The following is a 57,671-nucleotide window of genomic DNA, read 5'->3' as shown; positions in this document are numbered from 1 at the left end:
GCGCCCGTCCGCTCGTTATGTTTTGCAAGCTAGTATACCGAATCGGGGACGAAAAGGAAAGGGCCGTGTCAAATCCCGCCAGCCCGGCCACCCTCAGAAATTAGCCGCCTATGACAGGAGCGCCCGAAATTGCAAAAGCCGGGCTCCCGAAAAATCGGGGAACCCGGCTGAACCGGCCATGCTTGCTGCCGAACCTCGAGGTTATGACACGGCGTGCGTGCCGAACAGTCAGTTCTCGAAGTTGAACAGCGGCGTGGACAAATATCGCTCGCCGTTGGACGGAACGATTGCAACGACGCGCTTGCCCGCGCCCAGCTCTTTGGCCACCTGCAGTGCCGCAAAGATGGCGGCGCCGGACGAAATACCGCACAGAATGCCTTCTTCCTTAGCGGCTTTGCGCGCGGTTTCAAATGCGTCGTCGTTCTCGACCGTAATGATCTGATCGTAAATTTCGCGGTTCAGAATGTCCGGGATAAAGTTCGCGCCAAGACCTTGAATTTTGTGCGGTCCCGGCTTGCCGCCGGACAGAATCGGCGATGCCGCAGGCTCGATGGCGACAATTTTGATGCCCGGGAAGTTTTTCTTGAGCACTTCGCCGGCGCCGGAAATAGTACCGCCCGTGCCGATCCCGGCTACGAAAGCGTCCAGCTTGCCGTCCAGCGAGTTGATCGCCTCAACGATTTCCGGCCCTGTCGTTCTGCGGTGAACGTTCACATTCGCCTGGTTCTTGAACTGCTGCGGCATGAAGTAGGACGGGTTCTCCTTCAAAATTTCCTCCGCGCGGCGAACGGCGCCGTTCATGCCTTCGGAGCCCGGCGTCAGCACGAGATCCGCGCCGTACGCACGAAGCAGATTTTTCCGTTCGTTGCTCATCGTTTCCGGCATGACGAAAACCGCCTTATACCCTTTCGCTGCGGCAACCATGGCAAGCCCGATACCCGTATTTCCGCTCGTCGGCTCAATAATCGTATTGACGCCCGGCTTGATCAGGCCGTCGGCTTCGGCCGCTTCGACCATGCTGATGGCGATCCGGTCTTTCACGCTCGCGCCCGGATTTTGGTACTCAAGCTTGACGTAAATCTCTGCGCTGCCCTCGGGAACAAGCCGGTTCAGACGGACAAGCGGTGTATCTCCGATAAGTTCCGTAACGCTTTGTACAATTCTGGCCATGTTTGGTGAGCCTCCTATTCCGACTAAATCAGTAGGTTTTCCTTTATCTTATCAATCGTTTACATCCGTTGTCAATAGCGAGTTTCTGCGGTCCGCGCGTCTTCGCGGCACCTTCGGGCCGGCCCGGCCGCCGCTTCGGAGAAAGGAGCGCCCGATGCAAAAACGCGCGCCTACCCGAGGCACGCGTCACGTTTACTTCATGATCGCCGCTTTATATTTTGTCAGCAATTCCTCTTCCACTTCCGGCGTCGGGCTCGCTTTCGACAGCGCAACCTGGCGGCGGGCGATCTCCCGCTGTTTCTTGACGCTCATCGCGGGCCCGCTCCGCTTCTCCTCCAGCTTGACCACCGCCTGACCCCCCGGTACCGCGATCGGGCCGGCAACCTCGCCGATGCTCATGGCGGCAGCCGTTTTCATAACGCCGCCGCCGACAAACGGGTCGTCCGCATCGATAAGCCCCAGCTCGCCGCCATTCGCCGCCGTGTCCTTGTCCGTCGAATACGTCCGCGCCATCAACGCGAATTCTTCGCCTTTTCCCAGCTTGTCCAGCACCGCGTCTGCATCCTGCTTGTCCGCGGACAGGATCCAGGCCAGACGATACTGCACCTTCGGTTCAAACTCGTCTTTGTTTGCCTTGATGTAATCGTCGATCTCCCGGTCGCTCACGCTGATCGTCCGCGTGGCGATCTTCTCGAGCAGCAGCCGGTATTTCGCATCTTCCCGGACGGCTTCGGGCGTCAGCCCGAGCTGGTCCTTCATCGCCTGATAAAACGGCTGTTCGCCGCCGTACCCTTCCATCTCCTCCGCCAGCTCACTGTCCAGCTCCTCCGGCGAAACGCCGAGCCCATAGGCGGCGGCCTCCTGACGGACGGCCGAGCGTACCATTAAGGTATGCAGTACGCTGTCACCGTACTCGCTCCGCAGCGCCGCGGCCAGCTCTTCCTCGGTTATTTGCTCATCCCCGACGGTGGCTGCAACCCGGCCGGCCGACCGCGACGGCTCATTTCCTCCATTATCGGCCCCTCCGGTCTCCGAGGCGTGCGATTCGGCGGGCGCCGCCAGCACGCGCGTCACGACCACGACGGCAAGCACGATCATACAAAGGCCTTGCAGGATCACAACAGTCCTCAGTACCCGGTCTTTCCCCATCACATCCGGCCCCCGATTACGAAATCGGCTTCGGCTTCGCTTGATCGAGCAGCGTCATCAATTGCTCGCGGTCAAAGGCATACTTCTCGTTGCAAAAATGGCATACGACTTCCGCTTTCCCGTCTTCCTCGATGAGCTGCCTCAGCTCCTGCTCTCCCATGCTGATCAGCGTCCGTTCCACACGCTCTCGCGAGCATTTGCACTTGAATATGACGTCCATCCGGTCAAGCAGTTCCATATTCTCGCCCACAACCCAGCGGAGCAGTCCTTCCGGCGTCTCGCCCTGGTCCAGCAGCGCGGAAATCGGAGGCAGGACGGAAACCGACCGCTCCAGCTTCGCAATCTCATCTTCTTCGCAGCCCGGCATCATCTGTACGATAAAACCGCCCGCGTTGAGCACCCTGCCGTATTCGTCCACCAGCACGCTAAGCCCGACGACCGACGGCGTCTGTTCCGAGGTTGCGAAATAATAGGTAAAATCTTCCGCGAGCTCTCCCGAAACGATCGGGATGCTCCCCCGGTACGGATCCTTCAGCCCAAGGTCCTTGATTACGTGAATGTGGCCGCTTCTTCCTACTGCGCCCGCCACGTCCAGCTTGCCGAGCGCATTGCTGGCGAGCTGTACCTGCGGGTGATCGACATAGCCGCGCACTTCGCCGCGGGCATTCGCGTCGACGACGATTTGGCCGACCGGGCCGTCGCCCTTCACTTGAATCGTCAGCTTCTCTTCGCCCTTCAGCATCGCGCCCATCATCGCGCCTGCCGTTGCGATGCGTCCGAGCGCCGCCGTCGTCGTCGGGAGCGTCCCCTGACGGCGGCGGAGCTCGTCGACCAGCGCGGACGTCGTGACGGCAAACAGCCGCAGCTTACCGCCCCAAGCGGTGCCGCGCACCAAATAATCGTTGCTCGTGCTTTCCATTGTCATCTCCCTCCCGTCCTTCGATTACAATACCGTCTATATGCGTTAATGATCCTGATTGCGCTCGTAAATCATTCGCAGTCCTTCCAGCGTCAGAAGCGGATCGACCACTTCGATCGTTTCCGATTCGGCGGCGATCAGCTCGGAAAGACCGCCCGTCGCCACGACGCGCGGCGAGACGTTAAATTCGGTGCGGATGCGGCGAACGATGCCGTCCACCTGCCCCGCATAGCCGTATATGACACCCGCCTGCATGGAAGTAACGGGATTGCGGCCGATCACGCTTTTTGGTTTTACAAGCTCGATGCGGGGCAGCTTCGCCGCGCGCTGGTACAGCGCCTCCGTCGAAATGCCGATGCCCGGTACGATCGCTCCGCCCAGATAGCTGCCGCTCGGGTCGATATAATCGAACGTCGTCGCCGTGCCGAAATCGACCACAATAAGCGGCACGCCGTATTTCTCGATGCCGGCCACCGCGTTAACGATCCGGTCGGCGCCGACCTCGCGCGGATTTTCGTACCGGATATTGAGCCCGGTCTTGATGCCGGGGCCGACGACCAGCGGGCTTTTGCGCAAATATTGCGCGCACAGCTGCTCGAGCGTCCGCATAAGCGGCGGGACGACGGACGAAATGATAACCCCTTCGACGTCCGTCAGCCTCAGTCCGGCGATATGGAACAGGTTATGCACCATCATCCCGTATTCGTCGACGGTCGAGGACCGATTCGTGCTGAGCCGCCAGTGATGCAGCAGGTTGCGGCCCCGGTAAATGCCAAGCACAATATGGGTATTGCCCACATCGATAACAAAAATCACTTACGCCTGGCCTCCTTTTTTCCCGCCCAGGTCCAAGCTGATATCAAGCGATTGAAACGAATACGTGAGCGCGCCCACCGAAATGACGTCGACGCCGCATTCAGCAATGCCGCGGATCGTATCGAGCCGGACGCCGCCGGACGCCTCTACGATGACGTGCGGCGCGCGCGATTTGATGCGGGCGACCGCATCCTTCATCATGCCGCTCGGCATATTGTCCAGCATAATGATATCCGCGCCGCTTACGAGCGCTTCCTCCACCTGCTCGAGCGACTCCGTCTCCACTTCGATCTTCATCGTATGCGGGATGACGCTTCGCGCGGCCCGAACCGCGCCCTCAATGCCGCCCGAGCCTTTAATATGATTATCCTTGATCATCACGGCATCATATAAACCAAACCGGTGATTCGCGCCGCCGCCGACCCGGACCGCATATTTCTCCAGCACCCGGTGGCCGGGCGTCGTCTTGCGCGTATCGACGAGCCGGACAGGCAGCCCTTCCAGCGCATCGACGAACGTACGCGTCTTCGTCGCAATGCCGGACATCCGCTGCAGCAAATTAAGCGCCAGACGTTCGCCGGTCAGCACGGAGTGCGTGCTGCCTTCCACCTCGGCAAGTACGGTGCCCTTCGTCACCGCTTCCCCGTCGCGGACTAGCGGCCGAAACGACAGCGATTCGTCGACCGTATGGAACACGAGCTCGGAAACCGCGATGCCGGCGATCACGCCGTCCTCTTTCGCATGAATGACCGCCTTCGAACGGCTGTCTGCCGGAATCGTCGCCCAGGTCGTCACGTCGCCCGTTCCGACGTCCTCGGCCAGCCACGCCCGGATTTGCGCCTGCAGCGCATCGATGCCGATACCGCCGGTGATGGCGGCAAGTGCCGCGTTATACATATTCGATCCGCTCCTCGGTAACGCCGTATTCCCGATGCAGCACTGTATGCTTGCGCCACTTCAGGTCGTCCCTCTCCGGAAAATCTTCCCGGCAATGCGCGCCTCTGCTCTCTTCGCGCGATAAGGCCGCATTCGCGGTAAGCAGCGCGCACGTGAGCATATTGGCAAATTCGAATTCTTCCCTTTTCGTCAGCACCGACTGGAAAATAGGCAGCTGGCGCTTCAGCTCTTCAAGTCCCCTGCCAAGCCCTTTGCCGCTGCGGCGCAGTCCGACGTAGCGGACCATCACCTTTTGCAGCTTGAGCCGGCGCTCCACTACGGCCTGCATCGGCGCTCCGCTCCGATGCATCGACTCGGCATGGGCGGAGACGTCCGGCAGTAGCGGCTTCAGCCGGCTGATCCGATCAACGATGCGGCGCCCGAATACGATGGCCTCAGACAGCGAATTGCTTGCCAGCCGGTTCGCGCCATGTACCCCGGTGGACGAGCATTCACCGCAAGCAAACAGGCGATTGATGTTCGTCTCGCCGTTCAAATCGGTTTTCACGCCGCCCATCATATAATGCGCCGCCGGAGCGACCGGAATCCAGTCGGTCGTCAAATCGAGCCCGTACTGGAGACAAAATTCGTAAATGTTCGGGAACCGGTGCCGGATCATCTCCGCCGATTCATGCGTAATGTCGATATAGACGAAGGTCGACTTCGTCTCTTCCATCTCGCTGATGATCGCCCGGGCGACCACGTCGCGCGGCGCCAGCTCCAGCTGCTCATGGTAGCGCTCCATAAACCGCTCGCCTTTGATGTTCCGCAGGACGGCGCCCTCGCCGCGTACCGCCTCCGAAATGAGAAAACGCGGCGCTCCGGGGTAACACAGCGATGTGGGATGGAATTGAATAAACTCCACATCCTGTATGTAAGCGCCCGCACGATAGGCCATCGCAATTCCGTCTCCGGTCGCAACCTCCGGGTTCGTCGTGTAGCGGTACAGCTGGCCGGCGCCGCCGGTGCACAGAACCGTCGCTTTGCCGCGGACGAACAGACGCTGGCCGTCCGGCTTCTGCACTAAAGCGCCGATGCATTCGGAGCCGCTCGTCACCAGATCGATGACGAAATGCTCGTCCCATACTTCGATCCGCGAGTCGGCAACCGCTTTCTCCGACAGCGCGCGAACGATTTCAAAGCCGGTCGCATCCCCATTCGCATGCAAAATGCGGCGCTGGCTGTGCGCCCCTTCCTTCGTCAGCGCGTATTCGCCGTTCTCCTGATCGAAATGCGTTCCCATCCGCACCAGATCGTCAACCCCGCTCGGGCCTTCATGGACGAGCACATCGACAGCCTGATCCGAGCAGAGCCCGGCGCCGGCCGCAAGCGTATCCTGCCGGTGATACTCCGGCGAATCATCGCTGGAAATAACGGCCGCGATGCCGCCTTGCGCGTACCGGGTATTGCTGTCAAGCAGCGATTTCTTCGTAATCATCAGGACGCTGTTCGTCTCGCATGCTTTAATAGCGGTAAAAAGACCGGCAATGCCGGCCCCGATCACAATGACGTCCTTTTCGATGACAGGCAGCCCTTCAAGCTCGAAATCAACCAAATAACGCGGAATCATGAGCATCGAATTCCTTTCTTCGGAAAAGAGAGTAGCGCATGCTACTTCACTTGTAACATGCGCTCCAGGGACAAGCGGGCTTTCTCCGCGATTTGCTCGGGAACATAAATTTGCGGCTGCATCGTTTCCAAACATTTGACCAGCTTTTTCAGGTTATTGACCTTCATGTTCGGGCAGACTAAATATTTGGTTGCAAAATGGAATGTTTTGTCCGGGCTGTCGAGCCGCAGCTGATAGCCGGTTCCGTCCTCGGTGCCGACGATAAATTCTTTGCAATCCGACTCCTTGCAGTATTTGATGATCGCGGTTGTGCTGCCCACAAAATCGCCGAGCTTCACGACCTCGGGCCGGCACTCGGGATGCACGACAAACTGGGCATTCGGATATTTCGCTTTCATTTCCTCGACATCCTTCACGGTAAGCATGTCGTGCGTATTGCAGTACCCTTCCCAAATGATCATTTTTTTGTCGGTGTGGCGCTGCACGTAATCGCCGAGGTTTTTGTCCGGCACCCAGATCACTTCGTCGCCTTCGACCGAATTGACGACTTTCAGCGCATTGGCCGAGGTGCAGCAGATGTCCGTCTCCGCCTTGATTTCCGCCGAAGAATTGATATACGTGACGACGGTCGCGTTCGGATGCTGCGCTTTCAGCTTGCGAAGCCCGTCCACGTTCACCATGTCGGCCATCGGACAGCCGGCGCGTTCGTCAGGGATGAGGACGGTTTTGTTCGGCGCTAATATTTTGGCGCTCTCGCCCATGAAATGAACGCCGCAAAACACGATCGTATCCGCATCGGTCTGCGCCGCCTTCTGGGCAAGCAGGAACGAATCCCCGCGGAAATCGGCCACCTCCTGTACTTCGTCGCGCTGGTAATAATGAGCCAAAATAATTGCGTTGCGCTCTTTCTTCAGCTGCAAGAGACGTTCCCGCAGCTCGCGGTTTTGTTCCGCTTTCCGCTCGAGAGCCAGAGCCTCCATGGACCATTCTCCTCTACATCCTGACTTTGTGAACAGATGCACAAACTGGGTCGCAATCCGACGTCGACTGCGCACACAACCCGAGACCCCGTCGTTTATCTATAATGTGTCCATTCGTCGAAAGTTATCACCCTGAATACGGCGATTAACATTTAATTTACACAAGGCCACAGCGGCTGTCAACCGATAAAACGGCCCGTTTCGGACCTTCTTGGCAAAGATTTCGCCTTGGGCCCCGCGTACCGCCTTGCTGCTTACCCGTCCGCCCCCTGATGCGCCATCCGGCGATTTACCGGAGTGAACGGCGATCCAGCTTGCGGCTTGTCCGCCGTGAAGCCGATGAACCGGAGGAGTTCCTTCGTTCGATCGAGAAAAAAGGCGAGACATAACTCTTCAAAAAAATGCCCGCCGCGGAGTTCCGCAGCGGGCATCTTCTTTACCGATTCATCTTATTTATCGGGTTCACCGTTATTGCCGCCGCCCGTTTCCGGATCGGCAGGGTTCGGCTCGCCCGGCTCCTTCGTTTGGATCCGGACCTTGACGCCGCCGATCGTATCGATGGACGGCTCGGCTTTCGGTTCGGCCGCAGGCTCGCTGCCGTCCGTTCCGACGGGGCCGTCTGGGCCGCTCTCGATCAGACGCTTGATCTGCTCGAGCTCGAGCGTCTCTTCCTTCAACAGCGTCTGCGCGATCAGGTGCACTTCCCGGCTTTTCTCGGTCAGCAGGTTTTTGGCGCGCGTATAGCAATCGTGTACGAACGCCTGCATTTCCTGGTCGATCTCGTAGGCGATTTTGTCGGAATAGTTCTGCTCATGCCCGATATCGCGGCCGAGGAACACCTGTCCCTGCGAGCTGCCGAACTGCATCGGTCCGAGCTTGTCGCTCATCCCGTATTCCATGATCATGCTGCGCACGATGCTTGTGGCCTGCTTGAAGTCGCTGTAAGCGCCGGTGCCGATTTCGCCGATGAACAGCTCTTCGGCGACGCGGCCGCCCAAGAGACCCGTCACTTTGTCAAGCAGCTCCTGCTTCGTCGTCAGCATGCGGTCTTCCTTCGGCAGCATAATGACATATCCGCCGGCGCGGCCGCGCGGGATAATCGTCACTTTGTGCACCATGTCGGCATGCTCGAGGAAATAGCCGATAATCGTATGGCCGGCCTCGTGATAGGCGACAATCCGCTTCTCGCGGTCGCTGATGACGCGGCTGCGCTTCTCCGTGCCGACGATAACGCGGTCGATCGCTTCGTCAACCTCGTTCATCCCGATATCCTTCTTGTTGCGGCGGGCCGCAAGCAGCGCCGCCTCATTAAGCAGGTTCTCGAGATCGGCGCCGGTGAAGCCGGTCGTCCGCTTCGCAATGGTCTCCAGCTTGACGTCGCGCGCCAGCGGCTTGTTGCGGGCATGCACCTTCAGCACCGCCTCTCGGCCCTTGACGTCCGGACGGTCAACCGTGATCTGCCGGTCGAAACGGCCCGGGCGAAGCAGCGCCGGGTCGAGAATATCCGGGCGGTTCGTCGCCGCCACGATAATAATGCCTTCGTTGGCGCCGAAGCCGTCCATTTCGACGAGGAGCTGGTTCAGCGTCTGTTCGCGTTCATCGTGCCCGCCGCCGAGTCCGGCGCCGCGCTGGCGGCCGACGGCGTCGATTTCGTCGATGAAGATGATACAAGGCGCGTTCTTTTTCGCATTCTCGAACAGGTCGCGCACACGGGATGCGCCGACGCCGACGAACATTTCGACGAAGTCGGAACCGGAGATACTGAAGAACGGCACGCCCGCTTCGCCCGCAACCGCGCGCGCGAGCAGCGTTTTACCGGTACCCGGAGGACCTACGAGGAGCACGCCCTTCGGGATGCGGGCGCCGACGGCGGCGAATTTGCGCGGATCCTTCAGGAACTCGACAACCTCGACAAGCTCCTGCTTCTCCTCGTCCGCTCCGGCCACGTCCTCGAACGTAACCCGTTTCTTCTCCTCATTGTACAGGCGGGCCCGGCTTTTGCCGAAGTTCATCACTTTACCGCCGCCGCCCTGGGCCTGATTAATAAGGAAGAAGAACAGGATGAAAATAATCACGAACGGAATGATTGAGGTAAGGAATGTCAGCCAGATGCTCTCGCCCTGCATCGGCTTGACTGTCATTTGGAAGTCGTTCTTCGCCTGTGCGTCGTAAATCTCTTTGACCGCAAACTCCTCGATGTTCGCATGCGTGGAGAAATGCTTCGATTTAACGCCTTCCGGCGGATTTTTATAGTCACCAGTGACCTGATACGAATAGCCGTCGAACTGCATCGTCAAATCCTCGACGTTGTTGGTCTGCAGCGCTTGTCTCAGCTGGTCGTATCGTATTTCTTCGGTTGTATCGTTTTGGCTGCTGATAAATTGGAAGATCCCGACGGTCACTAAAAAAATAATCAAATAAAATCCAGTGTTCCGGATGATCCGATTCATCCCTTACCTCCTCTCAAGACGCTTCAAATATTTTACCATAGCATGTTTCCCCACTACAAACGAAAGGGAGATGAGGCATGTACGGCCGGGCACTAGCATGGAGTTTCTAGTCCTGCGTCTTAAGGACAAGTGTGCTTACTTCCCGTATACTTCAGGCTTCAGAACGCCGATCAGGGGCAAATTGCGGTATTTCTCCGCGTAATCAAGCCCGTATCCGACGACAAACGCATCGGGTAAAATGAACCCTTTATAATCGGCCTCGAGCTCGACCTTGCGTCCGGACGGTTTATCGAACAGCGTAACGAGCGTGACGGATTTGGCATTGCGCCGCTCCAGCACGTCGATCAAATAGCTGAGCGTCAATCCGCTGTCCACGATGTCTTCGACCAGGATGACCTCGCGTCCCTGAACGGGCGCGTCGAGATCCTTCATAATTTTGACGACGCCGCTTGTTTTGGTCGATTGCCCGTAGCTCGATACCGCCATAAAATCGATCTCGAGCGGAATCGTCATGCTTTTGACCAGATCGGCCATAAAAATAAAGGCGCCTTTCAGCACGCAGATCACGAGCGGATTGCGTCCATCGAAATCCCGGCTGATCGTTTCGCCAAGCTCGCGCACCTTCTGCTGAATTTGGCCGGCGTCATAAAGGACTTCTTGAATATCGCTAAGCAATGCCGGGACCTCCTACTTGTTGTACCTATACCTATGAATGAATCAGTGCATCTTATTCGGGTTGACCCCTGCCGTTCACCGGTCCTTCCGCCCGCACGCGCAGCACCCGCGACGTTGCAGCGGTAACCGGTGCGGCCGTCGAACGGCGGATACCGGGAATCCAGATGACGGTCCCTTCGGCATCGACAAGCAGCGGAAGCTTCTCCCGCAAAGAACGGGGGACGCGCTCGTCAACGAACATATCTTGCACTTTTTTGGTGCCGTTTAAACCCATCACCCGCATCCGGTCGCCCGGACGCCGGTTGCGCACCGTCAGCGGAAAGGAAATCCGATCGGCGTCGAATGCCGTCTCGTCTCGTCCGCGCGGCGTACGGCCGGCTGCCGTCAGCTCCTCCGCGAATGCGAGCGTGATACCCGCTTCCTTAATCCGCACGGCCGTTCCCGTTCCTGCCACGGTATATTCGTAAGCGACCGTATCAAGCTCGGCCGTCCGGGCCGCGTGCGCCCGGAGGAACCGGAGCTCCTCGTATTCCCGAACAAGCCGGACCCCGCCTCCCAGGTCCAAACGCGAGGACGACGCGGCGCCGTCCGCGGCGGCCGCCCGCACCGTTTCGACGGTGATGAAAGAAGTGGATTCCGTTTCCATTCCAACGTAATCTAATATTAGTTTAATCAATCTCCTTTGTAAAGCGACATGCAGGTCCAGCAGCGCTTTGCGGGTCATTTGGCATCCGTCGCGGCCGGGCCGGACGCAGGCGTCGAACGCGCGCCTCGCTTCCCGGTCCATCCAATCGTCCTCACGGGCGGCCAGCTCGGAGAGCCGGACCAGCGCGGCGGGGAGTTCAGGGTTGTATTCCTTCAGTGCCGGCAGCACGTCGAGGCGGACCCGGTTGCGGTAATAGTCGCGCTTCAGATTGCTGCTGTCTACGCTGTACGGAATGGCCCAATGTTTGCAGTAGCTCAGGATGTCTGCCTTGTAAATACGCAAAAGCGGCCGAATAAGTTCCACGTTTTTTTCGGTTCTGCGCATCGGGATTCCGGCCAGTCCGCCGGGGCTCGTCCCCCTTAAAATTCGCATGAGGACGGTCTCCGCCTGGTCGTCGGCGTGATGGCCCAGCGCGATGCGCCGCGCTCCGTTACGCTCCGCGACCTCATGCAGGAACGCGTACCTTTTCTCACGGGCCGCGACGTGCGGATTAAGTCCGGTTTCCTTTATATAGGAAGGAACGTCGATGCTGACCGTTTCGCAAGGCACGCCGAGCGCGGCCGCCAGCTGCCGCACGCCCTCCGCTTCGCGGGCCGATTCTTCGCCCCTGAACCCGTGGTCGACATGGGCGGCGACCAAGCGAAGACGCCCGGGCCCGGACAACCGGTGCAGCATATGCAGCAGCGCGGCCGAGTCGGGTCCGCCCGAGACGGCGACGACGATCGTATCGCCATCCGACCATAGCCGTTCCTCCCTCGCGGCCGCAGCTACTTCGATGAGCCATTTGTCCATCGCTTCCATTAGAGCCCCCTCCCGTTTCTCTTAAACGCGCTTGGGCGGCGAATGCACAAAAGCCGCCGCGTCCGCCTTGGCCTCCTTCATCAAGACCCGGTCCGCAGCAGCCAGTAAATGGTCGTGGCCAGCAAAATCGCCGAGACGGCAAACAGCCCCTTCATCCACCGGGGCGTCTCCGATTGCTTGCGCCGCTCCGGGCGCATCCACTGCTGCCAGGACGCCGCCGCCTCGCGCACGCTCCCGAATTCGCCAAGCAGCGCCTTGCGAAGCCAGCCGTCGAACGGTTTAAGCTCGGGGTTCGAGCGGGCGAGCCGGAGCAGCTCCTCGGGCGAACGCGTCTGCGGCAGCAGATTGGCGGTCAGCTGCGAAAGCCGGCGGTGCTCGCAAAGCTGAATGAGCAGCACCGCGAATGAGAACAAATCGTACCCCGCTTCCGCCGTCCGCGAGCCGGCGTTCCAATAGCCCCGGTCGTAGATCTCGGTAAACTGCCGGACGCTCTTGCCGAAAGCCGTGGCGCCGCCGAAATCGATAAGCTCCACGCGGCCGTAATCGAGCGCGATGACGTTCTCAAGCTTCAAATCGCCGAACGTCCACCCCGCTTCGTGCAGCTCCGCCAGCTTCATCAGCAGGCTGTAGCCGACGACCGGAAGCCATTCCATCCCGTGCCGGGACAAGTAGTCCGAGAGCGTCGAGCCGCGCACGTACTGCATCACATAAAACGGGTATTCCCGGCCGTCCAAGGCCCGGCAATCGTCGACATCGACAAGGAACGAGGCGCCTCGTTTCCGCCCGGCAATGGATTGCAGCACGTTAACCTCCGACTGCAGGTCGACCGCATCCGAGCCTACTTTCAGCGCATACCAGCTTCGGTCCCGTTCGACGAGGAACACTTTGCCGTTCGCTCCGGCGCCGAGCAGCCGTTCCACCCGGTAGCTGCCCTGCCTCCATTTGCCCCGGATGACCGTACCGCGCGGGAAGCTCTCTTCAAACGACGTGGTCACTCAGCATCCCGCCCGTTTCGTCATCATTCTTCCTATTACCATAATCGGGTTTTCGGAAAAAATCAATGACGTGCATGAGCGCTGGTCCCGTCGGCGTCGTACCCCGCATTTGCAGCTTCGGAAAGATCGACGTCACGCCGCCGACATCGCCCGTCCAGTCCAGGATTAGCCGGCAATCCTCGCCGTAAGCCGAGCCGGGAAAATGGAACACCGCGATTTCGCTGCTCCCCTGGCGGGACTGGAGGCTGAGCGCCAAATCCCGGATCGCTTCCTCGACGGCCGCGAGCTTCGGCTTCATGCTGGCGCTTGCATCGATTAGCAGGGCAACCTGCAGGCGGCTCGTCTCACCCAGCTCGTCGATGACGCGCACCACCTCGCCCCGCTTCTCCGGCGGCAGCGCTTCGATCGACGAGGCGCCAAACACATGCTTCAGCTCCCGCTGAACGGCCTGCTGTATCGTCTGCGCGACCGTTTTGCGCGTCAGCATTTGCACGGTTTGCGACAGCTGCCGCGTATGGGCCAGACGGCTGAGGCCGCCGCCCGAGCGGGCGATTTCCTCGATCTCCGACGCGCCGAATTCGCCAAGATCGCCTTGATCGACAACGCCTACGACGTTGACCGTGATGCCTTCCGCATAAGCCTGCGCGGCAGCGACGACCGGACTGACGCCGACATTGGAGCAGCCGTCGGTGATAAGCAAGATTTGTTTCATGACTCGTCATCCCCTAAAACATGGAATCTACCGCTAGTATCTCTACCAGCGTGCCCACTTTTGAGAGGAAATAATCAGCGGACAAACGAAAAAAGCCCGCCTGTTCAGGCGGACTTGTGCGGCGGCGGCCCGATAGACGGAGCCTCGATATAACGTATGCTTTTCAGCGGGCGAGCCTTTCCGGACCGGCCTCCGTTCGTTCGCGCCCCGATCGGACGGCCCGCCCCAGCGATTGCGGGATACCGGGCAAGGCGCCCCTCCCGCCATACCGTTCGCTTCTTCATCCGGCTTCGCATTCGGCGTATTTGCGCCGGCGGCGATTTCTTCCGTTTCGCTTTCAGGAAGCCCGTCTTGGCGAGCGGCTTAGGCCGGCCGGCGTCCTCCCTGCCCGGCGCCTCCTGCAGCGACTTCGAGCCGGATGCCGCGGACTTCCGTTCTGGCTTCTCCTCCTTGTGCGGGAGTTCCTCCTCCATGTCCACCGCTGCCGCAACCTCCGCCAGCGCAGGCTGGGCGGCTTTCTCCGCGTCCTGCTTTTGGCCGCGCTCCGCCAGACGATACTGCTCCCAGTAATCGTTCCAGGCCGGCGCCTTCTCCTCCTCCGATACCGTTAGTTGAACCGTAATATTGATCGTTACCGTTATTTTTTGAGCGCTCATAGGGCACGTCCTCTCTCATTTATATTCATTTTGGCGCACGGCCTGCGTGCAAAAGCGTATCCGGTCTATTCGTCGCTTATCGAAATCGATCGATCCTTCTGCCTCAGCTCACCGTCCTCGGCCGCTCCAGCTTGCTCAGGCCCGGCCAGCGGAACGTCGCCCACTCCGGCTGATGCTTGTCCACGCGAGCTACGACGACGGTCATATCGTCAAGAATGTCTCCTTTATGGTAGCGGACGACCGTTTCCAGCAGCATATCGGCGATTTCCTGCGGGTCCTCGGTCTTAAGCTCCTGGATGATCCGCTTCATCCACAGTTCCTTATTCACCGCGTGCCCCGGCGCATCGAAGATGCCGTCGGTCATCATGATGAGCGTATCGCCCGGCTGCAGCTGCACGCTGATCAGGTCGATGTCGATCTCCTGCAGGATGCCGACCGGCAAATTGTTCGCCGAAATCGGAATGACCTCGCTGCCCCGCTTGATGAAGCTCGGCGTCGAGCCGATTTTCAGAAACGTCGTCTTCGCCGTATACATATCGATAAGCGCAACGTCGACGGTTGCGAAAATCTCTTCGGACGACCGCAGCAGCAGCACCGAATTGACCGACTTGATCGCGAGCTTCTCGTCCATCCCGGACTGCAGCAGCTGCTGCAGAATCGTCAGCGCCGTGCTGCTCTCCACTTTGGCCCGCTCGCCGTTGCCCATGCCGTCGCTGATGGCGACGGCGAACTTGCCGTTGCCGAGCTCGACGGTGCTGAAGCTGTCGCCCGACAGCAAATCGCCTCCTTTGGCGACGCCGGCTATGCCGGTTTCGACCTCGAACGCCTTCGCCGAACCGAAGACGACGAGCGCCGGCTCTCCGCTTTTGTCCGGGTATCGTTCCGACATGACCGCGATCGGCTCGCCGAGAATGTCGGAAAGCAGCGGCGCGATAATTTTGCGGCACTCGTCGTACCCGCGCCCGAACGCGTGGTACACTTCAATTTCTACATTTCCCTCCTCCAGATTGACGATATCGATGCCCTGTATGGATAAGCCGAGTCCCTCGAGCGCGTCGCGGATTTGCTCCTCCTGCAAATGGAGCTGCTGCCCCTCCCGCTTGATTTCGCGCGCCAAATCCTCCATCACCTGCGATACGCCCGACAGCTGCTCGGCGACCAGCTGCCGGGAATCACTCAGCTGCTTTCTCCAAATCTGGTCATGCTTGTACAGCTCGTACTCCTGGTTCATCACCCCCAGCACTTGATGCGCATGAATGCAGTGCGACTTCCAATCCTTGGGCACCTCCTTCGGCCCGATCTTCCGTCCTTCCTCGACCGATGTCATCATCTCGGTCATCATCCGGTAGGTGTCGTAAAAACGCCCTTCCCAGCACAGCGTTTTGCGGTGGCAGGAGCTGCACGTTTTCTCCGACGCCGCGTTCATGAAATGGTTTACCGCCTCCTCCCGTTTCTCGACCTCGCTGGCGCCGACGGTTTGTCCGAAGCTCTTCGACAGCTGACGGAATACTTCGGAAAACTGCGCCACGCGCTGCGCCGTCACGTCGCGTACCCGCTTCGCGTATTCGTGCTGCGACTTGATATGCTCGCTTGTGCCCGGCACATATTTCGAGATGGTGCGAACCATCGAACGCGGGGTAATAAGGAAGAACAGGATCGCCGCCACCGATTCCCAGGTCGACGACATGACGTCGGTCTGGCTGCCGACATACATGGACAGAATCGACGAGCCGAGCAGCATGCCGAAGGCAACCCCCATTTTGCCTCCGTCGCGCAGCAGTCCGGCGAGCAGCCCGGCAAAAGCGAGCAGGCTCATCTGCACGATGGCGTTCAGATCGGCCAGGCTCAGGATGAGGCCGGCGACGACGCCGACCGAGGCCCCGAGCGGCGCGCCGCCGACGAACGCAAACAGCAGCAGCATCGTTCGCGACATGATATGCTCAACCGACAGCCCGTAGACGGTCCAGCCGACCGCCCCGGTCATCACCGAGGCGAGCATGATCATGAGACAGATGATCTCCTCGCTCCGGAGCGCCGTCGTTTTCCGCGTCATCGTGAGTACCGGGACCGCCTGCACGAACACCAGCGTCAGCACGAATCCGAGCGCCGCCTCCACCGATACCATCATCAGCTTGTACCAGCTGAGCGAGTCGGCGATCACGACGCCGAACAGCCGGACAAGCAATGTAGACAGGAAGACAAGGAGCGGCGCGTAGTTCAGTTCGGCGCGTTCATACGTTTCCAGCCCTTTCAGCAGCAGGTAGAGGACGGCCAGCTCCATCGCGATCCACATCGGCTCGGGCGACAAGGCCAGCCAGCTTCCGGCCACGATCGCAAGTCCGACCGGGAACACCGCGTCCCGCCGTAAAAAATAAATGACGGCAAAGTAAGCGGCGGCAAACGGTGTCAGCGATTCCAGAATTACCGCCCGCCCGAGCAGGAAGCCGATTGCCACCAGAACGAAGGTCCATTTCCTCGACGCGATCATTTGCACCGACCGCCGCGTCGCCGCCCAATTCATTCCCTTCCGTACGGCCGACTGCACGAAGCTTGTCCGCCGCAGATCGGGGAACACCACCACGTTTTGTTTTTCGGTCACCCAAGACACCACCATTTCCGTTGTTTGTGTGCCCTTAATTATAGGAGCCCCCTCCGCGGAAGTTTGTCAGAAAGCGTTGTCAGCGCCAAAGTTTTTTCCGACAAATTCGCGTGAAGCCGCCGCTGCTTGTCGCCAGAGGCGCGAATGCAGCGTCAGCGCGGCTTTGCGGGCCCGCACCCTGCCGCCGTTCAGCACACGGTTCAACAAATTACGGTGCCGCTTCGCAGCCCGTTCGGGGCGAAACGCCGTCCGAACCTGTCGGCTTTGGTGGAGATGGCGGGAAAACTTTTTTGTTCGGGGAGGTATATTTTTCGAAACGGCGGCATAATCGGGGCAAAAAGAGGCGTTCGAGCACCGTTCCGCTTCGCCGAATCCAAGCGGGAGCGATTCGCAGGCCGAAATCTTGCCATATCGCGCTTACGAATCTTGCAATCTTTCGACGCAAGCCGCCAGCCGCATGATATACTCTAGCTAAGCTGAACCGAAATAAGAGGAGGAACCGATGTGAAAACCTATGAAATCGCTGTCATTCCCGGAGACGGAATCGGCGGCGAAGTGGTGCCCGCCGCGCTGGACGTGCTGAACGCCGCGGCCGACGTTCATGGCGGGCTGAAATGGAAGTTTGCGAGTTTTCCGTGGAACTGCGATTACTATATGGAGCACGGCAAAATGATGCCGGACGATGGATTAACCATATTGCAAGGATTCGACGCCGTCTTCCTCGGGGCGGTCGGCGACCCTTCCCGCGTGCCGGATCATGTTTCCCTGTGGGGGCTGCTGATCAAGATCCGACGGAGTTTCGAGCAGTCGATCAATATCCGGCCGGCCAAATTTTTTAAAGGCCTCGCATCCCCGCTCCTGAATCCGAAGGATTTCGACCTGCTGGTCGTGCGGGAAAACAGCGAGGGCGAATACAGCGAAATCGGCGGCCGCATCCATCAGGGCGAAGACCAGATCGCCATGCAAAGCTCGGTCTTCACCCGCAAGGGGACGGAGCGAGCGATGCGTTACGCCTTCGAGCTGGCCAAAACGAGAAAAGGCCATGTCACGAGCGCGACCAAATCGAACGGAATTGTCCATACGATGCCGTTCTGGGACGAGGTGTTCCGGGACGTAGCCGCCGACTACCCCGACATCCGGAACTCGTCTTATCATATCGACGCGCTGTCCGCTTTCTTCGTGACCCGGCCGCAAATATTCGACGTCGTTGTTTCAAGCAATTTGTTCGGGGACATTCTGAGCGACATCGGCGCCGCGGTCATGGGAAGCATCGGCGTCGCGCCAGCCGCGAATATTAATACGAACGGCAAATACCCGTCCATGTTCGAGCCGGTGCACGGTTCCGCCCCCGATATCCAGGGCAGAGGCATCGCCAACCCGATCGGGCAAATTTGGACGGCCAAAATGATGCTCGACCATTTCGGCGAATATGAAATCGCCGGCAAGCTGCTGGACGCCATGGAGCTCGTGACCGCACAGGGCATCAAAACGCCGGACATCGGCGGGTCTTCCTCCACGACGGAAGTGGCGGCCGCTATCTGCAGGGAGCTGAAACGAATGTAAAGCGAACTTCCGTGAAAATAGCTGCAGCAGCTTCGAAGGTGAACATCAAAAAGGCAGAGCCGGTTATGGCTCTGCCTGTATCGTTTGTATATGAATCGGACGCTGTCAGACGCGCTTCGCGCCGCGGCCGCCGCGTTTGCCTTCGGTATTCTTCTTCAGGGAAGAAATGCGTTCCTCGCTGTCTTTCAGAAAACGGGACATCTTATCCTCGAAGGAAGGTTTGCCGTAGGAAGGTTTGCCGGCCGATTTGAACGGTCGCCCGCCTCCGCCTCCGCCCGGACGATTGAAGCCTCCGCCTCCGCCTCCGCCTGGACGATTGAAGCCCCCGCCTCCGCTTGGACGGTTAAAGCCGCCCGGTCTTGGCTCCCGCTGCGGCGGTGCCGAGCCCTCCGGCCGGTCTATGGCCTGCTTGATCGAAAGCCCGATCTTGCCGTCCTTATCCACATTGATGACTTTCACGGTGACGATATCGTCCAGCTTCAAGTGATCCTTGACGTCCTTGACGTAATTATCGGCAATCTCCGAGATGTGAACGAGCCCCGTGACACCTCCCGACAAATCGACGAATGCTCCGAAATGCGTAATGCCTGTCACTTTGCCCTCTAACTTGGCGCCCACTTCAATTGCCATAGATGAAAATGTTCCTCCCTAAGCGTTATGCGAAGCCCGGTGTTAGCTTCGAAGATGGAGATTCGTCCGACATTAAAATAATTGGGAATTCGGTGCCTCTTAAAATGCCGCTACTACCAGTGATTATACCTCAGCAAGAGAAGCAAGGCAACAGACGGATGTCCCGTTTACGACGGTTATCGCACGGGAATAATTTGTTTCTCGCCTTGATTCAGCATGCCCAGATCCTTCTGCGCTTTCTGCCCGATATATTCTTTATCGTTCAGACGTTCGACCTGCAGCTTCAGGTCGTTCACCTGCTTGGTCGCGTCGTTGATTTGACTCTGTACGGCGGCCAGCTTCTTGTTCGCTTCGACCTGCTGTCCGACCTGGGAAACCATTTTGAATGTGCTCCATGCCATGAACAGCGCAACGATGCAAAACCATATTTTCAGCCGACGTTTCGTTCCAGCTTGTCTCACGTTCGTGTTCGGTTGGGTTGCGGTTGTCACCTTTGCGCTCCTCCTGTCGTCCTTATAATGGTGTATCAGTCCTTCTTCCGGCGGATCAGCCGCCATAGACGGAGGGCGAGCACCCGAGCCGACTCGGCCCTTGCCCGCAGCTTCAGCCTGTCTAATAGCGGCCCGAAGAGCTTCGCCATGCGGCGGCCCAGCGGGCGGAGAAGCGGCCTCAGCATCCAGCGGAGCAAAAGCCAGAAAGGACGAACCAATTGTACCACAATTTTGGACAGGAACAAAGTAAGCGCGATGAAAAAGGCGAAAATCACCTTGAGTAGGCGAAAAACGAGCATAAGGGGCTGAACGACCAGCAGGCGGAACGCCCGGATGGAGAAGCGGATCAGCGCGCGGACCGTTTCGATCGCGATATGCACCAGCTTGACGACGATTTTGCTGAAAACCCAGTAATACAATCCGATGCCGCACAGGAGCCCGATAAACACGTACAGCCGCACCTCGCCCTCGTTGTTTGCGGACAATACGTGAAACACGACGATGGTGGCGGCAATCCAGTACAGCAGATCGAACACCGGGATCCACCAGCGGTTAATCCGAAGCTCGTCCGATACGACGCGGTAGCCGTCGAAGACGACCCCCATCCCGATCCCGGAGAGCAGCATCGCCGCCATCGTCATCAATTGCACATTCAGGCTCACTTGAACAGCTTCCCGAGCAGGCCCTTCGATTTGCCGGCCGAAGTCCCGTCCAAGTAGGCGAGTGAATGGACGAGCCCCTCAATGGCGACAAGGCCCTGCTCCAGACTGAGGTGCTTCATATGCAGATTTTGCCCGCGAATCGCCAAATAGCCGAGCTCCGTCTCCAGCAGAAACTCCTCGTTGTCGAAGCTCTCCACGTTCATCACGCCGGTGATCTCCATAATTTTGCGGTTGAGCATTTTGACTTCCTGGCGCTTTTGCCCTTTTCCCTGATCGACCATCGTCCTGTCCCCCTCCTTCAACATCAATCTATGCCGGGGAGGACAGGTTTTAGAACGGGGGATTTGGCGCGGAGCGGGAAGACCGGCGGCAGCTTGGCGGCTTCCGGGGATAAGAGCAGGCGAGCGGCAAAAAGAAAACAGCTCCCTTTCGGGGGCTGTCGGTCAAGGCTATGTGACTTGCGTCCAATCCGGCTTGTCGTCGGCCTGTCGGGATTCCTCTTTCAGCAGCGTATAGAGCCCGCTTGCTTCGTCCTTCCTCGTCGTCTCCGCCAGCCGCTCGACGCGCACGGTGACGATTTTCTGGCCGAACTGCACGCGCAGCTCGTCGCCGACTTTCACGGTGCTGCTCGCTTTCGCTTCGCGTCCGTTAATCCAGACACGCCCTTGATCGGATACGTCCTTGGCGACGGTGCGCCGTTTGATCAGGCGGGATACTTTGAGGAATTTATCCAGACGCATCGGTTACTTAATGGCGTCTTTCAGCTTGTTGCCCGCTTTGAATGCCGGTACCTTCGATTCCGCGATCGTAATCGGATTGCCCGTTTGCGGGTTACGGCCCGTACGGCCGGAGCGCTTGCGGGTTTCGAACGTGCCGAAGCCGATCAGCTGTACTTTTTCGCCGCCGGCGAGGGCGTCGGTCACTTCACCCAGAAAGCCGTTCAGCACCGCTTCAACGTCGCGTTTGGTCAGGCCGCTTTTTGCGGCAATGTTGTTGATCAGATCGTTCTTGTTCATACTTGTATTGCCTCCCTAATTTTCAAGTTCCTCGTTACTGCCGGCGTCAGACGCCGCTGCGTAAACCTTGCCTTCTACGAAAATACTATTCTGCCTTCTTCTAAAAAAATCCTGCCCTGCGGCGATTTTTTTTTGCGGTTTGTGGAGATTACAGCCGAATTTTAGCGAATCCGCCCCTGAATAACGCGTTATGGGAGCCGTTTCGCTTCCTCCCAATACCGATCCATCTCTGTTAAATCAGTTTGGTCAAACGTGCGGCCGTTTATACGAAGCTGCTCTTCAATATATGAAAATCGTTTCCTGAATTTGAGATTCGTCCGTGCCAGCGCCTCTTCCGGGTCGGCATCGATGAAACGGGCGGCATTCACGGCCGCGAACAGCAGATCGCCCAGCTCTCCGGCCTGCTCCTCCCCGTTTCCCGACGCGACCGCTTCCCGCAGCTCGCCGAGCTCCTCTTCGATTTTATCCAACACCGGCCCGATTGCGCCCCAGTCGAAACCGACCTTGGACGCTTTCTTCTGAAGCTTGTACGCTTTCATAAGTCCGGGCAGATCCGGCGGGATGCCGTCCAGGAGCGACTGCTTCGAGGGGTCGATCCCTTTGCGCCGCTTCTCTTCCGCTTTCATCTGCTCCCAGTTTTTCAGCGCTTCTTCGGCATCCTGCGCGCCCTGCTCGCCGAAGACGTGCGGGTGACGGAACAGCAGCTTTTCGTTCAGCGTTTGAATGACGTCGTAGACGCTGAACGAGCCGAGCTCCTCTTCCATTTGGCTGTGCAGCATCACCTGCAGGATGACGTCGCCGAATTCCTCGCGCATGCCGTCGGGGTCGTCGTTGTCGAGCGCTTCGATCGCCTCGTACGTCTCTTCGATGAAATTTTTGCGGATCGACCGGTGCGTCTGCTCGCGGTCCCACGGACATCCTTCCGGGCTGCGCAAAATGGCGACGATTTCATGCAAACGGTCGAAGGACCGGTTGCGGAGCGACTCGTCCTCCGAGCGCGGGACATAGACGAGCGACAGGTTGCCGAAGCCCGTCGTCCGGTCGAGCTCGTACAGCGGGATTGTCTCAATCCGCTCCTCGCCTGCAACGCCGAGCGCATGGGCGACGACGACCGGATGGTCGTCGGGCAAACGCTCCATCAGCGTCAGCTTGACGTCGGAAGCGGTAAATGCGTCGTAGACCTGACCGATGACGGTATGCAGCTCCGGCCGGATCATCGCCGGCTTAAGCTCCCCGGCGTCGAGCAGCTGAAAGCCCTCGATCGGATCGAAGCCAAGCCGCGTAAAGGCCTGATCGAGGAAGCTCTCGCCGCCCAGAACGCGGAGCCTGATTCCTTCCTGCGGGCACCGCTCGCGCAGCAGCTGCACGGTCTTCTCCGCCACCATCGGGTGGCCCGGAACGGCGTAGACGATCTCTGCGTCGCTGTGCGAAGCGCCTGCGGCGGTTGATGCGGCGCCGTGTACGGGCTGCGGAGCGCCTGCGGCGATTGGTGCGGCGCCGGGCGCGGGCTGCGGAGCGCCAGCGGCGGTTGGCACGGCGCCGGGCGCGGGCTGCGGGGCGCCTGCGGCGGTTGATGCAGTGCCGGGCGCGGGCTGCAGAGCGCCAGCGGCGGTTGGCACGGCCCCGGGTACGGGCTGCGGAGCGCCAGCGGCGGTTGGCACGGCGCCGGGTGCGGGCTGTGGAGCGCCTGCGGCGGTCTTGGCCTCGCGGATCAAGGCGTCGGCAATAGCTGCGTATACGTCCGGAAATGAGTCGAGCCGTTCGTACACGCTGTCGAACGACGTATACGCCAGCCCGTTCTCGCCGAACAGCCGCATCATCGGGTGACGTTCCGTCCGCACGTAAATACGCGATGTTGTCTGCAGCTTGCGCCAAATGCCAAGCGTCAGCTGATCGGCATCCCCGGAGCCGAGCCCGACCACGGTAATTATCGGTTGCATGATGATACCTCCTTGAATGGATGATCTATGTATTTAGGTGAAAAAGCCGCGGGTGTCTGGCCGGCTTTCGCAGGGAACGAACCAGGTATGTCCGTCGGCCGGGTGCGAGGCCGGGCTCCGGCGGGTCGTACGGCCGAGCCGAGCCTCATGGCGGCGGCGGGCCTGCCGGTTCGGCGTGCAGGCCGGTGCCCCGGCGGAGCCGTCTGCGGGTCCGCAAGGTGTGGAGGCCGGCCGCCCGGGCGAGGGTGCCGCGGCGGCTCGCCCAGTAAGCGGCGCTCGCGCTAGTCGCCCGGCGGAAGCAGCCGCCACCGGCGCAGCCGGGCGGCCAGCGCTTCGCCGCCCGGCAGGGCGCGCAGCTCCTGCGCGCCGATGCCGCCGCCGCGCAGCGCGGCGGCGGCGAACACAGCCGCGCCGAGGGCCGTGCCCCCGAGCGCGAGCGCCGCAGCTGCCGCCCGCGGCGGCAGCGCCGGGCCGAGCAGCGCCGCGCCGCCGCGCTCGGCCAGGACCAGCGCCGCGGCCATGCACGCGAGCGCGAACAGCGTGCCCGCGGCGCCGCGCGCGGGCACGGCCGCGCCTGCGGCGCGGCGCACGGCGCCCGCGCCCAGCAGGGCGGCCGCCGTCAGCGCGGCGATGCCCGCGCAGGCCGCGCCGGCGGGGCCGAGCGCCGGCACGAGGGCGGCGTTGAGCGCCGCCTTCATCGCCGCGGCGGCGAGCATGAACAGCGCCGGGGCGCGAATCGCCCCGAGCCCCTGCAGCAGCGCCGCCGCAACGGCATTGACGGTGCCCGCAAGCGCGGTGCACCCGACAAGCATGAACGTACGCGTCCCGGCATCGTCCGCGTACAGCATCACATTGATGGGCTCGGCCAGCAGCACGAGCCCCAACGCCGCCGCCGCGCCGAACGTCCACGCGGCGCGCATCGCCGTCGCTGCGTGGCGGCGCAGCGCCCCCTCGTCGCGCTGGGCGCGGGCCGCCGCCAGCGCGGGAACGAGCGCCGCGCCGATCGCGCCGGCGACCATCACGACCAGCTGCACAAGCGGCTGGCCCCGGCTGTACAGGCCGAACAGCGACATCGCTTCGGCCTCGCCGAGCCCGGAGCCGCGCAGCAGCCGCGGCACCGTAAAAGCGTCCACGACGCCGAGCGCCGGCACCGCCAGCGCGCCGAGCGTCACCGGCACCGCGAGCAGCGCCAGCCGCCGCATCAGCGTGCCGATCCCTTCGCCCGGGCCTGCGCCCCGGGCCGAAGTTCTCGCCAAAGCCTGCCGGCCCGGGCGGCGGTCCCGCAGCAAATAGGCCGTCATGACGGCAAGCCCGGCGGTTCCCCCGAGCGCGGAGCCTGCCGTCGCCCCGGCGGCAAGCGAGGCGTCGGACCAGCCCAGCTGCCAGCCGGTCATGAGCAGCGCCAGCATGCCCGCGACGCGGACGGTCTGCTCCGACAGCTGCGATACGGCTGAAGGCGTCATTCGGCCGAGCCCCTGATAATAACCGCGCAGCGCCGCCGTAACCGGCGCCACCCAAAGGGCGAGCGCGGCCGTCCGAACGGCCGGGGCGGTATGGGCGTCGCCGATCCAGCCCGCAATCCGCTCCGATCCGCCCCATAAGAGCGCGAAGCCGGCCGCTCCGCCGGCCGCCAACAGCAGCGCGCTCGCCGCAAGCACACGCTGATGACCGCGGGAATCCCCCGCCCGCTCGGCCACAAGCAGCGAAACCGCGACGGGAAAACCGGCCGTGACCATGACCAGCAGCAGCTGATACAGCGGATAGACGGCATTGTAGATGCCGAACACGCGGTCCCCGGCAATGTTCTGCAGCGGAATCTTCTGGAGCGTGCCGATCGTTTTGCTGATCAGCATAGCCGCGCCCATAATCGCCGCACCCTTGAACAGAGGCGGCTTCGTGACCGTACCTGGCGGTTTCCATCCGCCGCCCGAATCCCGCCCGGGGCGGAAACTCCCTTCATCGCCGCTCATGCCGACTGCCGCCGGCGGGCGGCCTCCGATTTGCCCGTCACGGCCTAATTCCTCGACTAGCGCCGCATTTCCCCGCTCCGGGGCTTGTCCGCCCGAACCGGATAAACGCACGGTCACGCCTCGGTCCGTCCGGCTTATTTCCGGCTTAAGGCCGTTTCCGCCCGCAGCCGGATCGCGGCCCTTTCCCGAGCGCCCTTCCCCGGCGCCGGGCCGCTGTTTCTCTCCTTGTCCTCCTGCCTTCAAACCGCGCACCGCCTGTCGATTTCTTCCCTTTGCGCCGCTCGCGCATCGGAAGCATACGCTCTCATTATAACCGAAAGTTGGCTTCTGCGGCTTTTTGGAGGACCGGCACGTCTACAGGCGACCGAAACCGGCCGATCTCCGCTTGCCCTATTCCCTTGAAATAGAGGTCACGCCCAAACGGTCAGGTTGTCCGGCAACCCGGCTCCTTCTGCTTACGCAGCTCAAGCGCGCGGCGTGCACTGCATGAGGCAGTCGCTCGGCCCCTGCTGTCCGCAGCCGGGCGGGTTGACGCAGTCTCCCGCGACGGCATACAGGCAGGCGGTGCTGCCGGTCGGCGAGTTCTTTTTTCTTCCTTTTATCCGGTGAAGCCGGCTGACGCCGTCTTTTGGCGGCAAACACGTTTCTTCCTTTATAACCACTGCAAGGCGATAAGTTAGCCCTCCCTGCGGATTCAAAAAAAGCTCCCCTGAAGATTTTCGCCCTCTTCAAGGAAGCTTTGATCGTGTCGTTATTGCTCCATTTGTTTGGCCAGAAACCCTGCGGCGGTCTCCGACATTTTGATTTCCATCTGCCCCATGCTTACCGCTTCGTCCTTGCTGAGCAGCACAACCGTTCCGATCGGATCCCCGCCCGCGACGATCGGCGCAGCGACGAAGGAGCTGAAGTTTTCTCCAATGTCCTTGACCACCTCGAACGATCCGCCCGTCGTTTCGGATATCGTTTTGCGATTCTCCATGCACCCTTCAAGCATCGAGCCGATCTGCTTCTCCAAATAATCCTTCTTCGGAGCGCCGGCGACCGCGATAATCGTATCCCGGTCCGAAATCAGCGTGATATGGCCCGTGCTTTCGGACAGCGACTCCGCATATTCCTTGGCAAAATCGCCCAGCTCTCCAATCGGAGAATATTTCTTCAAAATAACCTCGCCGTCGCGGTCGACGAAAATTTCCAGCGGATCGCCCTCGCGAATGCGCAGCGTTCGGCGGATTTCTTTCGGAATGACGACCCGGCCCAGATCATCGATGCGACGAACAATTCCAGTTGCTTTCATGTTCTAGTTGCCCCACTTTCCCTGAAGGTTTTGAATTCGACTGGATGTTTTGCTGCCGTTTATCGCACAAGAGAGAAGGTTCCTTGAAAAATGGTGATTTCGAATCTGACCATAGTATTCATCCCCTCCCAAATTCTTATGCACGCGCCAAACCTCCGGAAATTCCGCCTTTTTGGAAATGGGTGCAACTTCCAGCCGCTTTATTCGGACGGTACGAACCGGATGCATACGGGCTTGCCGGCTTCGAGCGTGTGACCCGTCGGCGCAAGGCGCCCGGTTTCGCCGTCCAGCGAAAACGAAACGATGCGGTTCGAATCCTGGTTCGCCGCAAGCAAATAGCGTTCGTCGTTCGATAACGCGAAATTCCGCGGCGTCCGTCCGCCGGTCGAAACATGCTGAACAAGCTCCAGCCCGCCTTCGTTATCCGTCCGATAAACGGTGATGCTGTCGTGTCCGCGATTGGAGGCGTACAGGAAACGTCCGTCCTTTGTCAGATGAATATCCGCACAGGTGTTTTCTCCCTCGAACGATTCGGGAAGCGTCGTTATCGTCTGCAGCAGGGGAAGCGGCCCGGAACGGTCCGCATTGCCGTACACGCTGACGGTGCTGTCCAGCTCGTTTACAACGTACAGTACCGGCCGTTCCGGATGGAACGCCATATGACGCGGCCCCGCCGCCGGCGTTCCCGGCGTCTCGCTTCGCTTCGTCAGCTTGCCGTTCGCTCCGCCGAGTTCGTACCGAATCAGCTTGTCCAGGCCGAGATCGGCGACGATGACCGTTCCGTCCGCGGGATCGACGATCGAGGAATGCGGATGCGCCTTCTCCTGCCGGTCGGCGCGCGGACCGTGCCCTTCGTGAAGGATGTTGTCCGCCATTTCGCCGAGCGAGCCGTCTTCCTGCACCGGAAAAACGTCTACGTTGCCGCCGCTGTAATTGACGACGACAGCGAATCGTTCATGACGGGCAAACGCGATGTGGCAGGGATGGGCGCCAAGCGTCGGATGCTGACCGAGCAGCTCGAATTCGCCTTCTTGCGGATCGACGGCGAATCCGGCGACATGCCCTTCGGACGTTTCGCTCACCGCGTACAGCCGGTTTGCGCTGCGGTTCAGCGCAAGGAAGGACGGATTTTCGATGCCGGCCGTTCCCGCCACTTTCACAAGCTCCCCCGTCTCCCCGTTAAGCCGGCAGAGCAGAATGCCTTCCTCCGATTCGGAAGCGTACGAACCGACATAAAACAATTGATCGCTCATCATACATCTCCTCCTGATTCCCGTTTCATAGGGGGTTTTCGGCCGTTTGGAATTGGCCGGCCTTGATCGGTCAAACGGCCGTCCCGTCCGGACGGCGTACCACTAAAACAACAAGCCCAGCACACCGCTAGGCTTGTTGTTCGTTCCGGATGTTATTTCTTCGCCGCGTTGCCGCTTTGCGCCGCGCCTTGATTGGAAGCGCCTGTGTTGCCTGCGCCTTGATTCGCGGAACCCGGATTCGCCGTACCGCCCGTATTCGGCGCCGGCTCCTGCGGCAGGTCGATCTTCGTGATCAGCTTCGGCAGCTCGTTCGTCATAAAATCGTTCAGCAGGTTTTGCGTCGCCGTCTGCTTCAGCTCGTCCTTGTCGGATTGAGGCAGTTTATCGTAAGGCTGCTCGGCCCGCTTCTCCACCTCGATGACGTGGTAACCGTAGTCGGATTTGACCGGATCGCCGACTTTGCCGATCGGCTGGCTCAGTGCGGCATCTTTAAATCCCGCCACCCAAAGCCGCGGCTCGACGTTCTCGTATAACCCGCCCTTGTCCTTGGAGCCGGGATCCTCGGAATACTGCTTCGCCAGCGCGTTCCAATCGCCGCCCTTGTCCAGCTTGGCCTTCACTTCTTTGGCGATTTTGAGCGCGTCCGCATCCTTATGCTTCTCTTCGCCCGTCTGCGGATCCTTCGTCATAATGAGGATGTGGCGCAGCGTCACAAGCGAGAAGCCTTTCGGATCGGCGTCGTACAGCTTCTTGATGTCGGCGTCGGTCACTTTGCTCTCTTCGTCCTTCTGGATAGCTTGTACCATCGAGAAATAATACTTGATCACGCCTTCGGTCAATCCGGCGTCGTCCAGCTTCTTCTTCAAGTCGGCCTGCTGGCCTTCCGCCGTCTTCACCTGATTATAGAAATTGTCGGCGTCGGCTTTCACCGCATCCCGCTTGTCCTGCGTCAGCCGGGCGCTTAAAATTTTGTAGCCGATATATTCGCGGAGAAACTGTTCCTTGAGCTGCGGAATGCTGAAATACATCTCCGCCTGCGGGTTGATCATGTTGACGAAAAACGCCGTATATTGATCGAACTCCTTGTCCGTAACGGTGCCCGTCTTGTCCCCGTCCTTATACGTGGCGATCGTCTTGCCTTCGCCCGCTTTCGGCGGCGCCGCCGGCGTCCCCGACGATTCCTGCGTCCCCGCCGTATCTTTAGGCGGCGGCGTTGCCGCCTCTTCCTGCTTCTTCCCGCAGCCCGCCAGCGCGAACGCCAGCACGGCCGCAAGCAGAAGCAGGACTCCTTTTCTCCGGTGGTTAATGCGCAACATCCTGCAGTTCCCCTTTCGGTTCGATGGTCTCTTTATACCGCGTCAAAAAGCGTTCCAGCAGTTTAAGCTTCTGCTCCGTCTCAAGCCCCTTGCCGCGAAGCTGAACGATCGGGCCGGGCTCCTGCGCGGTCGCGCGCTTGAACCGGTTTTCGAACTGGAGGCACAGCAGGTCCACCTTCTTCGTATCGAATCTCCGCTTCTCCTGCTCGGCGAACCGGAGCGTCAGATCGTCGCCGCGCTGGCTGACGTGCTCGATGCCGCACGACGCGCCAAGCGTCTTGAGCCGTGCTACCGCAAGCAGGCTCTCGACAGGCAGCGGCAGATCCCCGAACCGGTCGACGAGCTCTTCGCGCAAATCCTCCGCCTCTTCGAGCACGCGGACGGCAGCCACTTTTTTGTAAATCTCTATCTTCTGTATGCTATCGTAAATATACGCCGACGGCAAGTACGCGTCGATGCTCATCTCGATGACCGTCGACACTTCCTTGACCGGCTCCGGCGTCTCGCCTTCAAGGCCGGCCTTACGCTTTACGATTTCGTCGGCAAGCATCTGCGAATACAAATCGAAGCCGACGGACGCGATAAACCCGTGCTGCTCCGCGCCGAGCAGATTGCCCGCGCCGCGGATGGCCAGGTCGCGCATGGCGATTTTGAAGCCGGATCCGAGCTCGGTAAATTCCTTGATCGACTGCAGCCGTTTCTCCGCCACCTCGGTGAGCACCTTATCTCGCTGGTAGGTGAAATAGGCATAGGCGATCCGGTTGGAACGGCCGACGCGGCCGCGCAGCTGATACAGCTGCGCAAGCCCCATTTTATCGGCGTCGTGAACGATCAGCGTGTTGACGTTCGGAATATCGACGCCGGTCTCGATAATGCTCGTGCTGACCAGTACATCCGATTCTCCGTCGAGGAAGTCGAGAATCGTCTTTTCCAGCTCCTGCTCGGACATCTGCCCATGCCCGACGGCAACGCGGGCATCCGGCACAAGCGCCGAAATCTGCTCGGCCATCTGATAGATGCCCTGGACGCGGTTGAACAGGTAATACACCTGCCCGCCGCGCGCCAGCTCCCGCTCGATCGATTCCCGCACGAGCGACGGGCTGTACTCGACGACGTACGTCTGCACCGGAAACCGGTTCTCCGGCGGCGTCTCGATGACGGACAAATCGCGCACGCCAAGCATGGACATATGAAGCGTCCGCGGAATCGGCGTGGCCGTCAGCGTCAGCACGTCCACATTCGTTCGGAGCCGTTTCAGCTTCTCCTTGTGGGAGACGCCGAACCGCTGCTCTTCATCGACGATGAGCAGGCCCAGATCCTTGAAAATGACGTCCTGCGACAGCAAGCGGTGCGTTCCGATGACGACGTCGACGGTGCCGCCCTTCAGTCCCTTCATCGTCTCGTTTTGCTCCTTCTTGGAGCGGAACCGGCTCAGCACCTGCACATTGAACGGGAAGCCCGAAAATCTCTCGCGGAACGTCTCGTAATGCTGCTGGGCCAAAATCGTCGTCGGCACGAGCACCGCCACCTGTTTGCCCTCGATGGCCGCCTTGAATGCCGCCCGCACCGCAACCTCCGTTTTGCCGTAGCCGACGTCTCCGCACAGCAGCCGGTCCATCGGCCGCGGCGTCTGCATATCCTTCTTGATTTCATCGATCGCCCGGAGCTGATCGCGCGTCTCCTCGTACGGGAACATGGCCTCGAATTCCTGCTGATAAGGCGTATCCTGGCCGAACGCAAAGCCGGTCGTCGACTGCCGCTCCGCGTAGAGCCGGATCAGGTCGTCGGCGATATCCTGGACGGACGAACGGACCTTGTTCTTCACCCTAGTCCATTCGCTGCCGCCGAGCTTGTAAACCTTCGGTTCCTTTTCTTCGGAACCGACGTATTTCTGGATCATGTCGATCTGCTCGATCGGCACGGACAGCTTGTCGCCGCCCGCGTACAAAATATGAATGTAGTCCTTGTGAATGCCGGCGATTTCGAGCGTGCCGATGCCGATGTATTTGCCGATGCCGTGGTTTTGGTGCACGACGTAGTCGCCGACCTTCAGCTCGGTGTAGCTTTTGATCCGCTCGGCATTGTCAATTTTTTTGTCCATCCGCCGCGCCTTGCGCTGTTTCTGGGAGAACATTTCGCCTTCGGTGATGACGATCAGGCGAATGGAGGGCAGCTCGAAGCCGGACTGCAGGTTGCCTTCCGCAAATACCGGCATCTCGATGCCGTAGTCGTGCAGCACCCGGCGCATCCGCTCCATCCGCTCCGCGCTTCCCGCAAGCATGATGACGTTCGAGCCCGCCTTGTGCCACCGTTCCATCTCCGCCTTCAACACATTCATCTGGCCGTGAAAATTTTGCATCGCGCGGCTGACGACGTTCAAAATGTTTTGCGGCTGGGTATGCGGAATTTGCCGGAGGAACAGCGAGAGGAACAGCGTTTGAAACGGGCGATGGTAGAGCACTTCGTCCGACGACCGCGCGAGCGCAAAGCCCGGCAGCGACTTGCCGCCCGCGAGCAGATGCGTCGCCCACTCCGCCTCGTCGCGCTCAAGCTGGCGGCTTGTCTCGATGAGACGCGTCGGCTCGTCGTAAACGAGCAGCGCATCCTCGGGCATATAGCTGAGGAGCGTCTCTCGTTCGGGATAGAGCAAGGAAATATATTTATAGATTTCCGGAAAATACTGGTGCTCGCGCAGCTTGTCGAGCTCGCCGCCGATTTCCGCCCGCAGCCGGTCCTTGGCCGTCCGGTCGGACATCTTCTGCAGCTGCTGTTCGAGCAGCTCCGATGCATGCTGAGCGGCATTCTCCATCCGCCGCGCATCCGCCAGCAGCTCCTGGCACGGCGTTACCGTAAAATGCTCCAGCTTGTCGATGGAGCGCTGCTCGACCGGATCGAACGTGCGGATGGAATCGATTTCGTCGTCGAACCATTCGACGCGGCACGGATAAGGGGACGTCAGCGGAAAGAAGTCGACGATGCCGCCGCGCACGCTCATTTCGCCTTTCGTCTCCACCCTGTCGGTCCGGACGTAACCGAGCTCCACCATGCGCCGCAAAAACGCTTCCATCGGCGCCTCGTCTCCGACCTTCAGCTCGAAGCGGGCCGCCGCAACCGCTTCTTTGACCGGCAGATAGCGCCGCACGCCGGAGAAAGGCACGACAATAATCCCGCGAAAGCCCTGCGACAGCCGGATGAGGACATCCATGCGCTGCGCGAGCGTTTCCGGGCTTGAGATCGCCGCCTCCGCCGCCACCAATTCATTGGCCGGGTATATCAGCACTTCGTCCGAGGATAGACACTCAACCAGATCCTCGTATATTTTTTGCGCCGCAAACATGTTATGGGTCACGACCAGCACCGGCCGGTCAAGCTCCCGCTTCAGGGCCGCCAGCATCACCTGGCGCGAAGAGCCGGCAAGCCCTGATACGAGCTGCTCCCTCATCCCTTTGCGGATTCCGGACACGACCGATTGAAAGTCCATATCCGCGGAATAAGCCTCTAGTAATGCTTTCAACGCTAGGCACCTCGTTTCAGAAAAAGAAAGCAACCTGCAAGCAACGATAGAAGCACCTATCGTCCGTATTTAAACCGTGGAAAGTGAAACGCGTTCGAACGCTTTCATCCATTAACGAACTAAATCTAATAGAGCCGCGTGCAAAGGAGCCTCGGCCATGCGCCAAGGCTCGCCCCGCGATATCTCGCGAATGTTAGAATACGCTCATTGCAGCGGATTGGTGACAAGCGACAGCTCCGGATTCGCTTCCAGCGCTTCGCGGCAGTAGTCGCAAATCACTTTCACGGTGACGTCGCCATTTGGATTATACGCTATTATATCGCTGCGTTCTTCGGGGGTCAAGAAATGGAACCCGAGCTGCATTTCCGATACGCCGGCGTCCGCAATCGATCCAATCGCCGTGCGGCAGTGCCGGCAAATATAATTCACAGCCATATTATGCCTCCTGAAGGTTTGTTATACCCCCAGTATGCCCCAACCGGCCCCAAACTAACGGTTATATTTGGCCATCGTCTGGTCGAAAGGATGAGTCAGCGCGAACTCGAGCGCGTCGCACGTCTCGTCCACCATTGCGCTTACGCGGTCCGCTTCGGCCTTCGGAAAATTCGACAGCACGTAATCGGCGATGTTGACGCCGGGCGCGGGTCTCGAGATCCCCATCCGGATCCGGTTGAACTGCTGCGTGCCGGTATGCTGAATGATCGACTTGATGCCATTGTGCCCGCCGGGACCGCCTTGGTAGCGCAGCCGGATTTTGCCGATTTCCGTATCCAGATCGTCGTACACGACAATCAGGTCGGCCAGATCGGCTTTAAAATAATCCAGGTAGCCGCGAACCGTTTCGCCCGATAGATTCATATACGTCATCGGCTTCAGCAGCGCGACCTTCGTGCCGCCGACATGGCCTTCGCCAAGCAGCGCCTTGCACTTGTTTTGGGTGACGCTGATGCTGTGACGCTTCGCAAAAGCATCTACGGCCATGAAGCCGACATTGTGCCGGGTGTTTTGATACGTGGTGCCGGGGTTGCCGAGTCCGACAATCCATTTCATTTGAAATTCACTCCCAAACGTTGGTAAACTTAGTTTGTAATATTTTTGTAATTAGATGCAACGAAAGATCGCCGCCAAGTGTCATATGTATAGAGACGGCAAACGAAAAGCCGAACCTATTCTATATTAAAGGAGCGTCTTCAATGTATTTGAACGGACAAATGATTTTCGAAGACCTGCATTTCAAGGATCATCACGACCATCAGGTTCCCGTCCAAATTTATTGGGGCAAAGAGCACAGCGACATCGGCTACATCGAGCAGTACAGCCCCTCCTACATTAAGGTTAACAATGTGTTCTACAACCGGAAGCAGTTTACCTTCGTTTCCCGTCCGGGGTATTAAATTCGATCGTCTGCAAAATGGCAACCCCATATAAAAAGGGCTGCGTTAACACGCAGCCCTTTTCGACATGCTTATTCCGCCTGCACCGCATCCGCTTCCTTCGCCCGCTGGTCGTGCTCCGCTTCCTCGACCGCCGCGTTCTCCGCTTCCTCCGCCGTCAAATCCTTCTGCGGCACGAGGACCGTGACGACCACCTGGTCGGCATCGAGCCGAGTCGTGACGCCCTCCGGGAGCTTCAAATCGCTTACAAGCAGATTCTCGCCGATTCCCAGCCCCGAGACGTCGGCCTCGATCGCCTCCGGAATTTGATTCGGCAGGCAGCTGATCTCGATTTCGGTCAGCATCGGCTGCAGGATACCGCCTTCCCTGACGCCTCTGGAATCTCCGACGAAGTCGAGCCGGACCGGCGTCCTGACCGCTTCGTTCATATTCACTTGGTGAAAATCGATATGAAGCACGTTTCGCGTCAGCGAATCCCGTTGAACTTCCGTCATCATAACCGGCTGCTTGCCGGAGCCCGGCACATCCAGCTCGATTAGCGCATGCGGATGCGTCCGCAGCAGGGCGAGCAGCTCTTTCTCGCTCACGCCGACCGCAATCGGCTCATCCAGCTTTTTGCCGTAGATGACGCCGGGTACGACGCCTTCGCGCCTCATTCGGTTCAGTTCGCTGCGTGAACCGACGGTGCGGCTTTGCGCTTTGAAAGATATGGCCATATGGAATCCTCCTTGGACAAATAGATTTCCATATATTCATACCCATTCCGCCGCGACCTTAAACGAATTCCGTTCCGTTCCCCAAGCTCCTCGCGCGCTGCACGTCAGATTCCCGGCTTCGCGTTTTCCTTCTTCGCTTTGGCCCGGGCGCGGATTTTATCCGCGTAGCCTTCCTTGTTCGTTTGGCGTTCGCGCGCGATCGCCAGATCGCCGGACGGAACGTCGTGCGTAATCGTAGAGCCGGCCACGACATAGGCCCCGTCGCCGATTTTTACCGGTGCGATCAAGTTTACGTTGCTTCCGATAAACGCGCGATCCCCAATTTCCGTCAGCGATTTGTTAAAGCCGTCGTAGTTGGCCGTAATCGCACCGCAGCCGATATTGACGTCCTTGCCGACGACCGCGTCGCCGACATAGCTGAGGTGGGACACTTTGGAACCGTCGCCGAGGCTGGCGTTTTTGATTTCGACGAAATCGCCGACCTTGCAGTCCCGTCCGATCTTTGTTCCGGGGCGCAGGTAGGCGTATGGACCGACCGAGGTCTGATCTCCGATAACCGCTCCGTCCGCGACCGAATGCTTGACGGTAACGCCGCTGCCGATCGCCGAACCGGAAATGTCCGCATTCGGACCGATCGTGCAGTCTTCGCCGATCGTCGTCGCGCCGCGCAGCGTCGTGCCGGGATAAATCACCGAATCCGGACCGATTATCACGTCCGCTTCAATATAAGTGGAGGCCGGGTCGATTACCGTAACCCCGTTCAGCTGATGGCGGCGCACGATGCGGGCGCGCATCAGCTGCTCCGCTTCGGCCAGCCCGACCCGGTCGTTGACGCCGACGCCTTCGGCATAATCATCGGCGATGTGCGCCTCCACCGTTTCGCCCAAACTGTGCAAAATTTCCAGGACGTCCGTCAAATAATATTCGCCCTGCGCATTGTGATTCGTTACCTTGGACAAGGCTGCGAACAGCTTCCGGTTGTCAAAGCAGTACATGCCGGTGTTAATTTCCGTAACGGCCGCCTGCTCCGGCGTACAGTCCTTCTGCTCGACGATCCGCAGCACGCGGCCGTCTTCGCCGCGAATGATCCGGCCGAGCCCCTGCGGGTTCGGCACGACGGCCGTCAGCACCGTCGCCGCCGCGCCGGCGGCTTCGTGCTTCGCCAGCAGATCCTTGATCGTATTCGCCGTCACGAGCGGCGTATCCCCGTACAAAATAACGGTTGTCCCTTCTTCTTCGCCAAGCAGCGGCTGCGCCTGCAGCACCGCATGTCCGGTACCGAGCTGCTGCTCCTGAAGAACAAATTCCGCATCGCCTCCGACGTAAGCCTGCACCGCCTCGGCGCCGTGGCCGACAACGACGACCGTACGCCGGCAGTCCGCCTCCTTCACCGTCTGCAGCACATGGCCGACCATCGGCCTGCCGCAAACCGGATGGAGCACTTTGTATAATTTCGATTTCATCCGCTTGCCTTGTCCGGCCGCGAGTATAATTGCCATCACGTTCACCATAAGTCCCTCCTGGCCCAAGCGCAATCTTCGTTAAGTCTTACCTGAATATAGCGTATAACGGGGTAAAAGAAAAGAGAGCCTTGCCGGCTCTCTTCATCTTCCACAACCCGGAAATCGGTTACATTCCGGTTGTTGGACGTCCATCCATTACGTCATTACGCTCCTTCTTCAATAACTTCTTCCTCCGTCGCCGCACGTTCGTACTCAGCGAGTACGGCAGCCTGGATCTTCTCACGGGTTGTCGAAGAAATCGGATGAGCGATATCGCGGAATTCTCCATCCGGAGTCCGCTTGCTCGGCATGGCCACGAACATCCCATTGTTGCCGTCGATTACACGAATATCGTGAACGACAAATTCATTGTCAATGGTGATGGAAGCGATCGCTTTCATGCGCCCTTCGGAATTTACACGGCGGAGTCTGACATCGGTAATTTGCACTTGTGTTCACCACCTTTGCCTATCGAAGACTTGGTGTATAATTCCACACATCCGTGCAAAATCCTTCATGATTTTGGAAAATTAATGCTGACTTTTAAATTATTTTTTTCCAACAAAAGTTATTCGATGCGATTCGACTTATATCGAGACAATCAGTTCAATTTCGACAAGAACGTCCTTCGGCAGGCGCGCCACTTCGACGGTGGAACGTGCCGGCTTATGGTCGCCGAAATAAGAAGCGTAAATGGTGTTGACCGCACCGAACTGATTCATGTCTTTAATGAATACGGTCGCCTTCACGACATCGGCGAACGTCGCGCCCGCCTCCGCCAAAACGGCTTCCAAGTTGCGGAAAACCTGATGCGTCTGCTCCTCGATTCCGCCTTCGATCAACTCGCCGCTTACAGTCAGCGGAATTTGTCCGGACGTAAACAGCAGATTGCCCAGCTTAACGGCTTGGGAATACGGGCCGATCGCAGCCGGCGCCTTCGTTGTAGAAATCGTTTGCGGTTGTTGTTTCATCGTTCCATTCTCCTTCAAGTTGTGATAGGCGAGCTTGCAGGCCTGACAGGAGCCTCCCTGCAGCCTCAATAAATGAACCGGTCATCAAGCCTCGAAAAAATTGCCGGGCACGACGGTCGTATGCTTCGTCTTCAGATCGACGGCCGTCAGCTTGGCGAGCGAAACGTAATCTTCCAGCAGCCGCTCCTCCGTGCCGAGCTCGCCCGACTCGACGAATACGCCGACGCCCGCCACCATGGCGTTAAATTCGTGCAGCAAATCCATCATGCCCTGTACGGTGCCGCCCGCTTTCATGAAATCGTCGATAATGAGCACGCGCGACTGCTCTTTGAGCGCGCGGCGCGCCAGGGACATCGTCTGAATGCGCTTGTTCGAGCCCGATACGTAATTGATGCTGACCGCCGAGCCTTCCGTCACTTTGTTGTCGCGGCGGACGATAACGACCGGCAGGTTCATACAGGCGGCGGTCGCATAGGCCAGCGGAATGCCTTTCGTTTCCACCGTCATGATGACGTCGATCTCCGCGCCTGCAAACGCCGTCGCGAACATGCGGCCGACATCGGACAGCAGGGTCGGCTGGCCGAGCATGTCGGTCATATACAAATAGCCGCCGGGCAGCACCCGCTCCGGCTGCTCCAACTGGCGGCATACGTGATGGATGATCGTCAATGCCTCCGAACGATTCATTTTCGGCGTATATTTGACTCCGCCTGCCGCGCCTGCCAGCGTATGCAGCTCGCCGATCCCTTCCTCCTCGAACACTTCTTTGATGATGGCGAGATCTTCGCTGATGGACGACTTGGCGGATTGATATCGGTCTGCGAAAGCTGTGAGCGAAATTAACGTATGGGGGCGGTTTAACAGGTACTGCGTCATTTCGACTAACCTGGCGCTGCGTTTCAACTTCTTCAAGGCATACTCCCCCCGCTTAAATCCGAATATTATATTGACAATATATCATTTTTATACGGATTTAATCAAGAAGAAGGTTCATTTCATGTCAGCATTCTTACCACATACACTTCCTTGCAAAAACCGCGGAGCCCGTTATAAATGCGGGACACCTTCGCTTCCTTGCCCACAAGCCCGAAAACGGTAGGCCCGCTGCCGGACATCAGCACCCCGTCCGCGCCGAGCCGGCGCATAATGTCCTTCAGCTGCATCACTTCCGGATACATCGGCAGCGTGACCGACTCGAGCACATTGCCGAGATGGCTGCAAATGCCGGAAAACGAACCTTCCTCAATCGCAGCCCGCATGCCGGAGAGGGACGGATGGCGCTTCAGCTCCGACGCCCGGAGCTTGCCGTATACGTCCGCCGTCGAGACGTTGATCGGCGGTTTAGCGAGCACGACCCAGCACTGCGGCGGACTTGCGATCCGCTCCAGCTTCTCGCCGCGCCCGCGCGCAATGGCCGTCCCGCCGGTCACGCAGTATGGGACGTCCGAGCCGAGCTCCGCGCCGAGCCGACACAGCTCGTCCTCGGAAATATCGAGACCCCAGAGCCGGTTCAATCCGCGGAGCGTAGCGGCCGCGTCGCTGCTGCCGCCGGCCAGACCGGCCGCGACCGGGATATTTTTGTCCAGATGGATGTAGACGCCTTTGCGGACGTCGCACCGCTCCTTGATCAGCTTGGCCGCCTGAAAGGCGAGGTTTTTCTCGTCGAGCGGAATATATCCGGCCTGGCTTGAAATAATAATGGTGTCCCGCGGAAGCTCTTCCATTTCCAGACGGTCGGCCAGATCGACCATCGTCATCACCATTTCGACCTCATGGAACCCGTCTTCGCGTTTGCGCAAAACGTCGAGCAGGAGATTGATTTTTGCCGGCGCTTTTTCGTATACTTTCATGCGTTGTCTCTCACCCGTCCGTTTACGATGAACTCATGTACCTGCTATTTTAACAAATGCCGCCAAAAAAAGCGAAGAAGCCCTGTGAACGACATTCCGATGCCGTCAACGAGGGCTATCTTCGCTTTTGCTTGCATTTCAGGCCGTATGCCGCCCTATGCAGCCGGGCGTGCTACTGCTGCAGCTCCGCCGGTCGGGAAGCCGCCGCCGGCCGCATATATGCCGGCGTCTGTCCGTATGCGCCCGCCCCCGTATAAGGCGGCTGCGCGGCGAATCCGGCCGGTTCTGAAGCCGGATTCGCCCTTGCCGCCGCTGCGGGAGCGGGGAACGGCGGCCGCTGTGCAGCGGTCTGATGCTGCGCAGGGGCCAGCTGGAACGCCGGCGCTGCAAATCCCGGCTGCGGCCGGAACGTCCCTTGGCCGGCAGACCGCGCGGCCGTGAAAGTGGAAGCGGCGGCTAGCGGCTGAATCGGTTCGTAGGCTCCGCCGCCGTAAATGCCGGCCGCTTGACCCGTTCGCAGCCGGGCAGGCGGCTGCACTGCCATTTGAGGCTGTGGCTGCTGGGCGTGCGGCTGCACTGCCGTCTGAGGCTGCAGCTGCTGGGCGTGCGGCTGCACTGCCGTCTGAGGCTGCAGCTGCTGGGCGTGCGGCTGCACTGCCGTCTGGGGCTGCGGTTGCTGGGCGTGCTGCTTCGCCGCCGCCTGCTCGGCGAGCTGGATCGCGCGCTTCACCATGTTGCCCGCGTCCTTCGCCTTGATACCGCCCCAGCCTTCTTTTTGAATCGTATCGTAAAAGCCGAGATCCTTTGCCAATTCGTTCTTCAGCTGCTCGCTCATGATGCTTCTGCGTTGTCTGCGGCCCACAATGAAACCCTCCTTGTCCTTCGCTTCGATTTTACCGTTAGTATGCGTGAAAACGGCTGTCTCATGCGCGACGGACCGCGGGCCGGGGAGCATCCCTGCGGAAAACAAAAAAGAACGGGAAAACCGCACCCGTTCTTGATACCCTGCGACTAACATTTGTTTTAATGCAAATACGTAATGCGAACCTGGCCGTCATCCCTGTCCACGGTCACTTCGACCGACTCGGTCAAAATATCCGCGTAGCTGTAGGAGACACGCTTAAACGCATGCTGCTCCTGATCCAGTTTGACAATGAAAACAGAAGGGTAGGTTTCTTCCAATACACCGGTGCGCTCAATAGTCTTTCGGCGACCACCGTTTGCCCGAAGACGAATCTTGGAGCCGACATGGGCTTCCAAACTGCGTTTGATTTCCAACAGCGCATTTTTTGCCATTGCCCACTACCACCTCTTTCCTTGTCCATTATAACGGAAAAGAGGTCGTTTGTCAAAAAAATATAATTATAACAGTGGACCAAATGGATTGTCAATAAAGAAAAACCTAATTTTTCTTGCAGCATACATAAATGACCGGAAATGAGGCATATTATATAGTTGCCTTCACGCTGCTGAGCGATTTCGGCTTCGGCAGACCGACACGGTATTTGCCCAGCGTTTCGACGCCGCCTACACCGTCGATGCCGCTGATGGTGCCGTTTATGACATCGGCGAGATTGATCGTCTCTCGAATGGAGGTATAGCTGGCCTTAATCGCCACGTAAACGGGATCCAGCGCATGAATAAGCACCCTCCCCGGAGAGCTGGCGAAGTTGGCGCCGGATTGCAGCAGCGCCTCGTAGTGCGACTGGCAGGCGCCGGCCACTACGATCAGCCCGTCGCGGCTTTTCTCAAAATCGCGGGCGACGCGCACCGCATTGACGAAATTTTGCGAGTTCTTGTAGCTTCCCAGGTTGTAGATGCTGCTCTGCTCGCGATTTTTCAGCACGCCGTCATGGCCCGTGATGACGACGATATCCGGCTTGAGCTGCGGCAGCAGCCGGAAGACGGTCTCGGCCATCTGCGACTCGTGCACGTGGAGACCGTAAGCCGGAACCCGAAGCTGGGTGTACAGCTGCATGCTTTTTTTCAAATAATTCGGATCTCCGTCCAGATGCAGCACTTTGCCCGGCACCTCGAAATACGGCTGGCTTTCGCTGAGTTCCCTGCGAAGCTCGCTTTCGTTATGCTGCACCTGCTTGTCGCGCTGCTCCTGAATGCGGCGCATCGATTCGTTCACTTTGATGCGAACCTTCGCAGCCGCTCCCGTATATTCGGGGTCGCGCACGACCGACAGATCGGGAAGCGGCGCATCCGCAAGCAGCCGGTAGTCCGTACCTTTCAGAACAGCTCGTTGTTGATTCAATGTCGCGATACGAAACAGCACGTCCCCGCCATACGATTTGCGGACGACCAGGTCCCCTTGCTTCATGGGCAAATCACCTCTTCGTCTATCCTATGGGCGGACAGGGGCGATGGTGCGCTTCCCAATATGAAAAAGAGCGGCCGCTTGGGGCCGCTCTTCGTCATGGTGCCGCTTCGACTTAACCCTGCTGCTGCGGCCAGAGGAGCCTTACGGCTTCGGCGGCAGCCCCGCTTCGATCAGCGCGCGGCTGAGCGCGGCGAATTCGTGCAGCGTCAGCGTCTCGCCCCGGCGCGACGGCTCGATGCCGCAGCCCTCCAGCAGCGGCGCTACAAGCCCGCGGCGGTCTTTGCCGACGAATGCCGTCAAATTGTTGGCAATCGTTTTGCGCCGCTGGGCGAAGCAGGCTTGCACGGTCCGGAAAAAATGCTCCTCGTCCGTCACGTCCGCCGCCGGCTTGTCCCGCAGCGTCAGCTTGATGACCGCCGAATCGACGTTCGGCTGCGGAATGAAGACGGTATGCGGCACGATACATACGAGCTCGGGCACGCAGTAATATTGGACGGCCACGCTTAGGCTGCCGTATTCTTTGCCGCCCGGCTTTGCCGCCATCCGCTCGGCCACTTCCTTCTGAATCATGACGACGATATGCTCGAGCGGCAGCTTCTCTTCGAGCAGCTTCATCAGGATCGGCGTCGTGACATAATAGGGCAGATTGGCGACGACGCTGACGCCCTGCAGGCCGCCGAATTCCCGCGCGATCAGCGCGCCGAGATCGAGCTTCAGCACGTCACCGTGCTCGATGCTTACGTTCGGCGTATCCGCCAGCGTATCCCGCAGGATCGGGATGAGCCGATCGTCGATTTCAACGGCGGCCACTTTACCCGCGGCCAGCGCGAGCTGCTGCGTCAGCGCGCCGATACCGGGGCCGATCTCGAGCGCGCCCTTCGTTTGATCCAGCTCGGCGGCCGCTACGATTTTGCGCAAAATATTTTGGTCGACCAGAAAGTTCTGGCCGAGGCTTTTCTTAAAGGTGAAGCCGTGCTTCGCGATCAGATCGCGCGTCCGTCTGGGCGTGGCGATGTCCTGTACCGCCCTGTCTTCCGCCAGTACGGGCCTGCCGCCGCTCTGCCGCCGGGGCGTCCGTTCGTCGTTCATTCGTCCTCCAATTCCCGTTCCATTCGCTGGAGCGCCGCCGCAAATTCGGCCTTGGTGATGCGGAACATCGTGCACCGCTTGAAAAACTGTTTCCCGTTCGCGTAGCCGATACCGAGCAGATTGCCCATGCGCAGCCGCCTGTCCGACGCTTCGGAATGCACAACCAGCCCGGCCTGCATAAGATCGTCCCACGAAATTTCCGGCGCGGACAGGCTTTCCGATTCCGGCACCTCGGTCCTCACGCTCGACAGCGCGCGCCGTATCGCTTCCGGCGATGCGTTCTCGACGCCGATATCGCCTTTATACAGGGCTTCCTCCTGCGGGAGAAACGCATGCTTGCAGCCGGGCACCCGCTGCGCGACGATTTTGCGGATCCGTTCTCCGGCATGGTCCGGATCGGTGAAAATAATGACGCCCCGGCGCTGCCTGGCAAGCGCCACCCGCCGCAGCACGTCTTCTCCAACGGCGGAGCCGCCCGTCTCAATCGTCTCGGCCTCCACCGCCCGCTTGATCGCGACGGTGTCGTCCTTCCCTTCGACGACAATGATTTCGTTGATCATAAGATAAGCCGATCATTCCCTTCAGACAAACTGCAAAAAGAAGAGGCAAGCGCCTCTTCTTATCATGGCATATTTCGATTCGAATTACGAATATGAATAAATCACAACCGGTTCGCTATACGGCTTCCGGTTTTTTCGGACCGATGACATACACGGTGTAGCCCCGTTTCCGGCCGAATTTGTTGGCATACGATTCGTTCTCAAAGTAGACGTCGATCTTACTGCCTTTGATCGCGCTGCCCGTATCCTCCGCACGCCGGAAGCCGATGCCTTCGATATAGACCCACCAGCCGAGCGGAATAACATCCGGGTCGACGGCGATCGTGCGCCCTTCCTCAACGTGCGTCCCCGAAGCCGTAACCCCGTACAGCGGGTGCGACTCGCTCTTGCCGGTTGAGGCTGCGTCTGCGGTATAGGCGGTCAGCGTCACGTTTCGTAACACTTTCTTAGCATTAACCGTTATGCCCCGCTTCGTCAGCGTCTGAACGCTCGGTGATCTGGCCGAGAGCACGGTAACTTTGGGCTCCGGCTTTTTCGTGCCGACCGCGACGATCTGATCCTTCTTGTCGGTCTGCATCAGCTTCGCCACCATCGACTGGGACACGAGCACGCCGTCCGCGAAAATGTTTTCATATCGCTTCACAACGGTGCCTTTTTTACCGGTTCTGACGACCTTTTGACTGCCCTTTTCAAGCTTCGGATCTTCCTTCTTGATGACGCTGAAAGGCAGCGTATACCGGTTCTCGGAATATTTCTTGTCGATCCGGGTCACCCGAACCGCCATATTCGGCTTCACTGAGGTCTCGGGAGCAGGGAACACCTTATCCTGAGGCCGTACCAACAAATGAGCTTCCTCGATCGCTCCCTGTACCGTTCTTTCTGTCGTGTACAACGTTCTAACCTTGCCGTCGGCCTTCACGACGACCGGAACCGCTTTATCGATGACGACCCTGTCCCCGTCCTTTACTTCCGCATTCAGCGGCATGGACACTTTGTCATGCGGTCCAATCGTGATGGCTTGTTCATCCAGTAGGCGTTGCAGGACCCGCTCCTTGGTGGAGACCAGGCTCTCGCGTCCATTCACTACTACGGAGACGTGCTTGTCAGCAGAAGCCGTTCCGTACAACAACACCAGAAACATGAAAGTCATAGCGATTGAGATCAGAGCGCTTAGCACAATTAAACGCACGTTCTCATGCTTCCATCGCAATGCGAAAGACATGCTGGATGATCGTTTACCATGGGTGTCCTTAAACGGGAATACGCCCACTTCTTCGGTCCTCCTTACATAGCCCCGCCGTCGAGTGTTACGCATGATACATTTGACGCGACTATAATGATTTGCGTGCAGACACGCTCTTCGGGTTTCCCCAAAGCTCACCTCCATGATAAAACCCTATGTCATCGGGTAAAGCAATATTAACCAAAAAATAAAGAAGCCCCGAATGACAGAGGATCTGTTTCGTGGCTTCCGCAATGAAATCGGACCATGGATTGGCTGCACGAGGTTGATCTCTCTTTGAACGCTTGCGAGGTTAGCTGTCGGGTTCGGGCGAGAGAGCCGCCCTATTCGCCTGTGCCCGGCGCACCGGTGCGCCTGCCTGCGAAATTCACCCCTAGAAGAATTCGATGCTTCAGTACGGTCCGCGTAAGGGCCTTCCTTCTGCAGCATGTGGTTCCCCCGCTCTCCGCTTCCGGAGATTAAGCGATAATGGTTTGAAATCCGTTTTTCAGTTTCAAAACTTTCTGAAAAGAATCATACCGTCTTTTGCTTCGCATTGTAAAGAAGCGATTAAGGACGATTTTAACGAATTTACAGGAAAATAAGACGGTATACGCGCAATATCTTCCGTCAAAATCAGTTTTTTCGCTTGAAAAGTCCCGAATCCTTGCGATATAAGCTTGATTCATTCAATTCCATAACATTTTTTGGCATTTTCCGTTGTGATTTTTGAAATTTCTTCCAGTGTTTTCCCTGTTATTTCCGCTGCCGTCTCGGCTACCAGACGAACGAATGCGGACTCGTTTCGTTTTCCGCGATGGGGGTGCGGAGCCAAATATGGCGCATCCGTTTCGATCAGCAGCCTGTCCAAAGGGACGCGGGCCAGCACTTCTTTCGGCACGCGGGCGTTCTTGAACGTAACCGGTCCGCCGAAGGAAATATAGAAATTCATCTCCATGCACTTTTTCGCCGTCTCCCAGCTGCCGGAAAAGCAGTGCATGATGCCCCCTACTTCGCTTGCTTTTTCTTCCTGCAGCAGCCGGACGATATCTTCGTGAGCGTCGCGGTTATGAATGACGATCGGCTTTTTTTTCTGCCTGGCCAACCGGATCTGTTCGCGGAAAACGCGGTGCTGAACCTCTTTAGGAGACGTATCCCAATGATAATCCAGGCCCGTTTCGCCGATTGCCACCACCTTCGGATGATCGCACAGCGATGCGATCCATTCCAAATCCTCCGGCTTCATGTCGATGCTGTCGACGGGATGCCAGCCGACAGCTGCATAAATAAAATCGTACTGCTCGGCAAGCGCGATCGTGGATGGAATCGTTTCGCGGTTAAAGCCGATATTGACCAGCATATGGACGCCGGCTGCCCGCGCTCTTTCGATCATTTCCGCGCGGTCGTCGTCGAACTTATGCGAATCCAGGTGAGTATGCGTGTCGATTAATAGCGGCTGCATCATCCTATTCCCCTTTCTATAAGAAACCGAAAAATGCACGAATATGCGGACGAAACAAATGCGCTGATTCACGCACCGTTTCCTCAGGGTAATAGATATGGTATTTGCCCTGATGAAGGCCCGTGATAGAACGAACGATTTCGGAACGCTCGGAGATTTCGGACAGACGGCCCTCTCCGTCAAGGAGCAGAATGGGCGGTTTTTCGTCCTTTTCCGTAAGCGATCGCGCTCCCGGACGATATACATCATAAGGCATATCGTAGGGAAAGTCGATTTCCAGGTCGTATTCGGGGTCCAGGCCGGCGGCAATAAACTCGCTTCGAATTTCTTCCCAAAGCCCGTCGTCCGCGTCTTCCATCGCAATGTACTTGTACAGCCTGCGGTGAAGGAACCGGCGGCACAGCGCCGAGAGCCGCGGGTCCGGCTCGCTTGTCCACTGCATAAAGACGGACTGCACCAGCGCCTCGTCGAGCGCCAGGTAGCTGTCAACGCCCAGCGTGCCATCCAGCAGCCGTCTAAGCGGATCCAATATGAAACGAAAGGGATAGTCACCCCCATATAATTCGCTCGCTCTGCGAAATATTTGCCGAAGTATGATCTCGGAGCTCCGCGTCACCGGATGGAAATAGACCTGCCAATACATTTGGTAGCGCGACATGAGATAATCTTCAACGGCATGCATGCCGCTCTCTTTGACAACAATTCGCCCTTGATAGGGGCGAAGCACGCGGAGAATCCGGTCCAGGTCGAATGTGCCGTAGTTTACGCCGGTAAAATAAGCGTCCCGCAGCAGATAATCCATTCGGTCGGCATCCATTTGGCTCGATACGAGACTGATCACAATGGGGCGGTCGTACGTTTTGCGGATGACGCCGGCTACATGCTCTGGAAGCGATGGATCATATTCGCGCAGCACGCGGTTGATCTCGGTATTTTCCAGCAAGATGCGGCATGTCCACGCCTCATGGCTCGTGTCGAATATCTGCTCGATCGAGTGGGAAAAAGGACCGTGTCCGACATCGTGGAGGAGCGCTGCGCAGAGCGCGATCAGCTTTTCTTCCCGGGGCCAGTCCGGGTAAGCGCTCCGTTCGAATTGAGAGATGATTTTTCGCGTAATTTCATAGACGCCCAGCGAATGCGAGAAGCGGCTGTGCTCCGCGCCATGGAACGTCAAATACGACGTGCCGAGCTGCCGGATCCGCCGAAGCCGCTGAAATTCCTGCGTATTGATCAGTTTCCAGATTAAATTTTCCTGCACATAGATATATTTATGGACGGGATCTTTAAATACTTTCTCTTCCGCAAGCGGCGGATGCCTAAGATTCATGCTCTTCCCTCCGATTCGACAATAGGACACCATTTCGACAATATTAGTCGAATATATGTCGAAAAATGTCGCAAATGGATTTCCAAATGTCTATTCCCTATTACAGCCCCCATTGAACAATAATCCCCCTAAACAATGGTCTGAAGGGCAAAGTGCCCAATATTTCCGGTTAAAATGTGGTTGACTATTATGGGAAACGTTGGTACTATAGATACAAGAAAAGATAGAATTTTGTCGAACACTGGCGAATTACCACCTGAGAGGAGAAAATAGGTTCATGATGAAATCCACTGGTATCGTTCGTAAAGTTGATGAACTCGGCCGTGTCGTAATCCCGATCGAACTGCGCCGCACGCTTGGTATCGGCGAGAAAGACGCGCTTGAAATTTATGTAGACGGCGAACGGATCATGCTCAAGAAATATGAACCGGCCTGCATCTTTTGCGGCAATGCCGAAAATGTCACTTACTTCAAAGGAAAAATCGTCTGCAACGTTTGTTTGAGCGAAATGCCTTCCCCGATTACAAAATAAGAGACAAAAATGAAATTATAGGTTATAATACATTTACCGAACTTGTTAATTCTAACCTTTTTTATACTCCTTACTGCCTTCCTGAGCCAGAACCCGCTTAGGAAGGTCCTTTTTTATTTTCGCATCAATTCGTTGTAGACTTCACGCTTCGGAAGACCCCGGTCCTGTGCCGCTTTCCTGATCGCTTCCTTGCGGTCGCCCGTCTCCGCTTCGTAACGCTGCACGTGCTCGGCGACGCTGATCTCCTTCCACCAGCGGGCTTCGTCTTGACGTTCTGCCCGTTCCTCCTCGCCTGCGCCGTCGACCACCAGACAATATTCCCCGAGCGGCGGATGCTCGCTCAGCCATGTTAGACATTCGGAAATCGTCCCGCGAACCGCTTCTTCATGCCGCTTGGTCAGCTCCCGAATCATGGCGGCTCGCCTGTCGCCCCAAAGCTCGAGCATGACGTTTAAGGTCTTCGCGATGCGGTGCGGCGATTCGTAGACAATGACGGTCCCTTCCTGCATGCGCAGCCGCTGCAGCCATTCATGAAGCGGTTTCCGTTCGCGCGGTGGAAAGCCGGCAAAAACGAACCGGTCCGTTGAAAGCCCGGACATGATGAGGGCGGACAAGGCGGCATTGGCTCCCGGAACCGGCACGACCGGAATGTCCCTCTCGACCGCGGCCGCCACCAAATCAGCCCCCGGATCGGATATCGCCGGAAGCCCCGCATCGCTGACGAGCGCGATTTGATGCCCTTCCTCCATAAGCCGGATCAGCTCCGCGCCGCTCGCCTCTTTATTATGCTCGTGATAACTGACCAGCCGCGTCCCGATTTCAAAATGGGTCAGCAGCTTCCGGGTTTGCCGGGTATCCTCTGCCGCAATCAGATCGGCTTCCTTCAGCGTCCGGATGGCGCGAAAGGTCATATCCTCCAAATTGCCGATCGGCGTGCCGACCAGATACAGCATCCCCTGCCGCCGCGCTTCGGCGTTCCCCGATTCAAAGCTTCGCTGCACCTTCATCCTGGTCCCCCCTTGCGTCCCGGTCGTTGTTCCCGTAATAAATCCGTAAAATCTCTTCATGATAATGTCTTTCTTCATTATAAACAATCAAAGGCGGCAGCAGCTTGACGTCGGGTTTCGCGTCCCTGATCGCTTCGATCAGCACCATATTCGCTTCCGCATCAACATAGGGATGAACGAAACGGATCCGTTTGGGCTCGAGCTTCCATTTACGCAGCGTATCCACGATTTCCACGAATCGGGACGGTTTATGAACGAGCGATACGCGTCCGCCCGTTCTGACGAGCCTTGCGCATGCTTGTATAATTTCATCCAATGTGCCGTTCAATTCATGTCTCGCCGTCGCGACATACGGATTTTCATTCGGCTCGCCCGTACCTGCCGGTATGTAAGGCGGATTGACCGTAACGGCATCATATATACCGTACCCGCATTGGAGATGAAACAAACGCAAATCCCCTTCAAAGATCTGGATCCGGTTCTCCAGCCTATTCATCCTTACGCTGCGGCGCGCCATGTCCGCGAGCTTCGGCTGAATTTCGACACCGTCAATCGGCGCCTTCGTCCTCGTCGTCAGGATGAGCGGAATGACCCCGTTGCCGGTACACAAGTCAAGCACGCGTCCCCGGGGCGGAACGCCGGCGAACCGGGCCAGAAGGACGGCATCCATGGAGAAGCTGAACACTTCCCGGCTTTGAATAATATGAAGACGGCGGGTTAAGAGATCGTCCACTCGTTCATTCGGTTCAATCGTAACGTCGTTCGACACGGCATCGCTTCTCCTCATTATTCCACTTGGATGTCAATACGTAATAAAAACAAGACCCGGAATGTGCCCAGGCCTTGTCGCACTCAATCTTTATTCAGAAAGGACAGGCAGAACAAGCAGTCGCCTTCGGTCCTTAAATGTCCGTAATACAAGTTGCAAATATGAAAGCCTTCATAATACAGCCTGGCCAGATTGTCGTAGCCTTCCCCGACAGCCAGCTGGTCGACGGATGCCGGCATTCGGGCCGAAAAAGCGTCCGGAGACGCTGCCGCTGCCGTTTCACCCAAATCCTCCTCGATGGTCTCGAAGGCGGTCTCACGCTTAAACAGCTTGCGAAGCTGCTGATTTTCAATACTGAGCCGTTTATTTTCTTCCAGCAGCTCCTTGACCCGCTGTTTCAGCTCGCCGAGATCGGCATGCAGGGTTCCCATGTGGGTTTCAAGCTCGTCCATTTGGATAAAAATATCTTTCTTGTTCAAGGTTCTCCCACCCCAAAGACTGATCGGCTTCGGACGATCGGATTTGCCAAGGGTTTGGCTTTATTTGACGACGACGTCCTCGAGCGCCAGTTCCTTCGGCTTCCCGCCGTCGAACAGCTGGACAAATACGGTTTTGGTGCCGGCGTTCAAGCCGGTGACTTTGCCTTCCCCGAAGGAAGTGATGACGATCTTGCCGACGCCCGGCAGCTCTTCCCTCGTGCTTTCATAATTATCGTGCTCATATTTGAGACAGCACATCAGCCTTCCGCATAAACCGGAAATTTTTGTCGGATTCAGCGACAGGTTCTGATCCTTCGCCATCTTGATCGAAACCGGCTCGAAATCTCCCAGCCAGGACGAACAGCAGAGCACGCGGCCGCACGGTCCGATGCCGCCGAGCATTTTCGCTTCGTCCCGTACGCCGATCTGACGCAGCTCGATCCGAGTACGGAATACGCTGGCCAGGTCTTTGACAAGCTCCCGGAAATCGACCCGCCCCTCGGCCGTGAAATAAAAGATAATTTTATTTCGGTCGAACGTGAACTCCACGTCGACAAGCTTCATTTTAAGCTGATGATCTTTAATTTTCTCGATACAGGTGGCAAACGCATTACGCGCCGCCGATTTATTCTCTTCGACGACCTTTGCGTCCTGGTCGCCGGCAATCCGAATCACTTTTTTGAGCGGCAGGACAACATCCGATTCACCGACTTGCTTCTGCCCGACAACGACCTTCCCGTATTCGACGCCTCTGGCCGTTTCGACAATGACATGCTGATCCTTGCCGACCGGAAAATCGACCGGATCGAAATAGTAGATCTTGCCCGCTTTCTTAAAGCGCACGCCTACGACGTTGTACAATCACTCACCCCTCCTGTATGCGGATGAACAGCTGCTCGAATGCAAGCTGCGGCGATACGTGCGCGCGAATTCGTTTCCCTGTTTCCAGCGTATGCTCGATGCACCGCACCCAGCCGTCCGCCGAACGTTCGAACGCGTGCTTGCCGACCCATTCGAGCTGATCGCGGAACACGATCGCATCCTGTCTGCCTGCTTGAAAATGAATCATATCTTTATACCATAAGACGAGTAGGGAAAGCAGCAGCTGCGGCTGTTCCCCTAGATCCGTTTTGAATATGTGCTGCTGGGCGGACATCATCGCCGCGGTGAATCGGGTTAGACTGTCCTTGCCTAATTGTATCACTACGTTTCTTGTTTCTGCAAACCCATTCTGCTGGATGATTTCCCGGCAGGCATCAAGTCCGTTGGCCAAATGAACGGCCGCGGATGCAAGCAGCGGAGGTGCACCTTCGTCGACTAGCGTTTGCAGCATCTGCTGCGGTGCGAGCGGCGTAAAAGGGATCCACTGGGTTCGGGAACGGATGGTGGGCAGCACCGCCTGTACGTTTTCCGCCAGGAGAATGGCGACGACGGGCGTTTGGGGCTCTTCCAGAAACTTCAGCAGGCTGTTCGCCGCCTGAAGCGTCATCGATTCGGTTTTGGTCACGATATAGATTTTGCGTTCGGAACCGGTATTACGGTAAGCAAGCTCTCGCTGAAGCTCGCGAATTTGCTCGATTTTGATCGAATTGCCGTCCGGCTCCACACGGTGCAGGTCCGGCTGGTTGCCGTGCTCGAATTTGCGGCAGGCCAGACATCGGCCGCAAGCGTCGCCGCCGCCCTCCGTGCAAAAAAGCGCTTTGGCGAACGCTTCCGCCATCTTCATCCGTCCGCTCCCTGCCGGCCCGCTGAATAAGTAAGCATGCGACACTTTTCCCGTACGGAGTGCATGCTGCAGGATCCGTTTCGCTTTCGGCTGCCCGGCAATCTGCGCAATGCTCATGATGCTTCGTTCCTTTCTTTAAAAAAACAAATTAATAAGCAAGCCGCGGATATCCCCGATTTTTTGCAGCAGCTCAAGCCGTCCCTCTTCGCTTTGCAGCAGCTCATCGCCCATCGCCAGCAGCGAAGCATCAATTTCCTCCAGCAGCTTGTACTTTTTGACCCGGCCGCGGCGGTCGAAACCCCGCGTTTCTTTGGTTCCGACGCCGCGTTTAACCGTATCCTCGAGAAAATGCTTGACCATTCGGCGATAGAGATTCAGCTCCCGCACCGTCATCGAGCGCGACAGCCGTTCTCCCTGACGATGGATATCCGCAAGCTTCAGCTGAAGCTCTTCCATCGTGCGCTGTTGATCCTGATTCTGGAGCATATCCGAAAAAAGCTTCGGCTGTGCCGTTTTCGACCCATGATCCGCTAATGCGCGATCCTGCCCGAGCGGTCGCCACCCCGGGTTTATTTTCATTCGTATTCACGTCCAAATTTTAGAAGTGTTCGAAACGTTCGACCGGAACGACGAATACCGCCGCGCCTCCCACCTGGACTTCAACCGGAAACGGAATGTAGGCATCCGTCGTGCTGCCCATCGGTGAGACGGGGGAAACGAGCTGATCACGCACTTTACAGTTAAGGCGGATGACCTGAAGCACTTCATGCACGCGCTCATCCTCGATGCCGACCATGAACGTCGTGTTGCCGGCACGCAGGAACCCGCCCGTACTGGCAAGCTTTGTGGCCCTGAACCCTTCCCGCACGAGCGCATTCGACAAACGGTTGCTGTCCTTGTCCTGCACGATCGCGATCACCAACTTCATCTTAATCCCTCCCAATCGAATTGTAGCGCCGGGTTTCCCTTGTGTACCGCCGCCCGTTAAAACGGAGCTTCAGCGGCAAAACATAAGTAAGGTGCCCTCCCGGCAAAATCCGGTATGACGCCGATTGTCAATGACGCCATACTTTATTTATTTGACATCGACTGCCGATAATCCTCCAAATTTTGCTTCAATAATTTGAAAAGCTTCATTTATCAGCGCTTTTTGCGGTTTTTCCGCATCCAAACGAATAATGCGCTGTGTATCTCGTTCGTACACCATTTGATAGCCTTCCCGTACCCGCTGGTGAAACGTTAATTCCTCCAGGTCTAGCCGGTTGATTTCCCGCTCGTTTGCGCTGTGAATGCGGCGCAGCCCGGCTTCCGGCTCCAGATCGAGCCAAAGCGTCAGCATCGGCATGGCCCCTTCTACGGCAAACCGGTTTACGGCCCATACCTGTTCAATGCCAAGTCCCCGCGCGTACCCTTGATAAGCCAGCGAGCTGTCGACAAACCGGTCGCAAATGACAACCGCGCCTTCTTCCAGAGCGGGAATCACTTTTTGGACCAAATGCTGCCTGCGCGCCGCGGCGTACAGTAGCGCTTCCGTCCTCGCTTCCATAAGCGTATTGGCCGGGTCCAGAATAACCTTGCGAATCTGCTCGGCGATTGGGATGCCGCCCGGCTCGCGCGTCGTGACGACGCGTATGCCCTTTTCACGGAGAAGCTTCGACAAGCCTTCGATCAAGGTCGTTTTCCCGGCTCCTTCGCCGCCTTCCACCGAAATAAAACGTTTTCGATTCGACACCCTGCAAAATCCCTTCGAAGAAAGTTAATAAATTCATCATAACAAAGCGTATTCGACACGTAAACGTTCATCTGATACGCAGGACGGCCAGCGTTTGCAGCGATGGGTCGGCAGTTCCCTGACATTTGGCAGCTAACGACCGCAAAGCTTCGACATAAGAAACCAGCTCCGGCGAAATTTCTTCCCCGGGAAATAAGATTGGAATGCCCGGCGGATACGGAATGACAAGATCAGCCGATATACGTCCGGCTGCCCGGCCAAGTTCGACAGTCTCGATTTCATGCTCGGCGTATTTATTGCGACTCATTCGAATAGGCTCGGAAATACGGCTACCGTTCCATAACAGACTTGCTTTTTCACGTTCAAAAGCCGGTTTCGACGAACCTCTCGATTCCTCGGCTATCTCATTTAACGCTGCAAGTAGTCTTGTCGCATCCTCGTCGCCGGACTCCATGCCGACCACGAGAACGACATGCTCTGCATCGGCCATTTCGGCCCAGCAGCCCTTCCGCTCGAGCGCCGAAAGTATTTCATAACCCGACAATAAGCCTGTTCTGTCCATGAATACGATTCGCAGCGGATCCGTCCGGATCAACCGATCGCACGATTCGACCAGCTTGAAGCGCTCCGAATGTTTAATCGCGTGCCGCAGTCGGTCTGCCGTTTCAATTCCCTTTTCAAACAAAGCCGGCCCGTAATAATCCACCATTGCCCGGGCAATATCGAGCGAAATCATAATCGGATACGACGGGCTGGAGCTTTGTATCATCGATAAAGCCCGTTTGACCGCCTGATGATCTAATCGATTCCCCTGAATATGGAGCATCGCTCCCATGGTAAGTGCCGTCAGCGTCTTATGCGTCGATTGAACGACCGCATCGGCCCCCGCATGTACGGCAGACCTTGGAAAGCGCGGATGCCGGCCGAAATGAGCGCCATGCGCTTCGTCGACCAAAAGCAGTTTATGGCGATTATGGACAAATTCCGCGTATGGTGCCAGATCGACGCAAAATCCGTAATAGGAAGGGTTGGTGAGAAAAACGGCTTTCGCTTCCGGATAACGAGTCAATGCTTCTTCGATGTCCGCTAGCTCCGGCACGACATCCAACTGCGTGGATTCATCTCTGCGGGGAGTAACGAAAACCGTTTGGGCTCCGGCCAAAGCAAGCCCGTTCAGCACTGATTTGTGCACATTGCGCTGTACGATGATGACATCGCCCGGTTCACAGCAGGCGAGCAGCAGCGCAAGATTGCCCGCCGTACTTCCGCCTACGAGAAAATAGGTGCGCTCCGCACCGAAGCTGTCCGCCGCAAGTCGCTGCGCTTCCGCAATCGCACCAGCCGGCGCGTGCAGATCGTCCGTATCCGACAGCTCTGTTACATCAATCGACATGGCCGCATGCATTGCGGACCAAACGCGCGGCAGATCGGACGCCAATTTTTGAATGGACTGCGCAAACTTATGTCCGGGTACGTGAAAGCTGACCGGCTTGGAGTCCGCGTGATGAGTTACTGCTGCCGCTAGCGGTATTTGCCACCGATTCCCTTTGGTATTCATCTGCCTTACTCCCTCATGAATAAGCGGTTTGTCTTCCTTTCATCATACCCGACAAACGGCATAAACGCGAATGGAGACAGGCGAGTGGAGACAAATAAACCTCATTTTCTCGACGGTTTCAATTCGAGCGAATGAGGTTGGATTGCTGCTGGGATTCAGGCATTTTTTCGAAGCCATATTCGTTTGAGCTGATGGATAAAAAAAGGATATTTGGCATCCTGCACTTCCGTTTTCACCATTTCAATTTCGCATGATTCGCAAATAAATTCATTGACAATGCGAATGCCTTCCGATCGTTCATTGCCGCAAATAATACAAAAATTAGACGGGTTTTCCTCAATCATTGATTCTTCACCTCACAGGCACAAATTAATCCATTGCTATTATTATGGCACATAGACTAGCAGCATATACATTTTCATAGCCTATTTCAAATAGTAATTTATTTTATGTTGGAGGAGCCCAAAAGGTGCCTTCAGAATAAGAGTTCATTTTCCGATACTTGTTTTAGCTGAAACGAAAGGGCTTGATGTACGCATGCGGGGCACGCTCGCCGAGCAGATGGAAGCGACGATCTACCAATATCAGCTCATCCGAAAAATCAACATCCGCAGCGAGCTAAAATGGAGCCACAGCATTTCGCTGCTGATCTTGCTTGCTTATGAGCTTGTCAGTTACGGAATCAAAGGAGTGATTCCTTTTCTGGTCGGATTATGCGGTGTGCTGCTTTTGCAGATCGGAATTATTCGTCTTACGTTATGGAGGCTAAATGAAACCACAGGGCAGCGCTGGGGCTGGCGGCTGCAGCTGCCGTGGGCCGGCTATATCCCGACTGCGCCGATCGAACTGGCGCTGCTCCGGCGGCTTGACCGGCATTTGCTGGGGCTGGGTATTTGCACGACCGGTCTTATTTACCCATGGGCCGCAGAATCACTCTTCATGAGCTTCCTCATCTGGCATCTATGGTTCATTACCCCGCGCATTGTCATTCTTCACATGCTTCGAAAGGAAAAACGTAGTGGAGTCGTCATGCTTCATGGTAAGGAAGTGAGTTATTACCACCGTTGACCGGTGTTGACCGGTATTGAGAAGAGACGAAAACAAAAAAACCGACTCGCATTTAGCGAATCGGTTTCGTGCTGCTTGGCGACGTCCTACTCTCCCAGGACCCTGCGGTCCAAGTACCATCGGCGCTGGAGGGCTTAACGGTCGTGTTCGGGATGGGTACGCGTGGTTCCCCTCCGCCATCGCCACCAAACGGGGTGTTGAACTCGGTTCGAGCTTGCGCTCAATCCGTCCAACTGTTTCAGGGCGTTACACCCTGAAAACTGGATACGAACATCCGATCAATTCTTTAGCTGGTCTTCCGAAGCGGCGTTCACGTGTCCGTGAACACCGATAGGATAAGCCCTCGACCGATTAGTATTCGTCAGCTGCACACGTTGCCGCGCTTCCACCTCGAACCTATCAACCTGGTCGTCTTCCAGGGGTCTTACATACTGGGAAATCTCATCTTGAGGGGGGCTTCACGCTTAGATGCTTTCAGCGCTTATCCCGTCCGTACTTGGCTACCCAGCGGTGCTCCTGGCGGAACAACTGGTACACCAGCGGTACGTCCATCCCGGTCCTCTCGTACTAAGGACAGCTCCTCTCAAATTTCCTGCGCCCGCGACAGATAGGGACCGAACTGTCTCACGACGTTCTGAACCCAGCTCGCGTACCGCTTTAATGGGCGAACAGCCCAACCCTTGGGACCTACTTCAGCCCCAGGATGCGATGAGCCGACATCGAGGTGCCAAACCTCCCCGTCGATGTGGACTCTTGGGGGAGATAAGCCTGTTATCCCCAGGGTAGCTTTTATCCGTTGAGCGATGGCCCTTCCATGCGGTACCACCGGATCACTAAGCCCGACTTTCGTCCCTGCTCGACTTGTCGGTCTCGCAGTCAAGCTCCCTTCTGCCTTTACACGCTTCGAATGATTTCCAACCATTCTGAGGGAACCTTTGGGCGCCTCCGTTACGCTTTAGGAGGCGACCGCCCCAGTCAAACTGCCCGCCTGACACGGTCCCTCTACCCGTTTCAGGGTAGCAGGTTAGAACTCCGATACGATCAGGGTGGTATCCCAACGGCGCCTCCACCGAAGCTGGCGCTCCGGCTTCTTAGGCTCCCACCTATCCTGTACAGATCGTACCAAAGTCCAATATCAAGCTGCAGTAAAGCTCCATGGGGTCTTTCCGTCTTGTCGCGGGTAACCTGCATCTTCACAGGTATTAAAATTTCACCGGATCTCTCGTTGAGACAGCGCCCAAGTCGTTACGCCATTCGTGCGGGTCAGAATTTACCTGACAAGGAATTTCGCTACCTTAGGACCGTTATAGTTACGGCCGCCGTTTACTGGGGCTTCGGTTCACAGCTTCGCCTTGCGGCTTACCGCTCCCCTTAACCTTCCAGCACCGGGCAGGCGTCAGCCCGTATACTTCGCCTTACGGCTTCGCACAGACCTGTGTTTTTGCTAAACAGTCGCTTGGGCCTTTTCACTGCGGCCCCCTCGGGCTATTCACCCTACCGAGGCACCCCTTCTCCCGAAGTTACGGGGTCATGTTGCCGAGTTCCTTAACGAGAGTTCTTCCGCGCGCCTTAGCATACTCTGCTCGCCTACCTGT

The 57,671-nt window shown here is 57.9% G+C and carries 56 protein-coding genes, 2 rRNA genes, 1 pseudogene and 1 riboswitch (1 of these 60 running past the window's edge); of the genes and pseudogenes, 4 read left to right on the top strand and 55 right to left on the bottom strand.

The window, feature by feature from the left end; translation table 11 throughout:
* Positions 1-228: 228 nt before the first annotated feature.
* From cysK to spoIIE, 14 genes are all read right to left on the bottom strand, one after another.
* Entirely contained in the window at positions 229-1,170 is a 942-nt protein-coding gene (gene cysK / locus PD282_RS00350) for a cysteine synthase A (RefSeq protein ID WP_274648436.1), read from the bottom strand.
* 192 nt (positions 1,171-1,362) lie between these two features.
* The gene (locus PD282_RS00345) at positions 1,363-2,319 is read right to left on the bottom strand and encodes a peptidylprolyl isomerase (protein ID WP_274648435.1); all 957 of its coding nucleotides are present in this window, start codon (positions 2,317-2,319) and stop codon (positions 1,363-1,365) included.
* Positions 2,320-2,335: 16 nt separating this feature from the next.
* Complete coding sequence (gene hslO / locus PD282_RS00340; protein ID WP_274648434.1) at positions 2,336-3,238, bottom strand: Hsp33 family molecular chaperone HslO; 903 nt, start codon at positions 3,236-3,238, stop codon at positions 2,336-2,338.
* A gap of 45 nt (positions 3,239-3,283) precedes the next feature.
* Positions 3,284-4,054 (bottom strand): type III pantothenate kinase, encoded by a 771-nt coding sequence (locus tag PD282_RS00335; RefSeq protein WP_274648433.1) that lies wholly within the window; start codon positions 4,052-4,054, stop codon positions 3,284-3,286.
* Entirely contained in the window at positions 4,055-4,951 is an 897-nt protein-coding gene (gene nadC, locus PD282_RS00330) for a carboxylating nicotinate-nucleotide diphosphorylase (RefSeq protein ID WP_274648432.1), read from the bottom strand.
* Complete coding sequence (gene nadB, locus PD282_RS00325) at positions 4,944-6,560, bottom strand: L-aspartate oxidase (protein WP_274654943.1); 1,617 nt, start codon at positions 6,558-6,560, stop codon at positions 4,944-4,946. The genes nadC and nadB overlap by 8 nt, the downstream gene beginning before the upstream one ends.
* 41 nt (positions 6,561-6,601) lie before the next feature.
* Positions 6,602-7,540, bottom strand: a complete 939-nt coding sequence (gene nadA, locus PD282_RS00320; RefSeq protein WP_274648431.1) for a quinolinate synthase NadA — start codon at positions 7,538-7,540, stop codon at positions 6,602-6,604.
* Positions 7,541-7,989: 449 nt separating this feature from the next.
* Positions 7,990-9,990 carry an ATP-dependent zinc metalloprotease FtsH gene (ftsH, locus tag PD282_RS00315; protein ID WP_274648430.1) on the bottom strand — a complete coding sequence of 667 codons (2,001 nt, stop codon included), beginning with the start codon at positions 9,988-9,990 and terminating at the stop codon, positions 7,990-7,992.
* Positions 9,991-10,125: 135 nt separating this feature from the next.
* Entirely contained in the window at positions 10,126-10,665 is a 540-nt protein-coding gene (hpt, locus tag PD282_RS00310; protein WP_274648429.1) for a hypoxanthine phosphoribosyltransferase, read from the bottom strand.
* A gap of 52 nt (positions 10,666-10,717) precedes the next feature.
* Entirely contained in the window at positions 10,718-12,172 is a 1,455-nt protein-coding gene (gene tilS, locus PD282_RS00305; protein WP_274648428.1) for a tRNA lysidine(34) synthetase TilS, read from the bottom strand.
* Between the two features lie 80 nt (positions 12,173-12,252).
* Complete coding sequence (locus PD282_RS00300) at positions 12,253-13,167, bottom strand: serine/threonine protein kinase (RefSeq protein ID WP_274648427.1); 915 nt, start codon at positions 13,165-13,167, stop codon at positions 12,253-12,255.
* A complete protein-coding gene (locus tag PD282_RS00295) occupies positions 13,151-13,879 on the bottom strand; it encodes a VWA domain-containing protein (RefSeq protein ID WP_274648426.1) in 729 nt (242 codons plus the stop codon). The genes PD282_RS00300 and PD282_RS00295 overlap by 17 nt, the downstream gene beginning before the upstream one ends.
* A 104-nt stretch (positions 13,880-13,983) precedes the next feature.
* Positions 13,984-14,535 carry a hypothetical protein gene (locus tag PD282_RS00290; protein ID WP_274648425.1) on the bottom strand — a complete coding sequence of 184 codons (552 nt, stop codon included), beginning with the start codon at positions 14,533-14,535 and terminating at the stop codon, positions 13,984-13,986.
* Between the two features lie 103 nt (positions 14,536-14,638).
* Positions 14,639-17,134 (bottom strand): stage II sporulation protein E, encoded by a 2,496-nt coding sequence (gene spoIIE, locus PD282_RS00285; protein ID WP_274648424.1) that lies wholly within the window; start codon positions 17,132-17,134, stop codon positions 14,639-14,641.
* Between the two features lie 504 nt (positions 17,135-17,638).
* Between spoIIE and PD282_RS00280 the strand changes: the two genes are divergently transcribed.
* Entirely contained in the window at positions 17,639-18,697 is a 1,059-nt protein-coding gene (locus PD282_RS00280; protein WP_274648423.1) for a tartrate dehydrogenase, read from the top strand.
* 105 nt (positions 18,698-18,802) lie between these two features.
* On the opposite strand, the gene PD282_RS00275 is transcribed toward PD282_RS00280, so the two are convergent.
* The 15 genes from PD282_RS00275 to pth all read right to left on the bottom strand — a co-directional run bounded on the left by PD282_RS00275 (position 18,803) and on the right by pth (position 33,833).
* Complete coding sequence (locus tag PD282_RS00275; RefSeq protein ID WP_274648422.1) at positions 18,803-19,327, bottom strand: S1 domain-containing RNA-binding protein; 525 nt, start codon at positions 19,325-19,327, stop codon at positions 18,803-18,805.
* A gap of 176 nt (positions 19,328-19,503) precedes the next feature.
* Positions 19,504-19,818, bottom strand: a complete 315-nt coding sequence (locus tag PD282_RS00270; RefSeq protein ID WP_274648421.1) for an FtsB family cell division protein — start codon at positions 19,816-19,818, stop codon at positions 19,504-19,506.
* A 35-nt stretch (positions 19,819-19,853) separates the two neighbouring features.
* On the bottom strand, positions 19,854-20,480 hold the full coding sequence (gene yabQ / locus PD282_RS00265) for a spore cortex biosynthesis protein YabQ (protein WP_274648420.1): 627 nt from the start codon (positions 20,478-20,480) through the stop codon (positions 19,854-19,856).
* Positions 20,477-20,761 (bottom strand): sporulation protein YabP, encoded by a 285-nt coding sequence (gene yabP, locus PD282_RS00260; protein WP_274648419.1) that lies wholly within the window; start codon positions 20,759-20,761, stop codon positions 20,477-20,479. The genes yabQ and yabP overlap by 4 nt, the downstream gene beginning before the upstream one ends.
* A gap of 168 nt (positions 20,762-20,929) precedes the next feature.
* Positions 20,930-21,220, bottom strand: a complete 291-nt coding sequence (locus PD282_RS00255; protein WP_274648418.1) for an RNA-binding S4 domain-containing protein — start codon at positions 21,218-21,220, stop codon at positions 20,930-20,932.
* 3 nt (positions 21,221-21,223) lie between these two features.
* Positions 21,224-21,496 carry an HU family DNA-binding protein gene (locus PD282_RS00250; RefSeq protein WP_274648417.1) on the bottom strand — a complete coding sequence of 91 codons (273 nt, stop codon included), beginning with the start codon at positions 21,494-21,496 and terminating at the stop codon, positions 21,224-21,226.
* A 188-nt stretch (positions 21,497-21,684) separates the two neighbouring features.
* Positions 21,685-23,436, bottom strand: a complete 1,752-nt coding sequence (gene yabN, locus PD282_RS00245) for a bifunctional methyltransferase/pyrophosphohydrolase YabN (RefSeq protein ID WP_274648416.1) — start codon at positions 23,434-23,436, stop codon at positions 21,685-21,687.
* Between the two features lie 281 nt (positions 23,437-23,717).
* A complete protein-coding gene (locus PD282_RS00240; protein ID WP_274648415.1) occupies positions 23,718-25,649 on the bottom strand; it encodes a polysaccharide biosynthesis protein in 1,932 nt (643 codons plus the stop codon).
* Positions 25,650-25,870: 221 nt separating this feature from the next.
* Complete coding sequence (locus tag PD282_RS00235; protein ID WP_274648414.1) at positions 25,871-26,044, bottom strand: hypothetical protein; 174 nt, start codon at positions 26,042-26,044, stop codon at positions 25,871-25,873.
* A 113-nt stretch (positions 26,045-26,157) separates the two neighbouring features.
* A complete protein-coding gene (gene spoVT / locus PD282_RS00230; RefSeq protein WP_274648413.1) occupies positions 26,158-26,700 on the bottom strand; it encodes a stage V sporulation protein T in 543 nt (180 codons plus the stop codon).
* Between the two features lie 200 nt (positions 26,701-26,900).
* Positions 26,901-27,953, bottom strand: coding sequence for a lactonase family protein (locus tag PD282_RS00225; RefSeq protein ID WP_274648412.1), 1,053 nt, complete (start codon positions 27,951-27,953; stop codon positions 26,901-26,903).
* A gap of 152 nt (positions 27,954-28,105) precedes the next feature.
* Complete coding sequence (locus PD282_RS00220) at positions 28,106-29,269, bottom strand: peptidylprolyl isomerase (RefSeq protein WP_274648411.1); 1,164 nt, start codon at positions 29,267-29,269, stop codon at positions 28,106-28,108.
* Positions 29,256-32,750: a transcription-repair coupling factor gene (gene mfd / locus PD282_RS00215; protein ID WP_274654942.1), complete on the bottom strand. Its 3,495-nt coding sequence runs from the start codon at positions 32,748-32,750 to the stop codon at positions 29,256-29,258. Before mfd ends, PD282_RS00220 begins: the two co-directional genes overlap by 14 nt.
* Positions 32,751-32,987: 237 nt before the next feature.
* Positions 32,988-33,218 carry an anti-sigma-F factor Fin gene (locus PD282_RS00210; RefSeq protein WP_274648410.1) on the bottom strand — a complete coding sequence of 77 codons (231 nt, stop codon included), beginning with the start codon at positions 33,216-33,218 and terminating at the stop codon, positions 32,988-32,990.
* A gap of 54 nt (positions 33,219-33,272) precedes the next feature.
* Positions 33,273-33,833, bottom strand: a complete 561-nt coding sequence (gene pth / locus PD282_RS00205) for an aminoacyl-tRNA hydrolase (RefSeq protein ID WP_274648409.1) — start codon at positions 33,831-33,833, stop codon at positions 33,273-33,275.
* A gap of 143 nt (positions 33,834-33,976) precedes the next feature.
* Between pth and PD282_RS00200 the strand changes: the two genes are divergently transcribed.
* Entirely contained in the window at positions 33,977-34,177 is a 201-nt protein-coding gene (locus PD282_RS00200) for a hypothetical protein (protein WP_274648408.1), read from the top strand.
* A 71-nt stretch (positions 34,178-34,248) separates the two neighbouring features.
* Here PD282_RS00200 and PD282_RS00195 read toward each other — a convergent pair whose 3' ends face one another.
* From PD282_RS00195 to PD282_RS00130, 14 genes and pseudogenes are all read right to left on the bottom strand, one after another.
* Positions 34,249-34,893: a 50S ribosomal protein L25 gene (locus tag PD282_RS00195; RefSeq protein WP_274648407.1), complete on the bottom strand. Its 645-nt coding sequence runs from the start codon at positions 34,891-34,893 to the stop codon at positions 34,249-34,251.
* 104 nt (positions 34,894-34,997) lie between these two features.
* A complete protein-coding gene (glmU, locus tag PD282_RS00190; RefSeq protein ID WP_274648406.1) occupies positions 34,998-36,401 on the bottom strand; it encodes a bifunctional UDP-N-acetylglucosamine diphosphorylase/glucosamine-1-phosphate N-acetyltransferase GlmU in 1,404 nt (467 codons plus the stop codon).
* A gap of 158 nt (positions 36,402-36,559) precedes the next feature.
* A complete protein-coding gene (spoVG, locus tag PD282_RS00185) occupies positions 36,560-36,844 on the bottom strand; it encodes a septation regulator SpoVG (protein WP_018759486.1) in 285 nt (94 codons plus the stop codon).
* Positions 36,845-36,982: 138 nt separating this feature from the next.
* On the bottom strand, positions 36,983-37,366 hold the full coding sequence (locus tag PD282_RS00180; protein ID WP_274648405.1) for a RidA family protein: 384 nt from the start codon (positions 37,364-37,366) through the stop codon (positions 36,983-36,985).
* 84 nt (positions 37,367-37,450) lie between these two features.
* Positions 37,451-38,278, bottom strand: coding sequence for a pur operon repressor (gene purR / locus PD282_RS00175; protein ID WP_274648404.1), 828 nt, complete (start codon positions 38,276-38,278; stop codon positions 37,451-37,453).
* A gap of 83 nt (positions 38,279-38,361) precedes the next feature.
* Entirely contained in the window at positions 38,362-39,216 is an 855-nt protein-coding gene (ispE, locus tag PD282_RS00170; RefSeq protein WP_274648403.1) for a 4-(cytidine 5'-diphospho)-2-C-methyl-D-erythritol kinase, read from the bottom strand.
* Positions 39,217-39,901: 685 nt separating this feature from the next.
* Positions 39,902-40,051 (bottom strand): annotated as a pseudogene (locus PD282_RS00165) (small, acid-soluble spore protein, alpha/beta type); the annotation flags it as partial.
* Between the two features lie 188 nt (positions 40,052-40,239).
* On the bottom strand, positions 40,240-40,512 hold the full coding sequence (veg, locus tag PD282_RS00160; protein ID WP_274648402.1) for a biofilm formation stimulator Veg: 273 nt from the start codon (positions 40,510-40,512) through the stop codon (positions 40,240-40,242).
* A gap of 151 nt (positions 40,513-40,663) precedes the next feature.
* Positions 40,664-41,545: a sporulation peptidase YabG gene (yabG, locus tag PD282_RS00155; RefSeq protein WP_274648401.1), complete on the bottom strand. Its 882-nt coding sequence runs from the start codon at positions 41,543-41,545 to the stop codon at positions 40,664-40,666.
* A 141-nt stretch (positions 41,546-41,686) separates the two neighbouring features.
* Complete coding sequence (gene rsmA / locus PD282_RS00150; RefSeq protein WP_274648400.1) at positions 41,687-42,634, bottom strand: 16S rRNA (adenine(1518)-N(6)/adenine(1519)-N(6))-dimethyltransferase RsmA; 948 nt, start codon at positions 42,632-42,634, stop codon at positions 41,687-41,689.
* On the bottom strand, positions 42,631-43,194 hold the full coding sequence (rnmV, locus tag PD282_RS00145; RefSeq protein ID WP_274648399.1) for a ribonuclease M5: 564 nt from the start codon (positions 43,192-43,194) through the stop codon (positions 42,631-42,633). Before rnmV ends, rsmA begins: the two co-directional genes overlap by 4 nt.
* Positions 43,195-43,309: 115 nt before the next feature.
* Complete coding sequence (locus PD282_RS00140) at positions 43,310-44,383, bottom strand: ubiquitin-like domain-containing protein (protein ID WP_420832259.1); 1,074 nt, start codon at positions 44,381-44,383, stop codon at positions 43,310-43,312.
* A gap of 319 nt (positions 44,384-44,702) precedes the next feature.
* Positions 44,703-44,912, bottom strand: a riboswitch (cyclic di-AMP (ydaO/yuaA leader).
* A gap of 189 nt (positions 44,913-45,101) precedes the next feature.
* Positions 45,102-45,878 (bottom strand): TatD family hydrolase, encoded by a 777-nt coding sequence (locus PD282_RS00135; protein ID WP_274648397.1) that lies wholly within the window; start codon positions 45,876-45,878, stop codon positions 45,102-45,104.
* 16 nt (positions 45,879-45,894) lie between these two features.
* Positions 45,895-47,205, bottom strand: coding sequence for an HD domain-containing protein (locus tag PD282_RS00130; RefSeq protein WP_274648396.1), 1,311 nt, complete (start codon positions 47,203-47,205; stop codon positions 45,895-45,897).
* 277 nt (positions 47,206-47,482) lie between these two features.
* On the opposite strand from PD282_RS00130, the gene PD282_RS00125 reads away from it, so the two are divergent.
* Positions 47,483-47,737 carry an AbrB/MazE/SpoVT family DNA-binding domain-containing protein gene (locus PD282_RS00125; protein ID WP_274648395.1) on the top strand — a complete coding sequence of 85 codons (255 nt, stop codon included), beginning with the start codon at positions 47,483-47,485 and terminating at the stop codon, positions 47,735-47,737.
* Positions 47,738-47,850: 113 nt separating this feature from the next.
* On the opposite strand, the gene rsmI is transcribed toward PD282_RS00125, so the two are convergent.
* The 10 genes from rsmI to PD282_RS00075 all read right to left on the bottom strand — a co-directional run bounded on the left by rsmI (position 47,851) and on the right by PD282_RS00075 (position 55,352).
* Positions 47,851-48,744, bottom strand: a complete 894-nt coding sequence (gene rsmI, locus PD282_RS00120) for a 16S rRNA (cytidine(1402)-2'-O)-methyltransferase (protein ID WP_274648394.1) — start codon at positions 48,742-48,744, stop codon at positions 47,851-47,853.
* Entirely contained in the window at positions 48,722-49,531 is an 810-nt protein-coding gene (locus PD282_RS00115; protein WP_420832258.1) for a tRNA1(Val) (adenine(37)-N6)-methyltransferase, read from the bottom strand. The genes rsmI and PD282_RS00115 overlap by 23 nt, the downstream gene beginning before the upstream one ends.
* Before the next feature lie 65 nt (positions 49,532-49,596).
* The gene (locus PD282_RS00110; RefSeq protein ID WP_420832334.1) at positions 49,597-49,965 is read right to left on the bottom strand and encodes an initiation-control protein YabA; all 369 of its coding nucleotides are present in this window, start codon (positions 49,963-49,965) and stop codon (positions 49,597-49,599) included.
* An 87-nt stretch (positions 49,966-50,052) separates the two neighbouring features.
* Positions 50,053-50,853, bottom strand: coding sequence for a PSP1 domain-containing protein (locus PD282_RS00105; protein WP_274648391.1), 801 nt, complete (start codon positions 50,851-50,853; stop codon positions 50,053-50,055).
* A 4-nt stretch (positions 50,854-50,857) separates the two neighbouring features.
* On the bottom strand, positions 50,858-51,835 hold the full coding sequence (gene holB, locus PD282_RS00100; RefSeq protein ID WP_274648390.1) for a DNA polymerase III subunit delta': 978 nt from the start codon (positions 51,833-51,835) through the stop codon (positions 50,858-50,860).
* Between the two features lie 18 nt (positions 51,836-51,853).
* On the bottom strand, positions 51,854-52,297 hold the full coding sequence (locus PD282_RS00095; RefSeq protein ID WP_274648389.1) for a YaaR family protein: 444 nt from the start codon (positions 52,295-52,297) through the stop codon (positions 51,854-51,856).
* A gap of 19 nt (positions 52,298-52,316) precedes the next feature.
* Complete coding sequence (locus tag PD282_RS00090) at positions 52,317-52,646, bottom strand: cyclic-di-AMP receptor (RefSeq protein ID WP_274648388.1); 330 nt, start codon at positions 52,644-52,646, stop codon at positions 52,317-52,319.
* A gap of 147 nt (positions 52,647-52,793) precedes the next feature.
* Positions 52,794-53,450 (bottom strand): dTMP kinase, encoded by a 657-nt coding sequence (gene tmk, locus PD282_RS00085; RefSeq protein WP_274648387.1) that lies wholly within the window; start codon positions 53,448-53,450, stop codon positions 52,794-52,796.
* A 67-nt stretch (positions 53,451-53,517) separates the two neighbouring features.
* The gene (locus PD282_RS00080) at positions 53,518-55,008 is read right to left on the bottom strand and encodes an aminotransferase class I/II-fold pyridoxal phosphate-dependent enzyme (RefSeq protein ID WP_274648386.1); all 1,491 of its coding nucleotides are present in this window, start codon (positions 55,006-55,008) and stop codon (positions 53,518-53,520) included.
* A gap of 155 nt (positions 55,009-55,163) precedes the next feature.
* Positions 55,164-55,352: a sigma factor G inhibitor Gin gene (locus PD282_RS00075; RefSeq protein WP_274648385.1), complete on the bottom strand. Its 189-nt coding sequence runs from the start codon at positions 55,350-55,352 to the stop codon at positions 55,164-55,166.
* Between the two features lie 193 nt (positions 55,353-55,545).
* Here PD282_RS00075 and PD282_RS00070 point away from each other — a divergent pair, with 193 nt between their 5' ends.
* Positions 55,546-56,076, top strand: coding sequence for a transposase (locus tag PD282_RS00070; protein ID WP_274648384.1), 531 nt, complete (start codon positions 55,546-55,548; stop codon positions 56,074-56,076).
* Positions 56,077-56,149: 73 nt separating this feature from the next.
* Here PD282_RS00070 and rrf read toward each other — a convergent pair.
* A 5S ribosomal RNA gene (rrf, locus tag PD282_RS00065) occupies positions 56,150-56,266 on the bottom strand.
* 141 nt (positions 56,267-56,407) lie between these two features.
* Positions 56,408-57,671, bottom strand: a 23S ribosomal RNA gene (locus PD282_RS00060); it runs 1,673 nt beyond the window's last position.

The organism is Paenibacillus humicola (genome assembly GCF_028826105.1).
GTDB lineage: Bacteria > Bacillota > Bacilli > Paenibacillales > Paenibacillaceae > Paenibacillus_Z > Paenibacillus_Z humicola.
The sequence above is the reverse complement of the archived record's forward strand: the minus strand, read 5'-3'. Positions and strand labels throughout refer to the sequence as shown.

Coding starts and splice junctions, on each gene's coding strand:
- cysK (WP_274648436.1), bottom strand. CDS start 1,170: ATGGCCAGAATTGTACAAAGCGTTACGGAACTTATCGGAGATACACCG.
- PD282_RS00345 (WP_274648435.1), bottom strand. CDS start 2,319: ATGGGGAAAGACCGGGTACTGAGGACTGTTGTGATCCTGCAAGGCCTT.
- hslO (WP_274648434.1), bottom strand. CDS start 3,238: ATGGAAAGCACGAGCAACGATTATTTGGTGCGCGGCACCGCTTGGGGC.
- nadC (WP_274648432.1), bottom strand. CDS start 4,951: ATGTATAACGCGGCACTTGCCGCCATCACCGGCGGTATCGGCATCGAT.
- nadB (WP_274654943.1), bottom strand. CDS start 6,560: ATGATTCCGCGTTATTTGGTTGATTTCGAGCTTGAAGGGCTGCCTGTC.
- nadA (WP_274648431.1), bottom strand. CDS start 7,540: ATGGAGGCTCTGGCTCTCGAGCGGAAAGCGGAACAAAACCGCGAGCTG.
- ftsH (WP_274648430.1), bottom strand. CDS start 9,990: ATGAATCGGATCATCCGGAACACTGGATTTTATTTGATTATTTTTTTA.
- tilS (WP_274648428.1), bottom strand. CDS start 12,172: ATGGAAGCGATGGACAAATGGCTCATCGAAGTAGCTGCGGCCGCGAGG.
- PD282_RS00295 (WP_274648426.1), bottom strand. CDS start 13,879: ATGAAACAAATCTTGCTTATCACCGACGGCTGCTCCAATGTCGGCGTC.
- PD282_RS00290 (WP_274648425.1), bottom strand. CDS start 14,535: ATGAGCGCTCAAAAAATAACGGTAACGATCAATATTACGGTTCAACTA.
- PD282_RS00275 (WP_274648422.1), bottom strand. CDS start 19,327: ATGGCAATTGAAGTGGGCGCCAAGTTAGAGGGCAAAGTGACAGGCATT.
- yabP (WP_274648419.1), bottom strand. CDS start 20,761: ATGGTCGATCAGGGAAAAGGGCAAAAGCGCCAGGAAGTCAAAATGCTC.
- PD282_RS00255 (WP_274648418.1), bottom strand. CDS start 21,220: ATGCGTCTGGATAAATTCCTCAAAGTATCCCGCCTGATCAAACGGCGC.
- PD282_RS00250 (WP_274648417.1), bottom strand. CDS start 21,496: ATGAACAAGAACGATCTGATCAACAACATTGCCGCAAAAAGCGGCCTG.
- yabN (WP_274648416.1), bottom strand. CDS start 23,436: ATGCAACCGATAATTACCGTGGTCGGGCTCGGCTCCGGGGATGCCGAT.
- spoVT (WP_274648413.1), bottom strand. CDS start 26,700: ATGAAAGCAACTGGAATTGTTCGTCGCATCGATGATCTGGGCCGGGTC.
- PD282_RS00225 (WP_274648412.1), bottom strand. CDS start 27,953: ATGAGCGATCAATTGTTTTATGTCGGTTCGTACGCTTCCGAATCGGAG.
- PD282_RS00220 (WP_274648411.1), bottom strand. CDS start 29,269: ATGTTGCGCATTAACCACCGGAGAAAAGGAGTCCTGCTTCTGCTTGCG.
- mfd (WP_274654942.1), bottom strand. CDS start 32,750: ATGGACTTTCAATCGGTCGTGTCCGGAATCCGCAAAGGGATGAGGGAG.
- PD282_RS00210 (WP_274648410.1), bottom strand. CDS start 33,218: ATGGCTGTGAATTATATTTGCCGGCACTGCCGCACGGCGATTGGATCG.
- pth (WP_274648409.1), bottom strand. CDS start 33,833: ATGAAATGGATTGTCGGACTCGGCAACCCCGGCACCACGTATCAAAAC.
- PD282_RS00200 (WP_274648408.1), top strand. CDS start 33,977: ATGTATTTGAACGGACAAATGATTTTCGAAGACCTGCATTTCAAGGAT.
- PD282_RS00195 (WP_274648407.1), bottom strand. CDS start 34,893: ATGGCCATATCTTTCAAAGCGCAAAGCCGCACCGTCGGTTCACGCAGC.
- PD282_RS00180 (WP_274648405.1), bottom strand. CDS start 37,366: ATGAAACAACAACCGCAAACGATTTCTACAACGAAGGCGCCGGCTGCG.
- ispE (WP_274648403.1), bottom strand. CDS start 39,216: ATGAAAGTATACGAAAAAGCGCCGGCAAAAATCAATCTCCTGCTCGAC.
- veg (WP_274648402.1), bottom strand. CDS start 40,512: ATGGCAAAAAATGCGCTGTTGGAAATCAAACGCAGTTTGGAAGCCCAT.
- yabG (WP_274648401.1), bottom strand. CDS start 41,545: ATGAAGCAAGGGGACCTGGTCGTCCGCAAATCGTATGGCGGGGACGTG.
- rsmA (WP_274648400.1), bottom strand. CDS start 42,634: ATGAACGACGAACGGACGCCCCGGCGGCAGAGCGGCGGCAGGCCCGTA.
- rnmV (WP_274648399.1), bottom strand. CDS start 43,194: ATGATCAACGAAATCATTGTCGTCGAAGGGAAGGACGACACCGTCGCG.
- PD282_RS00135 (WP_274648397.1), bottom strand. CDS start 45,878: ATGCAGCCGCTATTAATCGACACGCATACTCACCTGGATTCGCATAAG.
- PD282_RS00130 (WP_274648396.1), bottom strand. CDS start 47,205: ATGAATCTTAGGCATCCGCCGCTTGCGGAAGAGAAAGTATTTAAAGAT.
- PD282_RS00125 (WP_274648395.1), top strand. CDS start 47,483: ATGATGAAATCCACTGGTATCGTTCGTAAAGTTGATGAACTCGGCCGT.
- rsmI (WP_274648394.1), bottom strand. CDS start 48,744: ATGAAGGTGCAGCGAAGCTTTGAATCGGGGAACGCCGAAGCGCGGCGG.
- PD282_RS00115 (WP_420832258.1), bottom strand. CDS start 49,531: ATGAGGAGAAGCGATGCCGTGTCGAACGACGTTACGATTGAACCGAAT.
- PD282_RS00110 (WP_420832334.1), bottom strand. CDS start 49,965: ATGGACGAGCTTGAAACCCACATGGGAACCCTGCATGCCGATCTCGGC.
- holB (WP_274648390.1), bottom strand. CDS start 51,835: ATGAGCATTGCGCAGATTGCCGGGCAGCCGAAAGCGAAACGGATCCTG.
- PD282_RS00095 (WP_274648389.1), bottom strand. CDS start 52,297: ATGAAAATAAACCCGGGGTGGCGACCGCTCGGGCAGGATCGCGCATTA.
- PD282_RS00090 (WP_274648388.1), bottom strand. CDS start 52,646: ATGAAGTTGGTGATCGCGATCGTGCAGGACAAGGACAGCAACCGTTTG.
- PD282_RS00080 (WP_274648386.1), bottom strand. CDS start 55,008: ATGAATACCAAAGGGAATCGGTGGCAAATACCGCTAGCGGCAGCAGTA.
- PD282_RS00075 (WP_274648385.1), bottom strand. CDS start 55,352: ATGATTGAGGAAAACCCGTCTAATTTTTGTATTATTTGCGGCAATGAA.
- PD282_RS00070 (WP_274648384.1), top strand. CDS start 55,546: ATGCGGGGCACGCTCGCCGAGCAGATGGAAGCGACGATCTACCAATAT.